The organism is Sphingomonas sp. PAMC 26617 (assembly GCF_000242835.1).
In the GTDB taxonomy this organism is placed as follows: Bacteria; Pseudomonadota; Alphaproteobacteria; order Sphingomonadales; family Sphingomonadaceae; genus Sphingomonas.
On sequence record NZ_JH594425.1, the window covers coordinates 1,364,621 to 1,413,674 of the forward strand.

35 protein-coding genes are annotated in these 49,054 nt (G+C 68.3%); 16 read left to right on the forward strand and 19 right to left on the reverse strand.

The genetic code is table 11. The features are described 5' to 3' along the window. Positions 1–355 precede the first annotated feature (355 nt). The 8 genes from RH91_RS05980 to RH91_RS06015 form a co-directional block, all read right to left on the reverse strand. Complete coding sequence (locus RH91_RS05980; RefSeq protein ID WP_010161692.1) at positions 356–1,636, reverse strand: glycoside hydrolase family 130 protein; 1,281 nt, start codon at positions 1,634–1,636, stop codon at positions 356–358. Positions 1,637–1,726: 90 nt separating this feature from the next. Continuing rightward, positions 1,727–2,650, reverse strand: a complete 924-nt coding sequence (locus tag RH91_RS05985) for a glycosyltransferase family 2 protein (RefSeq protein WP_010161694.1) — start codon at positions 2,648–2,650, stop codon at positions 1,727–1,729. Continuing rightward, positions 2,650–3,576 (reverse strand): polysaccharide pyruvyl transferase family protein, encoded by a 927-nt coding sequence (locus RH91_RS05990; RefSeq protein ID WP_010161696.1) that lies wholly within the window; start codon positions 3,574–3,576, stop codon positions 2,650–2,652. The genes RH91_RS05985 and RH91_RS05990 overlap by 1 nt, the downstream gene beginning before the upstream one ends. Beyond that, on the reverse strand, positions 3,573–4,646 hold the full coding sequence (locus RH91_RS05995; RefSeq protein WP_010161697.1) for a glycosyltransferase: 1,074 nt from the start codon (positions 4,644–4,646) through the stop codon (positions 3,573–3,575). Before RH91_RS05995 ends, RH91_RS05990 begins: the two co-directional genes overlap by 4 nt. Then, a complete protein-coding gene (locus RH91_RS06000) occupies positions 4,643–5,572 on the reverse strand; it encodes a galactosyltransferase-related protein (RefSeq protein WP_010161698.1) in 930 nt (309 codons plus the stop codon). Before RH91_RS06000 ends, RH91_RS05995 begins: the two co-directional genes overlap by 4 nt. Positions 5,573–5,727: 155 nt before the next feature. Then, positions 5,728–7,179, reverse strand: coding sequence for an efflux transporter outer membrane subunit (locus RH91_RS06005; RefSeq protein WP_010161699.1), 1,452 nt, complete (start codon positions 7,177–7,179; stop codon positions 5,728–5,730). Continuing rightward, complete coding sequence (locus tag RH91_RS06010; RefSeq protein WP_010161701.1) at positions 7,176–10,364, reverse strand: efflux RND transporter permease subunit; 3,189 nt, start codon at positions 10,362–10,364, stop codon at positions 7,176–7,178. The genes RH91_RS06005 and RH91_RS06010 overlap by 4 nt, the downstream gene beginning before the upstream one ends. 1 nt (position 10,365) lies before the next feature. Continuing rightward, on the reverse strand, positions 10,366–11,622 hold the full coding sequence (locus tag RH91_RS06015) for an efflux RND transporter periplasmic adaptor subunit (RefSeq protein WP_010161702.1): 1,257 nt from the start codon (positions 11,620–11,622) through the stop codon (positions 10,366–10,368). A gap of 133 nt (positions 11,623–11,755) precedes the next feature. On the opposite strand from RH91_RS06015, the gene RH91_RS06020 reads away from it, so the two are divergent. Together RH91_RS06020 and RH91_RS06025 are read left to right on the forward strand one after the other, a co-directional pair. Continuing rightward, positions 11,756–12,430: a response regulator transcription factor gene (locus RH91_RS06020; RefSeq protein WP_010161703.1), complete on the forward strand. Its 675-nt coding sequence runs from the start codon at positions 11,756–11,758 to the stop codon at positions 12,428–12,430. Then, positions 12,427–13,779, forward strand: coding sequence for a sensor histidine kinase (locus tag RH91_RS06025; protein WP_010161704.1), 1,353 nt, complete (start codon positions 12,427–12,429; stop codon positions 13,777–13,779). The genes RH91_RS06020 and RH91_RS06025 overlap by 4 nt, the downstream gene beginning before the upstream one ends. On the opposite strand, the gene RH91_RS06030 is transcribed toward RH91_RS06025, so the two are convergent. Together RH91_RS06030 and RH91_RS06035 are read right to left on the reverse strand one after the other, a co-directional pair. Beyond that, complete coding sequence (locus tag RH91_RS06030; protein WP_010161705.1) at positions 13,757–14,818, reverse strand: sensor histidine kinase; 1,062 nt, start codon at positions 14,816–14,818, stop codon at positions 13,757–13,759. The genes RH91_RS06025 and RH91_RS06030 overlap by 23 nt on opposite strands. 190 nt (positions 14,819–15,008) lie before the next feature. Continuing rightward, a complete protein-coding gene (locus RH91_RS06035; RefSeq protein ID WP_010161707.1) occupies positions 15,009–15,407 on the reverse strand; it encodes a cupredoxin domain-containing protein in 399 nt (132 codons plus the stop codon). A 413-nt stretch (positions 15,408–15,820) separates the two neighbouring features. Between RH91_RS06035 and RH91_RS06040 the strand changes: the two genes are divergently transcribed. Genes RH91_RS06040 through RH91_RS06055 form a run of 4 tightly spaced genes read left to right on the forward strand, consistent with a single transcriptional unit; the run spans position 15,821 to position 21,811 of the window. Beyond that, on the forward strand, positions 15,821–16,516 hold the full coding sequence (locus tag RH91_RS06040; protein ID WP_010161708.1) for an ImuA family protein: 696 nt from the start codon (positions 15,821–15,823) through the stop codon (positions 16,514–16,516). Beyond that, positions 16,431–18,215, forward strand: coding sequence for a Y-family DNA polymerase (locus RH91_RS06045; RefSeq protein WP_029623647.1), 1,785 nt, complete (start codon positions 16,431–16,433; stop codon positions 18,213–18,215). The genes RH91_RS06040 and RH91_RS06045 overlap by 86 nt, the downstream gene beginning before the upstream one ends. Continuing rightward, positions 18,212–21,475: an error-prone DNA polymerase gene (locus RH91_RS06050; protein WP_010161711.1), complete on the forward strand. Its 3,264-nt coding sequence runs from the start codon at positions 18,212–18,214 to the stop codon at positions 21,473–21,475. The genes RH91_RS06045 and RH91_RS06050 overlap by 4 nt, the downstream gene beginning before the upstream one ends. 3 nt (positions 21,476–21,478) lie before the next feature. Then, on the forward strand, positions 21,479–21,811 hold the full coding sequence (locus RH91_RS06055; protein ID WP_010161712.1) for a hypothetical protein: 333 nt from the start codon (positions 21,479–21,481) through the stop codon (positions 21,809–21,811). Between the two features lie 18 nt (positions 21,812–21,829). On the opposite strand, the gene RH91_RS06060 is transcribed toward RH91_RS06055, so the two are convergent. Both RH91_RS06060 and RH91_RS06065 read right to left on the reverse strand, forming a co-directional pair. Beyond that, positions 21,830–22,102 (reverse strand): hypothetical protein, encoded by a 273-nt coding sequence (locus RH91_RS06060; RefSeq protein ID WP_010161713.1) that lies wholly within the window; start codon positions 22,100–22,102, stop codon positions 21,830–21,832. 89 nt (positions 22,103–22,191) lie between these two features. After that, positions 22,192–23,310 carry an alpha/beta fold hydrolase gene (locus tag RH91_RS06065; RefSeq protein WP_010161714.1) on the reverse strand — a complete coding sequence of 373 codons (1,119 nt, stop codon included), beginning with the start codon at positions 23,308–23,310 and terminating at the stop codon, positions 22,192–22,194. A gap of 220 nt (positions 23,311–23,530) precedes the next feature. Between RH91_RS06065 and RH91_RS06070 the strand changes: the two genes are divergently transcribed. Genes RH91_RS06070 through RH91_RS06080 form a run of 3 tightly spaced genes read left to right on the forward strand, consistent with a single transcriptional unit; the run spans position 23,531 to position 28,305 of the window. Further along, positions 23,531–24,190 (forward strand): YjbE family putative metal transport protein, encoded by a 660-nt coding sequence (locus RH91_RS06070; RefSeq protein WP_010161715.1) that lies wholly within the window; start codon positions 23,531–23,533, stop codon positions 24,188–24,190. Continuing rightward, positions 24,187–24,852, forward strand: a complete 666-nt coding sequence (locus tag RH91_RS06075; protein ID WP_010161716.1) for a UPF0149 family protein — start codon at positions 24,187–24,189, stop codon at positions 24,850–24,852. The genes RH91_RS06070 and RH91_RS06075 overlap by 4 nt, the downstream gene beginning before the upstream one ends. Positions 24,853–24,897: 45 nt before the next feature. Further along, positions 24,898–28,305 (forward strand): hybrid sensor histidine kinase/response regulator, encoded by a 3,408-nt coding sequence (locus RH91_RS06080; RefSeq protein ID WP_157136863.1) that lies wholly within the window; start codon positions 24,898–24,900, stop codon positions 28,303–28,305. A gap of 144 nt (positions 28,306–28,449) precedes the next feature. On the opposite strand, the gene RH91_RS06085 is transcribed toward RH91_RS06080, so the two are convergent. Together RH91_RS06085 and acs are read right to left on the reverse strand one after the other, a co-directional pair. Continuing rightward, positions 28,450–29,097: a response regulator transcription factor gene (locus RH91_RS06085; RefSeq protein ID WP_010161718.1), complete on the reverse strand. Its 648-nt coding sequence runs from the start codon at positions 29,095–29,097 to the stop codon at positions 28,450–28,452. Continuing rightward, complete coding sequence (gene acs, locus RH91_RS06090; RefSeq protein ID WP_010161719.1) at positions 29,094–31,049, reverse strand: acetate--CoA ligase; 1,956 nt, start codon at positions 31,047–31,049, stop codon at positions 29,094–29,096. The genes RH91_RS06085 and acs overlap by 4 nt, the downstream gene beginning before the upstream one ends. A gap of 147 nt (positions 31,050–31,196) precedes the next feature. Here acs and RH91_RS06095 point away from each other — a divergent pair, with 147 nt between their 5' ends. The 3 genes from RH91_RS06095 to RH91_RS06105 all read left to right on the forward strand — a co-directional run bounded on the left by RH91_RS06095 (position 31,197) and on the right by RH91_RS06105 (position 36,902). Next, positions 31,197–32,639: a DcaP family trimeric outer membrane transporter gene (locus RH91_RS06095; RefSeq protein WP_232283416.1), complete on the forward strand. Its 1,443-nt coding sequence runs from the start codon at positions 31,197–31,199 to the stop codon at positions 32,637–32,639. 32 nt (positions 32,640–32,671) lie between these two features. Beyond that, positions 32,672–34,336 (forward strand): MFS transporter, encoded by a 1,665-nt coding sequence (locus RH91_RS06100; RefSeq protein ID WP_010161722.1) that lies wholly within the window; start codon positions 32,672–32,674, stop codon positions 34,334–34,336. Between the two features lie 403 nt (positions 34,337–34,739). Further along, a complete protein-coding gene (locus RH91_RS06105; protein ID WP_010161723.1) occupies positions 34,740–36,902 on the forward strand; it encodes a TonB-dependent siderophore receptor in 2,163 nt (720 codons plus the stop codon). A gap of 10 nt (positions 36,903–36,912) precedes the next feature. Here RH91_RS06105 and RH91_RS06110 read toward each other — a convergent pair whose 3' ends face one another. Genes RH91_RS06110 through RH91_RS06130 form a run of 5 tightly spaced genes read right to left on the reverse strand, consistent with a single transcriptional unit; the run spans position 36,913 to position 41,316 of the window. Further along, positions 36,913–37,980 (reverse strand): glycosyltransferase family 4 protein, encoded by a 1,068-nt coding sequence (locus tag RH91_RS06110; RefSeq protein ID WP_010161724.1) that lies wholly within the window; start codon positions 37,978–37,980, stop codon positions 36,913–36,915. Between the two features lie 3 nt (positions 37,981–37,983). Continuing rightward, positions 37,984–38,559 (reverse strand): class I SAM-dependent methyltransferase, encoded by a 576-nt coding sequence (locus tag RH91_RS06115; protein ID WP_010161725.1) that lies wholly within the window; start codon positions 38,557–38,559, stop codon positions 37,984–37,986. Then, positions 38,556–39,212: a PIG-L deacetylase family protein gene (locus RH91_RS06120; RefSeq protein ID WP_010161726.1), complete on the reverse strand. Its 657-nt coding sequence runs from the start codon at positions 39,210–39,212 to the stop codon at positions 38,556–38,558. The genes RH91_RS06115 and RH91_RS06120 overlap by 4 nt, the downstream gene beginning before the upstream one ends. Then, a complete protein-coding gene (locus RH91_RS06125) occupies positions 39,209–40,225 on the reverse strand; it encodes a hypothetical protein (RefSeq protein ID WP_010161727.1) in 1,017 nt (338 codons plus the stop codon). Before RH91_RS06125 ends, RH91_RS06120 begins: the two co-directional genes overlap by 4 nt. Next, positions 40,222–41,316: a glycosyltransferase gene (locus RH91_RS06130; RefSeq protein WP_232283417.1), complete on the reverse strand. Its 1,095-nt coding sequence runs from the start codon at positions 41,314–41,316 to the stop codon at positions 40,222–40,224. The genes RH91_RS06125 and RH91_RS06130 overlap by 4 nt, the downstream gene beginning before the upstream one ends. Before the next feature lie 126 nt (positions 41,317–41,442). Between RH91_RS06130 and RH91_RS06135 the strand changes: the two genes are divergently transcribed. The 4 genes from RH91_RS06135 to RH91_RS06150 all read left to right on the forward strand — a co-directional run bounded on the left by RH91_RS06135 (position 41,443) and on the right by RH91_RS06150 (position 48,974). Then, complete coding sequence (locus RH91_RS06135; protein ID WP_010161730.1) at positions 41,443–43,383, forward strand: YhjD/YihY/BrkB family envelope integrity protein; 1,941 nt, start codon at positions 41,443–41,445, stop codon at positions 43,381–43,383. A 101-nt stretch (positions 43,384–43,484) separates the two neighbouring features. Next, a complete protein-coding gene (locus RH91_RS06140) occupies positions 43,485–45,035 on the forward strand; it encodes a tetratricopeptide repeat-containing sulfotransferase family protein (protein WP_010161731.1) in 1,551 nt (516 codons plus the stop codon). 121 nt (positions 45,036–45,156) lie between these two features. After that, the gene (locus RH91_RS06145) at positions 45,157–47,655 is read left to right on the forward strand and encodes a TonB-dependent receptor (RefSeq protein ID WP_010161732.1); all 2,499 of its coding nucleotides are present in this window, start codon (positions 45,157–45,159) and stop codon (positions 47,653–47,655) included. Positions 47,656–47,684: 29 nt separating this feature from the next. Then, complete coding sequence (locus RH91_RS06150; protein ID WP_010161733.1) at positions 47,685–48,974, forward strand: Xaa-Pro dipeptidase; 1,290 nt, start codon at positions 47,685–47,687, stop codon at positions 48,972–48,974. Positions 48,975–49,054: the final 80 nt, after the last annotated feature.

The window sequence follows — 49,054 nt, forward strand, 5'->3', positions numbered from 1 at the left end:
AGTGCCGGCGTACATGACCTCGCTTTTGCCTGCAGTAGCGCACGCGAGACGGGGCACGAACCCGGCTCGCCAGCCTTGCCGCCAGGCAGGCCCGCACAGCGGCACCGCACCTCCTCGCCGTTCCCTGTGATCCGCGCCAAGTCCCTGTGCCACGCCACACTGTTCCATCCGCCTGGACGGAACGGTCAGGCCAAACCGTGGGCTATGATCATTCGACACCGCAAACGGATTAACCCCGCACCAGCCAACCCGCCGCCATCAGGCGTGGTGGCGCCCACCATCCAGCGACTGCCGAGGACCGCATAGTCAACCGGTTACCTTCCCCTCGCCTATACCGCCGGATCACCACGTCGCGTTACGGCTCCATCACCGAAAGGAGATCGTCGACGCTTCCGGTCGCGAACGCGGTATACTCGTCGCCAATCGCATAGGGCAGCAGGATACGCCGGCCGTGCAGCAAAGCGCCGCAACTGTAGGTTACGTTCGGGACATAGCCCCCACGCTGTTCCGCCGAGGGGAACAACACGGGGGACGGCGTGCGGGCGAGGACCTTGCCGGGATCCGCCTTGTCGAGAAGGCATGCCCCGACGCAATAGCCGCGCACCATGCCGACTCCGTGGGTGAACAGGAGCCAGCCCTCGTCGATCTCGATCGGCGAACCGCAATTGCCGATCTGGACGAACTCCCACGAATATTTCGGCCCCATGATCCGCGTGCCGATTTCCCAATTGAAGAGATCGTCGGAATACAGCAGCCACAGGTTCACGCTGTCCTGTCGCCCGATCATCGCGAAGCGGCCGTCGACGCGCCGCGGGAACAGCGCCATGCCCTTGTACCCCGCCATCTCGCCCGTAAGCGCGCGCATCTCGAACGTCCGTTGGTCCACGCCGCGGAGCAATTCGCCCCGCGCCGAGGTGCCGTCGAACGCGGTGTAGGTTCCGATCACGCTTTCCACCCCGTCGTGGTCGGTAAAGCGGACGAGCCGCAGATCCTCGACGCCCTGCCGCTGGCTGGGCAGGGTCGGGAAGATCACGGTCTCGGAAATGTCCTCGCTGTCGTCGGCGCGCATCCGCACCCAGCCATCGCTTTCACTTTCGATCCGCGGCGGGACGCCCTGTTCGCTGGGGGGATCGACGATGAGTCCGGTGCCGCCGTCCCAGGTTCCGGTCCGGAACGTCACCGACGAGATGTGCCCCTCGCCGACGCCCCGCAACGAAAGGATGAAACGGACGCTGTCGTCGTTCGCATCCTGGTCGGGCACGGTCACGATGCTCGGGTTGAACAAGGCGGCGGACTCGAAGGCATATTCCTGGCTGTAATAAGCGCCGAGCAGGATCCGGTCACGCTCCTCGACGACCTTGGCATCGCCAAGATCGCCCTCCACTTCCGCGAAGCGCCGGAGGAACAGGGCCTTCGCATGGTGGTGGCGTGTGTCCATCGACTCCGTCAGCAACCGCAGCATGCGGTCGCGCGTCTCGGGTTCCAGCGCGAGGACTCGCGCGACGACGTCCTGCGCGCGCGTCGGTTGATGATCGAACGCTTCCGGGTAAGAAAAGCTGAACGGCCGGATGACGGTGCGCGAGGGGTCTGGCTTGAGTTCCACCTCCAGCGTGGTGAACACGTCCGCTGCGATCATCCGCCTCAATCCTTCTGTGCTGCCTTGTCCGAAAGGCGATACTCCTGCCGCGCCGGTTAGGTCCGAAATCATCGGTCTGGCGATAAAACTTTACGGTTGCGACATAGGCGACCCCGTCGCTGCCAAGCCACGCCGCCAGTAGGACAGGAAGCCGCGTGCTTTATGGAACAGGCGGAACAGATAGAACCGCCGCACCCCCGCATGCGTCGTGACGGGGCGTAGCACGTCGAGCCGCAGGTCGCAGATATCGGTGAACACCATCCGCCGGACGCGTTTGTCGTTGAACAGGTGCTTGGCATATAACGCCCCGTCGCCAAAGGCGTAGCCCGCCAGCAGGCGGGTTTCGTCGCGGATGTCGCGGCGGCCGTGGTGATGGTCGACGACGATCAGCGGATCGTACAGGAGCGCGATCCCCAGTCCGCTCGCGCGGAGCAGGAAATCGGTGTCTTCCGCCGCCACGAACGGCGCGCCCGCGCCGAAGCGTTCGTCGAACGGTCCGACCGCCGCAAGCACGTCGGCACCGAAGGCGAGGTTCGCCCCCATCACGAAGCCGCCCGGAAATACGCCCGGCGGCGCGACCATCGGGTGATCCTCGAGCTTGACGGTCACGGCGAGGTCGGCGGGGTTGCCGAGCAGGATCCGCCCGCCGATGATCGCGGGGCCCGGTGCTTTGGCGAAAGCAGCGACCAGATTGCGGACATAGTCGGGGTGGAGGATGCAATCGTCGTCGGTCATCGCGACGATCTCCCCGGCGCGATGCACCAGTCCGCGGTTGCGCGCGCGTGCAAGCCCCGGGCGGGGTTCCTCGACCGATATCACGCGGAAAGGCTGTTCCGCGCGCCACTGCGCGATCAGCCCCGGGGTCGCGTCGGTCGAACCATTGTCGACGAGGATCACCTCGACCGCGATCCCCTCCGCTGCCGAGACGGCGCGGGAGACCGACGCAAGGGTCGCGGCGAGCGACGCGCACCGGTTGCGGGTACAGATCAGCAGGGTGACGGCGGCCGCGTCCATTACCGGCTTTCGCTGCGCCGTTCCGCAAGGTGCAAGGCCTGCGCCGGGCTTGTCGCGCTTTCCATCGCGGCGGCGGCGGGCCAGGCGGCGACATAGGCCGCGAGCTTGCCGTACGTATTGTCGAGCGCGACGTGCGGCAGATCGAGCAGGTCGGCGAGGATGTGGCCGTGGAGCCGATCCGTCACCAGCACGCGCCCGCGCGACAGCAACCGCAGCCCGCGTGCGACGCGGTTGGCGGCTTGCGCAGTACGCGCGGTCGGGTCGCTGCCGGGGGGAAGATCCGGATCGTCTTCCAGCCAGTCGACGACCGTCGCGTCTCCGTAGTCGGGCGGCGCGTATCCCCGGCGTTCTTCGTCGGTGCGCAGCAGCATCAGCACGGCGCAATCCGCGGTCGCGCGCGGTTGCGGGCCAAGTGCATAGGCCGAGTCCGGCGCGAGCCGAGTCTCGCACGCGAAATGCCGGTGCGCGAAATCGAGGCTGCGGGCGTCGCGGACGTAGAGGGCAAAGTCCGGGTGGTCCGCCACCAGCGTGGCGAACCGGTCGGCTTCGGCGGGCACGTCGAACTGGATCGACTGGGGCAATTGGACGACCGGGCGGTCGCGGATCGTCGCGAGGATGGTTTCGCGGAACCGCTGGTGGTGCGGCCAGATGTCCCCCAGATTGCCGCCGCCGTGGAGGAACAGCACGCCCTCGGGACAGGCGCGGCGAAACGCGGCTTCGTCGAAATCATGCCAGGTCGAGACATAGTCGGGGTCGCGCCCGGTCAGTGCGCGCAGCAGGGTTACCTCGCCGAGCCAGATCGCACTGTCGCCGACATTGGCGTGATCGGGAAAATCGACCAGCGCATAGCGCGTACCGGGTGCGACATGGGCGCGGTACACGTCACGCAACGCGGCCTGTTGCGCGGCGATGCGGTCCACCGTCATGCCCCGACCGCGCCATGTTCTGCTATGACTTCGCGGTACAGCGCCTCACAGCCGTCCAGCCAGGCGTCGCGCGTGAACAGCGCCTCGACCCGCGCGCGTTGCGGCGCGCGCGGGAGCGCGGTCGCCGCGGTCATCGCATCGGCAAGCGCGGCGACATCGCCCATCGGCGCAAAGCAACCACCCGGGCCGATCACCTCGCGCGCCGCGCCCATGTCGAACGCGGCGATCGGCACCCCGCACGCCATCGCCTCGACCGCGACCAACCCGAAGGGCTCGTCCCAGCACGGCGTGAAGACGAACACCGACGCGCGTCCCATCGCGTCCGCCAGCGCGTTGCCCGCGATATGACCGCCGTAGCGGACCGTGTCGCCCAGCAGCGGCTCGACCTCCGCCGCCCAATACTCGGGGTCCTCGATCGCGCCGAACAGCGTCAAGGGGATGTGCGCCAGCCGCGCGGCCTGCGCCGCGAAATGCGGGCCCTTGTCGCGCGTCATCCGTCCGCACCAGACCGTGTGGCCGTCACCGTGCGGACGGTACGGCCACGAGGCGGGGTCGATCCCGTTGTAGAGCACCGAGGCCTGCGGCGGTGCACCGTCCGGCCACCACGCTTCCAACTGGCGGCGCGAGGTGACGGTGAGGCGGTGGCCGGGCCCCGCGCTTTCGCGCACGAACCAGTGCAGCGCGTCATACGGGGGCACGTGGAGCGACGTGACGGTCGGGACCACCGCGGTGCGTCGCGGTTCGATCGGGAAGCGGTGGAGGCTGTTGTTGTGGACCACGTCGAACCCGCCCGCCGCGATCCGGTCGCACGCGGCTTCGTAGCCCGCGTCGATGTGCGCGATCAGCGGCGCATGGCCGCGATGCTCCGCACCCGGGAACTGCGCTTCGTAATGGACGGGAAGGACCGGATCGATCGGCAGGCCGGGGTCGCTGTCGCCCGAGGCGAACAGCACGACGTCATGCCCGCGCCCGCGCAACCCGGTCGCGAGATGCCAGCAGTGCGATTCCATTCCGCCCGCGAAGGGCTGGCCGATCCGTTGCCGGACATGCCCGAGGATCGCGATCCTCATCCGGTCGACCGCGCGCGCTCGGACGCCGCGAGCCGGTCCTCGAGCAGGCGGATGACGGTCGCGGTATTGGCGTAGGGCTGGTGGCTCTGCTGCCCGGTCAGCGCGCGGTCGGCGTCGTCGGGGCGGCGCAGGATGCGGATCGGCTGCCCCGGCGCGAGGTCGACCAGCCCCATCAGGCGGAACGCCTGGAGCCAGTGCCCCATCGTGCGATACCCCCATTTGGCCTCGAACACCTCGGCGTTGCGCACGACGCTGTCGAGATGATGGACCGGCGGCATGTGATGCGGGTGATATTGGTGATAGGCGAGCCCGCCCTTGATCCACGCGATCGGGACGCCCGCGGTGTCGAGCACCTTGCCGAAATCGGTATCCTCGCCGCCATAGCCCGAATAGCGTTCGTCGAACCCGCCGACGCGGAGGAAGGTCGCCCGCCGCATCGCGAAGTTGAGCGACCAGAAGCAGCGGTAGTCGTTACAAATTTCGATCCCCTCGGGCGGCGGGCCGCGGCGGTCGGAATGTTTGACCGCGACCTCTGCAAAGGCGTCATACGACCAGTCGCCATCGGTCGCCCCGCCGGGCAGGTACAGCACTTCGCCCATCAGCAGCCCGTCGAGCTTGGTGATGAAGCCCGCATAGTCCGCGAGCAGCGTCGGCGTCGGGATACAGTCCATGTCGAGAAAGACGAGGACGTCGCCCGTCGCGGCGCGCGCCGCCACGTTGCGCGCGGCGGCGAGCGGAAGTGAATCCGCAACGACCTGGATCTGGCGGATCGGGAAGGGGGCGTCGGGGAGGTCGTACAGCGTGTCCTGCATCACCGCGACGATCAGCTCCGCCGGCGGCACGGTCTGGCGCATCAACCCGCGGACGACGTTGACGAGGTGGTCCGGGCGCCCCTTTCCCAGCGTGACGACAGAAATTTCACTCATGGATATTGCTCGGTTCGAAGAGGATCACGGGACGAGAACCCGCGGGCGCAGTTTGGTATCCTGCGGCGGAGTCGATCGCCCGCGGTATCGAACGCCGCGACGACGCTGCCGTCGTCATCGCGGTGCCTGAAATCGTCAGTCGCCGGGCATGCCGGTCATTTCGCGCCAGTGATCCCTTGCGGGTTGCCCGACGCGAGCACGCCGCCGCCGACCGCCTGATAGAGCGCGACGGTATCCGCCATCCGTGCCGCCCGGGCCTGGATCAGCAAGGCGGTCGCCTGCGCGCTCGCCGCGGTCGCGTTGAACACCGTCAGCGTCCCCACCCCGCCCAAGGCGAGCTGGCGGCGCGTGAAGCGCAGGTTCTGCGTCGCCGCGTCGTTCGCGCGGGTCGCCGCGTCGAGCGCGGTGGCATCGGTGCGCAGCCCGGAGAGGCTGTCCGCCACGTCGGCGAACGCCTGCAGCGCCGCGCTGCGATATTGCGCCTTGGCGCTGTCGAGCGCGGCTTCGGCAACGTGCTGCTGCCCGCGCAACGCGCCGGCGTGGAAGATCGGCTGCGTCACCCCGCCGAGCAGCGCCCAGAACGGATTGCCACTCGCGAACAGACCGCCGAAATCGACCGCGGTGCTGCCGCCGGTCGCGGTCAGCAGGATGTTGGGCAGGCGGGCGGCGATCGCCACGCCGAGATCGGCCCCGGCCCCGCGCATCTGCGCCTCGGCCGCGCGCACGTCGGGGCGGCCCGCGACGATCTGGGCGGGCAGGCCGACCGGCAACGTATCCGGCAGCGTCAGCGTTTCGAGCCGGGGCAGGTCCGGGAGCGGAGTCCCGGGCGCGACGCCCAACAGCAGCGCGATCAGCGTGCGTTGGTGATCGCGCTGCCGGATCAGCGGGGGGAGCAGGGCTTCCGCGGTCGACAGCACGGTCTGTTGCGCGGCGACGTCCGCCGCGCCGATATCGCCGAGCGCCTGGCGGCGTTGCAGCATCTGCAGGATGTCACGATTGCCCGAAATGCTGTCGTTCGCGGCATCGATCTGCGCGGCGAGCGAAGCATGCTGGATCACCGCGAGCACGAGATTGGCGACGATCGTCGTCCGCGCGGCAAGCAGCCGATCCCCCGCGACGTCCGCCGCGGCGCGCGCGGAGCGCTTGCGGTTGCGCTCGGCCCCGAACAGGTCGAGCGGATAGGTGACCGAAAGCTGCGCGGTATGCAGCGTGTAGAGCGTCTGGTTCGGGTCGGCGAGCGGGCTCTGCAGCGCCTGCGACACCCGCGCGCGTTCGGCCTGGTAAGAGGCGTCGACCTGCGGCTTGCCTGCCGCCCCGGCGATCACCAGCTGCGCGCGCGCCTGGCGAAGCGCGGCATCGGCAACCGCAAGATCGTTATTCGAGCGCAATGCCCGCGCGACGAGCGTGTCGAGGACGGGGTTGCGGAAGCGATGCCACCATTCGGCATCGAGCGCCGTGCCGGGTGCGATCGTCTGGTCGGGGCCGCTGGCGGCAGCGATCCGTTCGGGCAGGACGGGCGGCGCGAGCGACAGCGCGGTGGTCGGATGCTGCGGACCGACGGTGCAGCCGATCAGCAACAGGGGCGCTGCGAGTGCGATCCGCTTCATGCCGGTTCTCCCTGCGGGATGACGGAATGGGGGTGATGCCCGACGTCGCGCCCGTGCGCGCCGCGATCCTCCGGACCCACATGCCGCGAGAAACGCCCGATCAGGACCGGCAACACCAGCAGGATCAGGATCGGCGCGAGCCCCATCCCGCCGACCACGACGAGCGCGAGCGGCTTCTGCACCTGGCTCCCGATTCCCGCAGAGACGGCCGCGGGAAGCAGCCCGATCGCGGCGGCGAGGCAGGTCATCACCACCGGGCGCAGGCTCGTCTGGACGGTGCCCGCGATCGCGGCGTCGCGGTCGAAGCCCTGGTCGATATGCTGGTTGAAGGTCGTCACCATCAGGATGCCGTCCATCACCGCAATCCCGAACAGCGCGACGAAGCCGATTGCCGCGGAAATGCTGAACGCAGTCCCGGTCAGCGCGAGCGCGAGTACGCCGCCGATGATCGCCATCGGGATCACGCTGAAGCTGAGCAGCGTGTCGCGCACCGAGGAGAAATTGGCGTAGAGCAGCACCAGGATGAGCGCGAGGCTGATCGGCACGACCACCTCGAGCCGGTTGACCGCGCTCGTCAGGCTGCCGAGTTCGCCCGCCCATTCGAGGCTGTACCCCGGCGGGAGCGTGACGGTCTTCGCAATCCGCGCCTGCACCTCGTCCACCGTGCCGCCGAGATCGCGGCCGCGGACGCTGAACTTGATCGGGACGTAGCGTTCCTGATGCTCGCGATAGATGAACGATGCGCCGGTGGTCAGGCGGACCTTGGCGACTTCGGACAACGGCACCTGGATCGACCCGGTCCCGCTCGGCGACGGCGCGCCGATCGTGATCCGGCGCAGTGCCGCGAGGCTGTCGCGCTGCGCGTCCTTCAATCGCACGACGATCGGGAAGTGCCGGTCGGTCCCGCGCTCGTACAGGTCGCCGCTGCTCTGCCCGCCGATCGACGCGGCGACCGCGGTGTTGATGTCGTCCGGCGTCAGGCCATAACGCGCCGCCGCACCGCGATCGATGTCGATCTGGACGGTCGGCTGCCCGAGCGAGTTGGAGATGCCGAGATCGGCGACGCCGCGGACCTTGGCCATCTGGTCGCGGATCTGCTCCGCGATATGCTGGAGCGTCGCGAGATCGGGGCCGAACACCTTGACCGAATTGGCACCCTTCACGCCCGACGAGGCCTCCTCGACATTGTCCTGGATATATTGCGAGAATTCGAAGTCGACGCCGGGGAAGCGCGCCTGCAACCGGTGTTGCAGCTCGGCGGTCAGCGTTTCCTTGGTCACGCCCGCGGGCCATTGGTCGACGGGTTTGAGCGGGGTGTAGAATTCGGCGTTGAAGAAGCCGGTCGCATCGGTCCCGTCATCGGGGCGACCGTGCGTCGAGATGACGCGCTGGACCTCGGGATAGGCCGCGATCATGTCGCGGATCGCGTTGACCGAGGGTTGCCCCGCCTCGAGCGAGATCGACCCGGGCAGCGACGCGCGGATGTAGAGATTGCCTTCCTCGAGATGCGGCAGGAACTCGATCCCGAGCGAACGCATCCCCACCAGCGCGGTGACGAGCAGCAGCGCCGCACCCCCGAGCGTGATGATCCGGTTGGACAAGGCGAAGGCGGCGGCGGGTTCGTAGATTGCGCGCAGCTTGCGGACGACCCAGGTCTCGACCTCGTCGAGCGAGTCGGGGAGGAGCAGCGCGGACAGTACCGGCGACACGGTGAAGGTCGCGATCAACCCGCCTGCGATCGCATAGGCATAGGTCTTCGCCATCGGGCCGAAGATGTGGCCCTCGACCCCGGTCAGCGTGAACAATGGGATGAAGCTCGCGATGATGATCGCGGCGGCGAAGAAGATCCCGCGGCTGACTTCGCTCGACCCGTGGAGGATCGCGGAGAAGCGGCTCGCCGGGGTGGCGTGGCCGTGCCCGCTTTCGATCGCGGCGGAACGTTCGACCATGTGGCGGAAGATGTTCTCGACCATGATGACGCTGGCATCCACCACCAGCCCGAAATCGAGCGCGCCGAGCGACAGCAGGTTGGCGGATTCGCCCTGCACCGTCAGGATCAGCACCGCGAACGCCAGCGCGAACGGGATGGTCAGCGCGACGATCACCGCGCTGCGCAGGTTGCCGAGGAACAGCCACTGGAGCACGAAGATCAGCAGGATCCCCTCGACCAGATTGTGCATCACGGTGTGCGTGGTGACGCCGATCAGCTCGGACCGGTCATAGATCCGCTCGAGCTTGACGCCCGGCGGCAGGATGCCGGACGCGTTGATCGTCTCGACCTCTTTCTGGACCGCGTTGATCGTCGGCATCGATTGCGCGCCGCGCTGCATCAGCACGATGCCCATGACGATGTCGTCGTCCGCGCCTTCGCCCGCGATGCCGAGCCGCGGGGCATTGCCGATCCGCAGCGTCGCGACGTCCTTGACCAGCACCGGGTTGCCCGCATTGGTCGTGACGAGCGCGTTGCGGATCGCATCGGTCGACTGGATCAGCCCGACCCCGCGGACGATCGCCGCCTGCGACCCGAAGTTGATCGTCTGCGCGCCGACGTTGCTGTCGCCCTTGCTGATCGCGGCGAGCACCTGCGAGACGGTCACGCCGTGCGCGACCATCCGGTCGTTGTCGACCACCACCTCATAGGTGCGCAATTTGCCGCCCCAGCCGGTCACGTCCGCGACGCCCGGGATGCGCTTGAACCGGCGTTGCAGCACCCAGTCCTGCAGCGTCTTGAGGTCCATCACCGAATAGCCCTTGGGCGCGGAGATACGGTAGCGGTAGATTTCGCCGATCGGGCTGGTGGGGGAGATCTGCGGCTGCGCGCCGCCGGGCAGGTTGCCGAGCTGCGACAGGCGGCCGAGCACGCGCTGCTCGGCTTCGGCGAAGGTGTAATCGTAGCTGAACTGGATCCGCACGTCGGACAGGCCGAACAGCGAGATCGAGCGGACCGAGGTGATGTGCGGCACGCCCGCCATCGCGACCTCGACCGGGATGGTGACGTTGCGCTCCATCTCCTCCGCCGAGACGCCGTTGCTCTGCGTCAGTACCTCGACCATCGGCGGGACCGGGTCGGGATAGGCCTCGATGTTGAGATTGTAGAAGGCGATCCCGCCGGCCAGGATCAGCCCGACCAGCAGCATGAGCACGAGGATGCGCTGCCGCAGCGCAAAGCCGACGATGCCGTTCACGTCAGAGCCCCGCTTCGTTGACGAACAACGCGCCCGAGGTGACGATCCGGTCGCCCGCCTTCAGGCCAGCGACGATATGGTCGACGCCATCGGTGCTGTCCGCGACCTGGACCGGGCGTGCGTAGAGATAGCCCTTGGGGCCGGCGACCCAGACGACCGCCTTGTCGCCTTCATGGATCACGGCGTCCGAGGGGACGTAGATCCCGGTCGGCGCGCCGCTGCGCTGCTCGATCGTGAAGCTCGCGAACATCTGCGGTTTCAGCGCGCCGTCGTCGTTGCGCACGGTGGCGCGGACGGGGAGACGGTGCGTCGCCGGGTCGAGTGCTTCGCCGACATTGTCGATCACCGCGTCAAACACCCGGCCCGGATAGGCCGGCGTGGTGACGCGCGCCCGGTCGCCGACATGGACGCTCGCGGCATCGCCTTCGGCAAGCTGCGCGATCAGCCAGACGCGGCTGGCGTCGGCAATCGTCATGATCGGCTTGTCGCCGCCCGCGGTGACATATTGGCCCGGCGCGACATCGCGGCTCGCGACCACGCCCGAGACCGGTGCGCGATAGACGGTTTGCGCCGAGATCGAATCGCTGCCCGCCTGCAATCCACGGATTTCGGTCGCGCCCTTGCCGAGCAGCGACAGTTTGTCGCGCGTCGCCGCCAGCGCGGCATCGGCCGAGCGCAGCGCGGATTGCGCGGTGACGAGGTCGCTTTGCGCCTGGCGGTAATCCTTCAGCGCGCCGCCCGCGGTCTGGTAGATCGCGGCCTGGCGGGTCGCGGTGTCCTGCGCGATGCGGACCTGCGCGGCGGCGGTGGCGCGCTGCGCGCTCGCGGTGAGGAACTGGTCGCGGGCCTCGACGAAATCGGGCGAGGCGACCCGCAGCAACGGCTGCCCGCGCGTCACCTTCTGCCCGGCCTGGACGAATACGGCGGCGACCTGGCCCGAGAAGGGGAGCAGGACGGGCGTGCTGCTGTCGCCATTGACCGCGATCGTGCCGGTCGCCTCGAGCCCGCCGGTCGTCGCCCCGTCGCGGACGGTCAGCAGCTTCATCGCCGCCAGTTGCTCCCTGGTCGGGGCGAACGATCCGGCCGGGGCGGCATGCGTCGTCGGCTCGGCCGGTTTGGTCGCCGCGCCGATCATCGCGACCACGACGAAGATCAGGGCGATGACCGCCGCCGCGATCCCGAGGAGGCGGAGTTGCGCGCGCCGATCCAGTTTCCTGGTGGTGGGGAGGGCAATGCTATGGTCGGTCGTCGCCGTCATCTCGGTCTCGAACTCGCTTGCGAGGCAGGGGGAGGCGGGGCGATAGGCGGCTTGGCTTACAGCAGGCTTACAGACCTATTTTGGGGTAAGCGTTTCTGCAAAGCGGCGCACGAGCGGAAGGCCAGGCGAGACGATGCGGTTGTTGTTGGTGGAAGACGATCGGGAACTCGCCGAGGCGCTGGCGGCGGCGCTCCTGCGGCGCGGCATGGCGAGCGATCATGCCGCGACCGCCGGCGACGCGTTGCTGATGGCGGACGCCGCCCGGTACAGCGCGATCGTGCTCGACCTCGGCTTGCCCGATGCGGACGGGCTGGAAGTCCTGCGCGCGCTGCGGGCGCGGCTTGATCCGGTCCCCGTCGTCATCCTCACCGCGCGCGGCGATACCGCGGCGCGGATCGGCGGGCTCGATTACGGCGCCGACGACTATCTCGCCAAGCCGTTCGACGTCGACGAACTTGTCGCGCGGTTGCGCGCGGTGCTGCGACGGCAGGGCGGGTTCGGCGGCGCGGAGCTGGTCGTCGGCAATCTCCGCTTCGATTCGGTGGCGCGCGCGCTGGACGTCGATGGACGCCCGGTCCTGCTCTCGGCGCGCGAGCTGGACCTGATCGACGTGTTGCTGCGGCGACCGGGGCGCGTGGTGGTCAAGACGCTGATCGAAGACCAGTTGTTCGGTCTGTCGGAGTCGCTCGGGTCGAATGCGGTCGAGGTGTATGTCCACCGCCTGCGACGCAAGCTCGAACAGGCCGGCGCGACGATCGTGATCGAGACGATCCGGGGGGTCGGCTACATGCTGCGGGCGGCGGCATGAGGATCGGCTGGCCCCGCTCGCTGATCGCGCGGATCCTGTTGCTGGAGGGAACGGCGATCGTGTTCGCCATCATCCTCATCCCGCTGCTGACCGCATCGGTGCTGCATCGCACGAAGGCGGTGTACCAGGAGAAATTGTTGCTTGCGCAGGCGCAGGACATCGCCGCGGAAGTGACGTCGACGCCGTCGGCCCCCGGGCGCATCCTGCTCCCCCCGGCGCTCGAGGCGCTGTACGCGGGCACGTATGACGGTCGCGCGTTCGCGATCGTCACGGCGGCGGGGCATGCGGTGCGGCTCAGCCCGCATGCGCAGGACGTGCCGTGGGGTGCTGCCCAGCGTCGGCGGACGCCGCAATCGTTCAAGCGCGGCAGCTATGTCCTGGTCAGCGTACCGGTGCGGATCGCGGATACCGCCTTGTGGATCCTGGTGTCGCAGGACGAGACTCGCCCGGGCGCGATCACCGACGACATCACCCGCAGCTTCCTGACCCGCTACCTCGCGCTGCTGTTGCCGATCCTGCTGCTGCTGCCGCTGATCAACAGCGTGCTGATCGCGCTGCTGGTGCGCACCGTCCGCAAGGTGTCGGACCGTGCCGCCGCGATCGGCCCGCGCAGCCTGCACGTACGGCTTGCCGACGCAGGATTGCCGACCGAGGTGCGCCCGCTGGTCGAGGCAACCAACAGCCTGATCGAGCGGCTGGAACAGAGTTTCGAAGCGCAGGCCGAATTCGTCGGGAATGTCGTCCATGAATTGCGCACGCCGCTGGCGACCCTGCGGATCCGGCTCGATGCGGTTCCCGACGACACGCTGCGGGCCGCGTTGCTCGCGCAGGCGGACCGGGTGTCGCATGTCGTGTCGCAGTTGCACGATCTGGCGCGCGCCGATGCGATGGTGGCGGAGGATCAGGTCGCGGTCGACCTCGTCGCGGTCGCGCGCGACACGCTGACGGAGGTCGCGCCGATGATGCTGGCCGGCCGGCATCCGCTGACGCTGGAAGTGCCCGAAGCGCCGGTCTGGGTCAGGGGCAATCGCATGCTGCTGGCGATCGCCTTGTCGAATTTCCTCAGCAACGCGGCACGGCACACGCCGGATGGCACGCCGATCGAGATCGCAGTCGATCCCGCCGGGGTGCTGGCCGTGACCGACCGGGGGCCGGGGATTACCGTCACGGACCGAAGCTTGCTGACGCAGCGGTTCTGGCGGGCGGATCATCGACGATCGGACAGTGCCGGGATCGGGCTGTCGATCGTCCAGCGGATCGTCACGCTGCACGACGGGCGGCTGGACATCACCGACGGACCGGACGGCGGGACTCGGTTCGCCATGGTCATCCCGTTGGCGAACCGATAGCCGGGACGGGTTCGGCGTCCCCGGCGAGTCCGTCGCCCGCGCGGTTGCGCACCGCGGACGGCACGGGGAATTGCAGCGTCGCGACCGTCGTGCCGGAGATGCGCGCATAGGCGATCGTGCCGTCGATCTGGCTGGCGAGCATGACCAGCAGGCTTCGCCCGCTGCGATCCTTGGCGTCTCCGCGGCGGAAGCCGACGCCATTGTCGGTCACGATCAGCTCGGCGCAGTCCGGGCGGAAGGCGTGGCGGTGCAGCGACAGCAGGACCTCGCCGCCATCCCCGTCGGGGAACGCGTGTTTGCGGACATTGGTGAGCAATTCGTTCGCGATCAGGCCGAGCAGGCTCAGCGTCCGCACCGGCAGGCGGAGGGTTTCGGCGATATCGGCGCGCAGCGAAATCGACCCGACGCTCAGCGTCGAGAGTTGCAGGTCGTCGCAGAGGTCGAGCAGGAACTGGCGCGCGGCGACCGCGTCCTGCGTATCGCGGTCGCGGACCTCGAGCCGCTGGTACACGCGCCCGAGCACGACGAGCCGACCACTGATGTCGACCAGGGCATCGCGGGCCTCGGCGCTGGTCGCGTCGCGCGCCTTGATCGCAGCCATCGAGACCATGATCGACAGATCGTTCGAAAGGCGGTGCGCCAGTTCCGAATGCGCCACGCCGCGCCATTCCGCGATCTGGCGACTGGCCGCCACGTCTGCGGCGAGAAGCGCGGACAGCGTATCGCGGCGGCCGACATACCACGCCATGATCACCCCGGTCGCGATGACCGCGATCAACCCCATCGCGTGATCCGGATCGCTGACCGCAAACCCTTCGCCGGGCAGGATGAAGGCCAGTTCCAGCGCGCCGACCGCGACCATGACCGACGTCGGCCCGCGCCCGGCGAGGAACGCCACGATCGCGAAAGCCAGGCATGTCATTCCAAAGGTCGGGGCCGCATTGTTGGGCGCGGCAAGCGTGCACCCCGCGATGACCGCCGTTTCGAACAGGACCGCCAGGATCGTCGCAACGATGGCTCGTAGGAAGCGCGATGCCATGAAGATCCCTCCAGCTGAAGCGGAGCCGTAACGCCCTGAAAGCAGGGTCGTTATCGCCGCGCGATGCGGGGGGATTGGGCGCTGCGGCTTACACGGGCCTTACAGCGCGATGGCGCGGGGGGCATTTGTCCGGGGCGGAAGCATCGCAGGGTCCGATCCGGATCGGTGGAACCGACCCGGATCGATCGCCTCAGCGGATCAGGAACGCGCCCTTATAATCCTTGTCCGCATCGCCCAGCACCGTGCTGCTGAACTGATACGTCCCGCCGCGGCGCGTGACCGGGGCCTGGAGCCGCACGGTCATGCGTTCACCCGACGCCAGGACGACCTGCCCGTCACCGATCTTGTTCTGATCGCGCGGCAGCACGCGGGCCTGGTCGAAAAAGGCTTTCTGGGTGAGATTGTGGCCCTTGTCCGACCGGTTGGTAATGCGCAGCACATAGCGCGCGCCCTGGCGGAGCGGGATATTGCGCGGAACGAAGCCGTCGTCCGTCATCGTGACGGAGACGACCGGCGCCTTGTTCCAGTCGGGGGCCTGGGCGGCGACCGGGGCGGCCAGCGCGATCATTCCGAGAAGGATCGATTTCATGTCGGGTCTCCTATTCCATTGACCTGACCGCAATGTCGCAGCGCCCGCTTCGTTCCGCCGATCGCGAAGGGTGCCAGCAGTTCGGCCCTTCCCTTCAGGGGAGGGGATGGGGCGGACTTACCGAGCGCGCTCTGCTGGACTGCCCCACCCCAACCCAACCCCTCCCCTGAAGGGGAGGGGCTTTCTGGTGCCTGTTGCATCGGGATAAAGCGTTGCGGCGTAGTCCGGAAACGCCGGCACGATCCTGCATGGATCTGGAACGCCTAGCCGGACCCCCGACGCGATCGCTGCTTGACCAACCCCCACCACTAGTGGAACATAAAGAGAACATACCGAGTCTTACCGTCATGTCGCCTGTCCCCGAGTCGTCCGCCTCCCGTATCGCGTATCTGCGGAAAGCCAGTCTTCCGAGCGTGGATTTCCGTGTCCTGCCGTTCGGGATCTGTGCGCTCGATTCGCATCTTGGCGGTGGGGGCCTGAGGACCGGGGCGCTGCACGAAGCCGCCGCGCTGACCCAGTCGCTCGCCGACGATGCGGCGGCAACGCTGTTCCTCGCGGGGATCGCCGCGCGCGAGGCGGCGAGCGGCGGCGGGCCGGTGGTGTGGGCAAGTTGTCGCAGCGATCTGTACGCGCCCGGACTCGCGCAGGCCGGGCTGGCGGCGGCAAACGTGCTCCATGCGCAGCCGCGCGACGAGGCGGCGCTCCTCGCGGTGATCGAGGATGCGGTGCGCGACGGCACGCCGTCTGCGATCGTCGCCGAGGCGGGCAAGGTCTCGATGGTCGCGACCCGGCGGCTGCACCTCGTCGCGGCGGAAGCCGATATGCCGGTGCTGTTGCTGCGACGCCGCCGCAACCGCGAGCAGGATCCGCTCGCCGAGCCGTCTGCCGCCTGGACTCGCTGGCGCATCGGCAGCGTCGCGTCGGGTCGGCTTGGCGTCGCCGGGGTCGGGCGTCCGCGCTGGTCGGTCGAGCTTGCGCGGCAACGCGGGGGCGATCCTTTTTCCCTGATAGTGGAGGGCAGTGATGAGACGGGTCGTCTCGCTGTTCCTGCCGAACTTGGCCGTCGAACGGCTGAGACGGTTGGAACGGCCCGCCACGCGGCAGCCTGACCGCCCCGCGCTCGAGCTTCCGGTCGCCGATGACCCCGGTGCCTGCTCCGCCCCCCGTGGCGGGGGTTGGCGGCCGGGCGCGCGGTGGGCACGCGGGGGGAGTGCGTCGCGCGCCGAGGTGGAAGCCGAGGCCAGCGCCTTGCCGCTTCACGCCCAGCCGCCGATGCGCGAGCTTGGCCGACGGTCGGAAGCGGCGAGCCATCCGTTCAAGGGCGAGCTGCCGGCCGCGCACCGTCGCGCCGTGGTTCCTCAACAGCCCGATCATGCCCCGCTCGCGCTGGTCGGCAAGGTCGGTCGGCGCGAGGAGGTGGTCGCTGCCTGCACTGGCGCACGCGCGCTCGGCATCCATGTCGGCATGGCGGCGACGCATGCGCGCGCATTGGTGTCCGATCTGGATTTTCGCCCCGCCGAGCCGAACGCCGATGCCGCCCTGCTCGATCGGCTGGCGCTGCTCGCGGTGCGGCGCTGGTCGCCGATCGCGGCGGTAACCCCCAACGACGGACTGTGGATCGATCTCGCCGGGTGCGATCACCTGCATGGCGGGGAGGAGACGTTCTGCCGCCGTCTCCGTGCTTTCTGCCGCCGCGCCGGGTTTACCGCGCGCGTCGCGGTCGCGGATACGCCGGGCGCGGCCTATGCGCTCGCGCGGTTCGGGGAGAGTGATTGCACCCGCGCCGCGCCCGGCCAGACCGCGCAGGCGCTCGCCGCCTTGCCGGTCGCGGCGTTGCGGCTTGCGCCCACCGCATTGGTCGCCGCGCGCAAATTCGGGTTCGAGCGAATCGCGGATCTGCTCCCCGTGGCGCGCGGGCCACTCGCGCGGCGGCTCGGGCTCGCGGCGATCACCCGGCTCGACCAGGCACTCGGCGCGGTCGCCGAACCGATCGCGCCGCGCGAGGATGCGGTGGTGCCGCGGGTCGAACGCCGGTTGCTCGAGCCGATCGGGACCGCTGAGGCGATCGAACAGGTGATGACGGACCTGCTCGGCGATCTTGCGGTCGTCCTGCAGGCGCAAGGGTTAGGCGCGCGGTCGCTGCGGCTGACCGGGCTGCGCGTCGACGGCGGCGAGCAGGTCGTCGCGATCGGCACGTCGCGCCCGACGCGCGAGGTCCCGCATCTGCTGCGGCTGTTCAAGCTCAGGATCGAACGGATCGACCCCGGCCTCGGGCTCGAACAGTTCGTGCTGGTCGCGCCGCATACCGAGCCGCTCGACGCGGTCGATCTCGGCGCGGTGCTCGCGGGCGAGACGCGGGTGCGCGATTGCGCGCGGCTGGTCGACGTCATCGCGGGGCGGATCGGCGCGCGCAGCGTGTTCCGGATCGCGCCGGTCGAGAGCCATGTCCCCGAGCGCGCGGTCACCCGGTCCGACCCGAACGATCTGCCCGGAAGCTGGCCGCTGTGGCAACGCCCGGTCCGACTGTTCGCGCGGCCCGAACCGCTGTCGCATGTCCTGGCGCTGCTTCCCGACCAGCCGCCGCGCCGGTTCGAATGGCGCGGGCGGCCCCACACGGTCGTCGCGGGCGATGGCCCCGAGCGAATCCACGGCGAATGGTGGCGGCGCGACGCGGAAGTGTGGGCGGTGCGCGATTATTACCGAGTCGAGGATGCGGGCGGCGGGCGCTATTGGGTGTTCCGTCGTGGCGACGGTTTCGAGGAGGACACCGGCGACCTGTCGTGGTGGATCCACGGCGTCTTCGCATGACCGACTATGTCGAGCTGCAGATGCTCACCCATTTCTCGCTGTTGCGCGGCGCCTCCAGCCCGGACGAGCTGTTCGCGGCGGCGGCGCTGCTGGGCTATCCCGCAGTGGGCGTCTGCGACATCGGCACGGTCGCGGGGGTGGTGCGCGCATGGGAAGCGCAGAAGGCGACCGGAGTCCGCTCGATCGCGGGGACGCGAGTCGATCTGTCGTGCGGGCGGCGGCTGTTGCTTTACCCGACCGATCGCCCCGCCTGGTCGCGGATCACGCGACTGCTGACGATCGGCAAGAAGCGCGCGGGGAAGGGCGGGTGCCTGCTCCACTGGCCCGATCTCGCGCCCTGGTCGGAGGGGATCGTCGCGATCCTGCTGCCGCACGAGGCGGATACCGAGAACCTCGCCGCGCTCGCCGATCTCAAGACGGTCTATGGCGCGCGCGGCTATATGGCGCTGTTCCAGCGGCGGCGCCCGAACGATGCGGTGCGGATCGACGCGCTCGCGCGGCAGGCACGGGCGGCGGGGGTGCGCGCGGTGGCGACCGGCGACGTCCTCTATCACGCCCCCGACGCGCGATTGTTGCAGGACGTGGTGACCGCGGTGCGCGAGAAATGCACCGTCGACGAACTTGGCTATCGCCGCGAGGTCAACGCCGACCGCGCGCTCAAGGCCCCCGCCGAGATGGTCCGCCGCTTCCGCGATTATCCCGATGCGCTGCGCGCGAGCATCGACATCGCGCGCGCCTGCACCTTCGATCTCGGCGAACTCGCCTATCAATATCCGCACGAACGCGTGATCGAGGGGCTGACCGCGCAACAGGCGCTCGCGCAGCTGACGCAGGAAGCGGTCGAGCGGATGTTCGATGGCAACGTCCCGCAAGCCTATACCGACCAGATCGCGCACGAGCTGCGGCTGATCGCCGAGCTGGAATATGCGCCCTATTTCCTGACCGTCCATGCGATCGTGCGCGAGGCGCGGCGGCGCGGCATCCTGTGCCAGGGGCGCGGATCGGCGGCGAATTCGTGCGTCTGCTTCGTGCTGGGCGTCACCTCGATCGACCCGATCAAGCATGAATTGCTGTTCGAACGCTTCGTCTCGGGCGAGCGCCGCGAGCCGCCCGATATCGACGTCGATTTCGAGCATGAGCGCCGCGAGGAGATCATCCAGTGGATCTATGAGACCTACGGTCGCAACCACGCCGCGCTGACCGCGGTGGTCACGCGCTATCGCGCGCGCGGCGCGGTGCGCGATGTCGGCAAGGCGCTGGGATTGCCCGAGGATCTCACCGGTTCGCTCGCCGGGCTGATCTGGGGCTGGTCGGCGGAAGGGGTCGGCGAGAAACAGGTCAAGGAACTCAACCTCGATCTCGGCGACCGGCGGCTGCGGCTGACGCTCGAGCTCGCGCGCAAGCTGATCGGGGTGCCGCGCCACATGAGCCAGCATCCCGGCGGCTTCGTGCTGACGCACGACCGGCTCGACGATCTCGTCCCGATCGAACCCGCCGCGATGGCGGACCGGCAGATCATCGAATGGGACAAGGACGATATCGATGCGCTGAAGTTCATGAAGGTCGACGTGCTCGGGCTCGGGATGCTCGGCTGCATGAACCGCGCGTTCAACCTGCTCGAACAGGAAAAGGGGATCCGCGTCGGGCTCGCCGACCTGCAAAGCGACGATCCCGACGTCTATGCGATGATTTCGAAGGCCGACACGCTCGGCACCTTCCAGGTCGAGAGCCGCGCACAGATGTCGATGCTGCCGCGGATGAAGCCGCGGCGCTTCTACGATCTGGTGATCCAGGTCGCGATCGTCCGGCCAGGACCGATCCAGGGCGACATGGTCCACCCCTATCTGCGCCGCCGCGAGGGGTTGGAACGGCCCGAATATCCGCGGCCCGAATTGCGCGCGGTGCTCGAGAAGACGCTCGGCGTGCCGCTGTTCCAGGAACAGGCGATGAAGGTCGCGATCGTCGGGGCAGGCTTCACCCCGTCCGAGGCTGACCAGCTTCGGCGTGCGATGGCGACCTTCAAGTTCACCGGCGGGGTCTCGCATTTCAGCGACAAATTGATCGAGGGGATGGTCGCGCGCGGCTATCCGCGCGATTTCGCCGAGCGCACGTTCCGCCAGCTCGAGGGCTTCGGCTCCTACGGCTTTCCCGAGAGCCACGCCGCGTCCTTCGCCAAGATCGCTTATGCGTCGTGCTGGATGAAGCATCATCACCCCGACGCGTTTTGCGCGGCGCTGATGAACGCGCAGCCGATGGGGTTCTACGCGCCCGCGCAGATCGTCCGCGATGCGCGCGAGCATGGTGTCGAGGTCCGCCCCGCGTGCGTCAACGCCAGCCGCTGGGACTGTACGCTCGAGCCGACCGGGGGGCGCTATCTCGCGGTCCGGCTCGGCCTGCGACAGATCCGCGGGCTGTCCAATGCGGATGGCGCAGCGATCGTAGGCGCGCGCGGGACAGGGGCGTTCGATTCGGTCGAGGATGTGTGGCGGCGCTCGGGCGTCCAGCGCGCGGCGATCGAGAAGCTCGCCGACGGCGATGCGTTCCATGCCTTCGCGACCGACCGGCGGCAGGGGCTGTGGAAGGTGCGCGGCCTCGGCGAGGCACCGCTCCCGCTGTTCGCCGCCGCCGACCGCGCGGCCGACAGCGTCAGCGCAGAGGGGGTGGAACCCGACGTCGCGCTGCGCCCGCTGACCGACGGGCGCGAGGTGATCGAGGATTATCGCACACTCCAGCTATCGCTCCGCGCGCACCCGTTGAGCTTCGTGCGTGACGAACTCGCGCGCCGCGGCGTCACGCGCTGCGCCGAGCTCGCGACGATCCGCGACGGGCGGCATGTCGAGGTCGCGGGCATCATCCTGGTGCGGCAGAAGCCCGGCAGCGCAAAGGGCGTGCTGTTCATCACGATCGAGGACGAGAGCGGAATCGCCAACGGTATCCTGTGGCCCGACCGGTTCGAGGCGCAGCGGCGCACGATCATGTCCGCGTCGATGGTCGGGCTGAAGGGACGGGTGCAGAAGGAAGGCGAGGTGATCCACGTCATCTGCGACCGGATCATCGATCATGGCGACCTGCTCCACCGCGTCGGCGACATGTCCTTCCCGCATCGCACCGGGCGCGGCGACGGCGCGCAGCATCCCGGCTCGCCCGATCGCGGCGACGCGGGCTGGAACCCCGTGCCGCGCAATTGCTACTGGCCGCCGCACGCCGACGGCATGGACCCGGAAGAGGTGGTGCGGTTCAAGTCGCATGACTTCCACTGATCGGTGCGGATCGCCTCCCGGCATCAACGGATCGTGATTGCCCTGTCGGTCCACATCCTGCGCACCGCGGTCACGCGCTGTGGGGAGCGGCGTGTCGACCGGCCGGACGTGCAACTCGCGCTGCGCACGTTGCTGCCGTTCTGCCCGGAGCGCTGGCCGCTCGTGCTCTATTGGGATGCGGCGGGGCAGGAGAATGAGATCGGCCGCGCGCAGGGCGTCACCGCGGCGTTCAACGGAATCGTCCGCCAGTTGCGCCGCGCGGGCTGTTACGAGGAGGTGCCGTCCGCAGGATCCACGCCGACGCCGCCCGAAACGGGCGGTCGGCACGGGGCATGACCCGCGGACGGCGCTCGGTTATTCGAGATCGTTCTCGCTGATGACGATCGTCGCCTGGTCGCTGTTGCGTGCAAGCGCGACGAGGCCGGCTTCGGCGATCGTATCCTCGAACAGATTGAACTGCTCGACCGCATCGCCATCGGGTACGTCGCCGCTCAGCGCTTCGAGCACGGCATATTGCACCGCGAACTGATATTCGTCGCCGTCCACCTCGGCGACGAATTCGACCAGCTTCTCGTCCTCGTTATCGAGGATGGTCGTGTGCGAAATATCCATTTTGTCGGCAGCCATGTCTTCACTCCAGATCGTGTCGGTTCGCGATGTGCGCTTGAACGGACGGGATCAAGGGTGGGTTCGCGAGGGCCGTCGAAATTCTTTGCTCACTCGGTCCGCTGCAGCAGGTCGACCAGATCCTGCTTCCAGAAGCGCGCGGCGGTATGCGTGCCATGCCCGCGGGTTTCCGCGCTCTCCGGGATCAAGCGGAACCGCGCATCCTTCATCCGCGCGACCGCACGCTGTGGCAGGTCGAGATTGCGCGGGTTGATGAAGTCGTCGGCGGAATTGATCCACGTCGTCGGCACGGTGATCTTCTCGAGCTGCGCCCACGGCGCATAGGTGCGCGAGGCGTCGATCTGGTAGATCAGGTCGTTCGCATCGATCTGCGCGATCGACGCCGCGACGCGTTCGCGCGCGAATGTCTCGGCCTGCGCGCGGCGAGGGTATTGCGCCTGGAAATACAGCGGCGCCGCGCCAGCGACGAACAACAGGCTGGCGGCAGTCCGCAGCCCCTGGGTCGGCGGCGCGCGATAGTCGCCGCCCGCCCACGCCGGATCTGCTTCGATCCCGTCGATCGCGAGCTGCCGCCACATCCGGTTGAGCCCGGCGATCTCGATCGGCTCGCAGGCGAGCGGCATCAGCGCGCGCAGGAAGTCGGGATGCGTCTCGCCCCAGACGAGGCCGTGCATGCACCCCATCGACGTTCCCATCACCAGCCGCATCCGGCGGATCCCGAGTTCGTCCTTGAGCAGCCGATAGTCCGCCTCGACCATGTCGTCATAATCATAGTGCGGAAAGCGCATGTGCAGCCCGTCGGACGGCTTGGACGATTTGCCGTGGCCGATCCCGTCGGGCAGAATGATCCAGTAGCGCGTGATGTCGAGCGGCTGGCCCGGGCCATAGAGCTCGTCCGCGAATTGCGGGCTGAGGAACTGGCGTCCGGTGCCGCCGGTGCCGTGGAGGATCATCACCGCATTGTCGATCTCGCCGCGCGCGTTGCGGTGCGGCTGGCCGAGCATGGTGTAGTTGATCCGCAGTTCGGAGAGCGTCTCGCCCGAGCGGAAGCGGAAATTTCGGAGCGTGGCCTGCGCATCGCGCGCGGGCCATTGCAGCGCGGGTTTCGCCGGCGCGGTCGCCGCCGCCAGGGGCGGAACCTGTGGGGGAGCGGGTGGGGTCTGGGCAACCGACCCCTGGGCGAGCGCGAGCAGCAGCGAGAACAGCATGGCGCTGTACTGCACGCGAACGCACCCGTCGCCAAGCCACGCTTTGCATCCGCGACCCGGGACGATTGTCGTGCCTGATCCCGCCATTGCACGACCGCCTGTCCGCACGGCAGGGATTGACCTGGCGCGTCATCGCCGCTTTTCCCTGATCGCAGTTGCGCTACAGTGCGCAGCGATGCGATCGCGAGCCTGTGGTGCCCGCTGTCCTGCTGATAGGAAGATGTACGTGACCGAACTCTGGCAGCATATCGCCACGGATTTTGCCAATATCGGGTCGCCCGCCGCGCTCGCCGCGTTCGCGCAGGTGGTGATGATCGATATCATGCTCGCCGCCGACAATGCGATCGTCGTCGGCGCGCTGGCCGCGGGATTGCCGGCGGCGATGCGCCGCAACGTGATCCTGATCGGGGTCGCCGCCGCGCTGATCCTGCGCGTCGTCTTCGCGCTGGTCGTGACGCAGTTGTTGCAGGTCGTCGGCCTCGTGCTTGCGGGCGGGTTGCTGCTGGTGTGGGTCGCGTGGAAGATGTGGCGCGAACTGCGCTCCGACGACGGCGGGACCGACGCCGACGCGCTCGCCAGCAAGGCACCCCGCAAATTCTGGGCGGCAGCCTGGGCGGTCGCGGTCGCGGACGTGTCGATGAGCCTCGACAACGTCCTTGCGGTCGCCGGTGCGGCGCGTGACCATCCGGGGATCCTCGCGATCGGGCTGATCCTGTCGGTCGCGCTGATGGGGCTCGCCGCGAACGGGCTTGCGCGCGTGATCGAACGCTATCGCTGGCTCGCCTACGTCGGGCTGCTGGTGATCGTCTACGTCGCCGGACGGATGATCTGGGAGGGGTTCACTGATCCGGCGCGCGGCGTGCTCACCCTGTTCGCATGAGCAGGCTCCCGTCCCGCCATCGCCGCCTCGACGACGCGCTGGCGGACCTCCCGCTCGAGGAGCCGATGCTGCTGAGCGAACTCGACGGGTTCCTGACCGGGGTGCTGCTATCCCCGGCCCCGATCCTGCCCGACGAATGGTTCGTCAGCATCTGGGGCAGCGCGGAGGACGGCAGCCCCCCGTTCGAGGAGCCGGCGGATGTCCGCTGGTTCACCGACGCGGTAATGGCGCGTTACACCGAAATCGCGCGCGATCTCGGTCGCGGCAAGCCGCAGCCGATCTTCGAGGTCGATGAGCGCAACGGTGACGTGATCTGGGAAATCTGGATCGCGGGATTCGCCGAGGCGATGGATTTGCGCCCCGAAAGCTGGGCCGCACTGGCCGAAGGCGACGATCCGGCAATTGCCGCCGCCGTGGCCGAGCTGTCCCTGCTGATCGCGATGGCGGACAACACCAGCGCGCTCGACACGGTCCAGATCAACGCAATGCAGGACGCGATTCCCGTGACGATCACGACGACCGTTTTGCGCCTGCACGCGGCCGGGACAGGCGGCGTCGGGGCGCCGCCGCTCTCGCTCGTCGCGCCAGCGCCTGCGAAGGTCGGCCGGAATGACCCGTGCCCATGCGGGTCGGGCAAGAAGTCGAAGCGCTGCTGCGGATAACAGGCGACGCGTTGCCTCGCTGGCCGGGATGCCGCAAGCTGGCCCGTGACAAAACGCGGCATCCGGCCGCGGAGTGAATCAAGACGGAGCCGCCTCATCCTCGGACCCAGCGTCCTGCTCGCGATTCTCGGCTATTGTGCGGTGCTGTTCGGCATCGCGTGGGTTGTCGACCGGCGCGGGTTGCCGATTCGGTTGGGGCGGTTCGCCTATCCGCTGTCGCTCGCGGTCTATTGCAGCAGCTGGACGTTCTTCGGCGGGGTCGGCACCGCGGCAATGCGCGGGTGGGACTATCTCGCGATCTACCTCGGCCCTGCGCTCGTCTTCCTGCTCGCACCGCGCTTCCTGACCCGGCTCGTCCGGCTCGCGCGCGACGAGGGGTCGAGCTCGATCGCGGATTTCATCTCCGCGCGCTACGGGCGCAGTCGCGGCACCGCGGCGATCGTCGCGGGGACCGCTTTGCTCGCGTCGATCCCCTATATCGCGCTCCAGCTTCGCTCGGTGACGTTCAGCTTCGGCGCGATCACCGGGGTCGACCGCTCGTCGTCGATCGGGACGTTCGTCGCGCTGTTGCTCGCGGGGTTCGCGATCCTGTTCGGCGCGCGGCGGTATGAAGTCACCGGGCGTAACCCCGGCGTGGTCGCGGCGATCGCGGCGGAATCGCTGATCAAGCTGCTGTGCTTCGTCGCACTTGGCGTGTTCACCATATTGCTGCTGGTCGACGTCCCCGCCGCCACGCTCGCACCCCCGATGGCGCGGCTCGGCAGCGGCTTTACCTGGGCCGCGCTGACCTCCGATTTCTGGGTGCGCACGCTGCTGTCCGCACTCGCGATCGTGTGTCTCCCGCGCCAATTCTACGTCGGCGTGGTCGAGGCCGGAAGCCCCGAGGCGGTCCGGCAGGGGCGGTGGCCGTTCATCGGCTATATGGTGGTGATCTCGATGCTGGTGCTCCCGCTCGCGCTGGCCGGGATGACGGTCCTGCCCGCCGATGCCGCGCCCGACCTGTACGTGCTCGGCGTCCCGCTCAGCCAGGGCCGGCACGCGATCGCGCTCGTTGCGTTCATCGGCGGCTTTTCAGCGGCGACCGCGATGGTCGTGGTCGAGACGATCGCGCTGTCGACGATGGCGACCAACGACTTGCTCAGCCCCTTGCTGTTGGGCCGGCAGGGCGATGCGCGCGGCGGCGATCTCGGGCGGCGGCTGTTGCGCGTGCGACGGCTGATCATCGCGGCGATCGTCGCGGTGGCGTTGCTCTATGGGCGCAACCTCGATGCGGATGTCTCGCTCGCGTCGATCGGGCTGATCGCCTTTGCCGGGGTCGCGCAATTCGCGCCCGCGCTGATCGCGACGGTCGGCTGGGGCTTCGCCGACGAGGAAGCCGCGCGGCGCGGCCTGGTCGGGGGGGTGATCGTGTGGATCTACTGCCTGCTGCTCCCGTCGATCGGCGACGGGATCGGGCCGGCGCTCGCGCGGCTGTCGTTCGGGGTGCTCGATCCCGAGGCGCTGCTCGGGTGGCGGATGGGGTCGCCGCTGGTCAATGGCACGGTGTGGAGCCTTGGCATCAACGTCGCGCTGATGGCGTGGCCGCAGGCGCTGCGCAGGGTCCGCCGCAACAGCGCGCTCGATCATGTCACGACGCACGGCGAACTCGAGCTGCTGGTCGCGCGCTTCGTCGGCGAGAGCGAAGCCGCCGAAGCGATGGCGGCGGTGTCGCGCGACCCCCGCGCGCCGATCGACGGCCCTGCCGCGCGCACCGCCGAACGGCTGATCGCGGGCGTCATCGGCGCACCGTCCGCGCGCAAGATCGTCGCGTCGAGCATCGCGGGCGCGGCGATCGACGTCAGCGACGTTGTCCGCCTGCTCGACCAGCGCGGCCGCTCGCTGCGCTTCTCGCGCACGCTGCTGTCGGCGACGCTCGAGACGATCGACCCGGGGGTCAGCGTGATCGATTCCACCCTGCGGCTGGTCGCGTGGAATCCGCGCTATGTCGAGATGTTCGATTATCCCGAAGGCTATGTCGTGACGGGGCGGCCGATCGCCGACCTGATCCGCTACAATGCCGAGCGCGGCGGGGCGGGGCCGGGCGATATCGAGGCGCATGTGGCAAGGCGGATGGCGCATCTCTCGCGCGGGACGCCGCACAGTTTCGAGCGGCAACGCCCGTCGGGGCGCTGGATCAAGGCGGTCGGGCGGCCGATGCCCGGCGGCGGCTATGTCCAGAGCTTCACCGACATTACCGCCGAGAAGGAAGCGCAGGCCGATCTCGAGGCACGCGTCGCCGCGCGGACGTCGGATCTCGCGCACTCGAACACTATGCTGGGCGAGGCGCGCGCGGTGGCGGAGACCGCAACGCGCGACAAGACGCGCTTTCTGGCGGCCGCGAGCCACGATCTGCTCCAGCCGCTCCACGCCGCGCGGTTGTTTTGCGCGGCGCTCGACGAGGGGAAGGCCCCCGATCAGACCGACCTGATCCGCGCGATCGATGGCGCGATCGGGTCCGCGGATACGCTGCTGCGCGCCTTGCTCGACGTGTCGCGGCTCGATTCGGGCGGGGTGGTGCCACGGGTCGAGCGGTTCGCGCTGGGCGAGCTGATCGCGGAACTGGCGACGCAATTCCACCCGCTCGCGGTGGAGCGGGGACTGTCGCTGGTGAGCCACCCGGGCGCGTATTTCGTGGCGACCGACCGATCGCTGCTGCGCTCGATCCTGCAGAACTTCCTGTCCAATGCCGTGCGCTATTCGGCCGACGGGCGGATCTGGATCGGTGCGCGGCGGCGCGGGGGCGACGTGCTGATCGAGGTGCGCGACAAGGGACCGGGGATCGCGGCTGCCGACCGCGACCGGATCTTCGTCGAATTCGAACGGCTCGAAAGCAAGGGCAGCGCGGGCGGCGGGGTCGGCCTGGGGCTTGCGATCGTGCGGCGGATCGCGGATCTGCTCGGGACGCCGGTGGAGCTACGGTCCGCGCCGGGGCGGGGGTCGACCTTCGCGGTGCGGGTGCCGCTGGCGACACCGGGGCGCGACCTGCCGGTTGCGGTCGCCAAACCTGCTGCGCAGGCGGTGCCGCCCGGGCTCAGGATCCTGTGTCTCGACAATGACCTGACGATCCTCGCGGCGCTCGATGCTGCGCTGCGCGCGCGGCGGTGCGTGCCGTTGCTCGCCGCGACGATCGCCGAGGCGCTGCAACTCGCGGAGGACGAGGAGCCTGATATCGCGCTGATCGATTTTCACCTGGACGAGCCCGAGGATGGCCTCGCGGTTGCGACGCGGTTGCGCGCGCTCGACCCTGCGCCCGCGGTCGCGCTGGTGACGGCGGATCGCGCGATCGCGGACGACCCGCGCTGTGCGGGAATGACGGTGCTGACCAAGCCGGTCGTACCCGCGGATCTCTGGGCGTTCATCGAACAGGCGTCGCACCGCGCAGCGCAGGTCGTGGCGGTGGATTTCAGACGCTGACGTGAGTCGCTTCCCCGGCGAAGGCCGGGGCCCAGGAGCGAAATGCCAGAAGCTGACCGACGGCGCTTCGTTACATCGACCATCGCGACTGGGCCCCGGCCTTCGCCGGGGAAGCTGCTCAAAACAAGCGCGAACCCGCCCGAATCAATCCGCGAAATCCACGTCCATCGCACGCGCCGCGAGCACCGCCTGCGTACGGTTCTGTACCCCGAGCTTGCGCAAAATCGCGGTCATATGCCCCTTCACCGTCCCCTCCGAGATGCCGAGGTCGAACGCCACCTGCTTGTTGAGCCGCCCAGCGATCACCCCGAGCAAAACCTTGAGCTCGGTCGGCGTGAGACTCGCCACGCGCTTCGAAACGTCGTCGCTCGGGAGCGCCTCGCCGGGCGCATCACGTTCCCCCGCAAGCGCGCGTGCGACCGCGGCCTCGAGCGTCGCGAGGTCGGCGGTCTTGGAGACGAACCCGACTGCGCCATACGCCCGCACGCGCGGCGCAGTCGCGGCTTCGTCGGCGGACGAGATGACGACGATCGGCGTGTCGGGCCGCTCGGCATGGAGCAAGGCGACTCCGGCAAGCCCCTCCGACCCCGGCATCCGCAGATCGAGCAGGATCAGGTCGAGCCGCGCCGCCCCGCGCGCGGCGGCGGCGGCCTCGCCCAATTGCCCCGCCTCGATCACCACCGCATCGGGTGCCGCACGCGCGACCGCGAGCTTGAGCGCCTGGCGGAACAGCGGATGGTCGTCGGCGATCAGGATCGTGCGGCCATCCGCTGCAGGCAGTGCGCGCGTCATGCCGGTTCGAGCGACGCCTCCACGCGACCCGCGATCAGCGCGTCCACGACCGCCGGATCGGCGAGCGTCGAGGTGTCGCCGAGCGCGTCGAGCTGGTTCTCCGCGATCTTGCGCAGGATCCGGCGCATGATCTTGCCCGAGCGCGTCTTGGGCAGGCCCGGCGCGAACTGCAGCACGTCCGGCGTCGCGATCGGCCCGATTTCGCGGCGGACCCACTGGATCAGCTCCTTGCGCAGGTCGTCGCTCGGCTCGGCGTTCGCGTTCAGGGTGACATAGGCATAGATGCCCTGGCCCTTCACGTCATGTGGCATCCCGACCACCGCCGCCTCGGCGACCTTCGCATGCGCCACGAGCGCGCTTTCGACCTCGGCAGTGCCCATCCGGTGCCCGCTGACGTTGATGACGTCGTCGACCCGGCCGGTGATCCAGTAATAGCCGTCTTCGTCGCGGCGGCAGCCGTCGCCGGTGAAATACTTGCCGGGATAGGTCGAGAAATAGGTCTGGAAGAAGCGTGCGTGGTCGTTCCACACGGTCCGCATCTGCCCGGGCCAGCTGTCCGCGATCACGAGATTGCCCTCGACCGCGCCGTCCAACACCTTGCCGTCGGCATCGACCAGCTCGGGCTTCACGCCGAACAGCGGCTTGGTCGCGCTGCCGGGCTTGAGCGCGGTCGCGCCGGGGAGCGGCGAGATCATGTGCCCGCCGGTCTCGGTCTGCCACCAGGTGTCGACGATCGGGCAGCGCCCGTGGCCGACGACGGTGTGATACCAGTTCCACGCCTCGGGGTTGATCGGCTCGCCGACCGACCCGAGCAGGCGCAGCGAGGCGCGGCTGGTGCGCTTCACCCATGCGTCGCCCTCGCGCATCAGCGCGCGCAGCGCGGTCGGTGCAGTATAGAGGACGTTGACCTTATACTTGTCGACGATCTGCCAGAAGCGGCTGTGATCGGGATAATTGGGGACGCCCTCGAACATCACGGTCGTCGCGCCATTGGCGAGCGCGCCGTACAGCGAATAGGTGTGGCCCGTCACCCAGCCGACATCCGCGGCGCACCAGAAGATGTCGCCGGGGCGATAGTCGAACACATATTGGTGCGTCATCGACGCCCAGACGAGATACCCGCCGCTGGTGTGGAGCACGCCCTTGGGCTGCCCGGTCGACCCGCTGGTGTAGAGGATGAACAGCGGATCCTCGGCGTTCATCGTCTCGGGCGCGCAGTCGGTCGACTGGTCCGCGACGCAGTCGTGATACCAGCAATCACGACCCTCGGTCATCGTGACGGCACCGCCGGTGCGGCGGACGACGATCACGGTGTCGACCGCAAGCGCGCCCTGCTTGAGCGCTGCATCGACATTGGCCTTGAGCGGAATCGACTTGCCGCCGCGCAGCCCCTCGTCGGCGGAAATGACGAGACGGCTGTCGCAATCGTGGATCCGGTTGCACAGGCTGTCGGGCGAGAAGCCGCCGAACACGACCGAATGGATCGCGCCGATCCGCGCGCACGCCAGCATCGCGAATGCGGCTTCGGGGATCATCGGCAGATAGATCGTGACGCGGTCGCCCTTCTGCACCCCACGCGCCTTCAGCGCATTGGCGAGCTTCGACACTTCGTCGCGCAATTCGGCGTAGCTGATGCTGCGCGAATCGGCGGGGTCGTCGCCTTCCCACAGGATCGCGATCGCATCGGGCCGCGCGTCGGCATGGCGGTCGACGCAATTGGCGGCGACGTTGAGTTCGCCGTCCTCGAACCAGCGGATGTGGAAATCGGCCTCGTCGAACGACGTGTCCTTGATCTTGGTCGGGGGCGTAATCCAGTCGAGTCGCTTGGCCTCACGCGCCCAGAAGGTATCAGGGTCGTGCGCGGCTTCGGCGTACATCCGGTCATACGCTGCGGCATCGATCAGCGCGTCCTTCGCCCATGCGGCGGGGACGGGATAGCTGGCCTCGGTCATCGGACTCTCCTTTTCGCGGCATTCTAACGTGTCGCAATCGCACGAACACCCCTCACCAAGGTCAGGGATGGATGTTAGGGCGCGATCCCTCATGATCCTGGCGCTGACATCCGCGCCAAAGACCGCTGGAGAAGCAGGGAGTTAAGGATGACACGATCGGTATGGACGACGTTGCTGCTGGGAACCGCCCTGGCCGGGGTCGTCCCGGGCGCGGCACACGCGCAGACGGCGCACGAACTTGAACTCGAGGCCCGGCTGAAGGCCCTCGAAGCCGCGGTGCAGGATCTGCGCGGCGAACTGAACGCGGCGCGCGCGACCGCCGTCACGACCCCGGCGGCAACGCCCACCACCCCGCCGGCCGCACTCGCGGCGACGCAACAGACCGCGCCGACCGCAGGCCCCGGTGGCCCGACCGCCCCGACCGCGGTCGCCGAGGCGAAACCCACCGGCAAGGGCGCAGGCCCGACCGACGGCTTCAAGGTTGCGGGGACGACGGTCAAGCTCAACGGCTTCATCAAGACCTGGGCCTCGGTCAGCCGCTACAGCGGTGGCAACATCGCCCCCGAATCGGTCGGGCGCGATTTCTATTATCCCAGCATGACCCCGGTCGGCGGACGCAACGAGGGCAACAGCGTCGAGGCGCATGCCAAGCAGACCCGAATCGTGCTCGCGACCGAGACCCCGCTCGCCGGACACAGCCTGAAGGGCCTGGTCGAGCTCGATTTCCAGGTCGTGCCCGGAACGCAGGGCAACCAGCGCGTCGTCAACGGGTACAACCCGGGCCTGCGCCGCGCGTTCTTCACCTTCGACAACTGGCTGTTCGGCCAGGAATGGACGACCTTCCAATATATCGGCGCGCTGCCCGAGACGACCGACTTCATCGGCCCATCGGAAGGCACCGTGTTCGTCCGCCAGGCGCAGGTCCGCTATACCCGCAAGCTGAACGACGCGTTCGCGCTGTCGGTCGCGGTCGAGAATCCGGAAACATCCTCGACCAACGTCGCCTCCGCGACGATCGTCGAGAATTCGGACGATCGCCTGCCCGACGTGGCTGCACGGCTCAACTACAAGGCGAGCTTCGGCGAACTGTCGCTCGCCGGGATCGGGCGCAAGCTCACGATCAACACGGGCACGTTCAAGGACAATGCGACCGGCTGGGGCGTGTCGTTCGCGGGCAAGGTGCCGTTCGGCACCGCGGCGCGCTCCGACCTGCGCTTCATGGTCACGCATGGGGTCGGGATCGGGCGCTATGTCGGGCTCAACCTCGCGCCCGACGCGGTCTATGTGCCGGCCGCGGGTGCGCAACTCTACATGCCGAGCCTGACCGCGGGCTTTGCCGCGCTGAAACTGGGGTGGACGAGCAAGCTGCGCTCGACCTTCATGGGCAGCGCGCAGGGGATCGATTACGCCACCGCGGGCACCCCCGTCGGCGCGAGCAAGTCGGCGTGGAGCGCGTCGGCCAACCTGTTCTACTCGCCGGTCGAGCATGTCGATCTCGGGATCGAACTGCGCCACGCCGAACGCAAGCTGGTTGACGGGCAAGTCGGCAAGCTTGACCGTGGCGAACTCGCTGCACGTTACTCCTTCTAAAAAACAGAAACGAACATGGAGAGGATGCCGTCATGGCTACAACGGTCGGGGATTCGCCCCTGGGACATACGAAACAAAGCCAGCCACTGATCATCATCGCGTCGTCCTTGGGCGCGGTGTTCGAATGGTATGATTTTTACCTGTACGGCCTGCTTGCGACGATCATCACCGCGCAGTTCTTCTCGGGCGTCAACGAGACGACCGGGTTCATCTTCGCGCTCGCGGCGTTCGCGGCGGGGTTTGCGGTCCGGCCGTTCGGGGCGTTGGTGTTCGGGCGGATCGGCGATGTCGTCGGGCGCAAGAACACCTTCCTCGTCACGATGGCGATCATGGGCCTGTCGACCTTCCTCGTGGGGCTGTTGCCGAGCTATGCCTCGGTCGGCGTCGCCGCGCCGATCATGCTGGTCGCGCTGCGCCTGTTGCAGGGCCTCGCGCTCGGCGGCGAATATGGCGGGGCGGCAACCTATGTCGCGGAACATGCGCCGCAAAAGAAGCGCGGCCTGTTCACCAGCTTCATCCAGACGACCGCGTCGCTCGGCCTCTTCGCCGCGCTGCTGATCGTGATCGGCGTCCGCACCGCGGTCGGCGAGGCAGCGTTCGCGTCTTGGGGCTGGCGGATCCCGTTCATCGTCTCGATTGCGCTGCTTGCGGTGTCGCTGTGGATCCGGATGCAGCTCGAGGAAAGCCCGGTCTTCCAGAAGATGAAGGAGGAGGGCAAGACCTCCAAGGCCCCGCTGACCGAGGCGTTCGCCAAATGGGGCAACCTCAAGATCGTTTTGATCGCCTTGTTCGGCGCGGTCGTCGGGCAGGGCGTCGTCTTCTACACCAGCCAGTTTTACGCCTTGTTCTTCCTCGAGAAGAACCTGCGCGTCGACGGGCCGACCACCAACATCCTGATCGCGGTTGCGCTGTTGATCGCGACGCCCGGGTTCATCTTCTTCGGCTGGCTGTCGGACCGGATCGGGCGCAAGTGGATCATCCTGTCGGGCTGCGCACTCGCCGCGCTGACCTATATGCCGCTGTTCCACGCGCTGTCGCAGGCGGCGAACCCTGCTTTGTATGCGGCACAGGCCTCGTCACCGGTCGCGGTCGTCGCGAACCCGGCGGAATGCTCGGTCCAGTTCGACCCCGTCGGCAAGAACAAGTTCGACAGCAGCTCGTGCGACATCGCCAAGTCGTATCTGGCGAAGGCGGGCATTTCCTACGCCAACGTCGTGGCACCGGCGGGAACCGTCGCGCAGATCAAGATCGGTAACGCCACGATCCCGGTGGTCGATCCGGCCAAGGTGACCGGGCCTGCCCGCGCCGCCGCGATCAAGGCGTTCGGCGGCGAGGTGAAGGCCGCGCTGACCAAGGTCGGCTATCCCGAGAAGGCGAATCCGGCGCAGATCAACAAGCCGCTCGTCGTCGCGATCCTCGTCGTCCTCGTGCTGTACGTGACGATGGTCTACGGCCCGATCGCGGCGTTGCTGGTCGAGCTGTTCCCGACGCGAATTCGCTACACGTCGATGTCGCTGCCCTATCATATCGGCAACGGCTGGTTCGGCGGGTTCCTCCCGACGATCGCCTTCGCGATGGTCGCCGCGACCGGGGATATCTATTACGGGCTGTGGTACCCGATCCTCGCCTGCGCGGTGACTGCGGTGGTCGGGCTGGTGTTCCTGCCCGAGACGTTCCGGCGGTCGCTCGACGGCTGACGCCCTCGTAATACGACGGAAAATCGGCCCGGGATCGCACCGCGATCCCGGGCCGATTGCGTATCGGGCCCGGAACGAAGATGTCGAGGTCGGATTCCAAGCGTTCGCGGCAGGGGGGGCGCCAATCGGTAGGGGGGAAAAGGCAGCCGCTACCGCTACTCTTGCCTCTCCCTGTTCCGCGCCTTCCTTACCTTCTGCGCTTCCAGGGCGAAGGCCGGGGCCCAGTTGTGGCGCAGAGCTAGTAGAGGCGCTGTCCTCACCAATCTTCTGCCCCTCTACTGGGCCCCGGCCTTCGCCGGGGAAGGAAGCAGGAAAGAAGGAAACTCGACACCTCCCGACTATTGCAATTGATAATCGTTCTCAACACAGCCATAGGCGCCTCAACATTGATGAGGACTTTTGGATGACGCGCCCCTTTCTGTCGGCTTTGATGCTCGGTACCGCGATGGCTGCGCTTCCAGCAGCGGCACAGGTCGCACCCGCGTCACAAGCCGACGACACCGCGATCATCGTGACCGGCGAGCGTCCCTCGACCGAAGCCTCCGCGGGCACCAAATCCGCGGCGCCGCTGGCGGAAACCCCGCAGTCGATCAGCGTCATCTCCGCCGCCGAGATCGCCGATCTCGGCCTCGCCAACCTCAACCAGGCGCTGCGCTTCGTCGCGGGGGTCACCACCGAGCAGCGCGGCGCGAGCGCCGAAGTGTACGACCAGTTCAAGCTGCGCGGGTTCGATGCGCCGCAGTTCCTCGACGGGTTGAAGCTGATCGAAGGTGCCGGCTATCTCTCGCCACAGATCGACGTGTCGCGGCTCGACCGGGTCGAAGTGGTCAAGGGCCCTGCCTCGGTGCTGTACGGCCAGTCCGGCCCGGGTGGGCTCGTCGCCTTGTCGAGCAAGCTGCCGCTCGACCGCGATGTCTACGGTGCGGTTTCGGGGACGTACGGCACCTATGATCTCTACCGCGCCGACGCCGACGTGGGCGGTCGCGCCGGATCGTCGGTGTTGTGGCGGGTCTATGGCAGCGTCAACGGCGCGCATACGCAACAGCAGTTCAACGCGCGTGAACGCCAGACGATCTCGGGCGCGGTCACGCTCAACGCCGGGCATGCGACGACGCTGACGCTGCTCGGCGCCTATTCGCACGATCCACAGAACGGCAATTACGGGGTGTTCCCGGCCTCGGGGACCTTCATCGCCAACCCCAACGGTGCTTTGCCGACCGACCGCGATTTCGGCGAACGCGACAACATCTTCGCGCGCGAGCAGGCGGCGGGGACGTATATCCTCAACCACGATTTCGGCGCGGGCTGGAATTTCCGCGGCTCGGGGCGGTATCAGCACGCAACCTCGAACCTGGGGCTGGTCTATGCCGCCGGGCCGCTGCTCGCGACCGACCTGACCCAGCGCAGCTTCACCCGCGCCTCTTATTCCACGCGGGAGCGCAGCGACGGCTGGGTGTTCGACAACCAGCTCCACGGCGCGGTCACGACCGGCCCGGTCAAGCACGACCTGCTGTTCGGGGTGGATTACCAGACCAGCAAGGCAAGTTACGCCCCCGCGTTCGGCACCGCGACGGTGGTTGACGGATACGCCCCGGTCTATGGCACGATGGCGGTGCCTCTGACGCCGGACACCGTTCCGGACGGCGGCCCGGTGACGGTCCAGCGCCCGTTGCAGCAGCAGGCCGGCCTGTATGCGCAGGACGAGCTGTCCTGGGGTGGCCTGCGCGTCGTGCTCGGCGGTCGGCACGACTGGGCGCGGCAGCGGTCGAACCCGGGCGCGGACACGCAGGTGTCGCGCAAGTTCACCTATCGTGTCGCGGGGCTCTATACGACGTCGTTCGGGCTCGCGCCCTACGCCAGCTATGCGACCTCGTTCCAGCCGCAGAACGCCACCGTCCAGAATGCCGACGGCACGTTCGGCCTCGCCGACCCGTCGCTTGGCAAGCAGATCGAGGTCGGCGCGAAATATACCGTGCCGGGGACCAAGATCCTCGTCACCGGCGCCTGGTTCAGGATCGACCAGAGCAATGTGCTGACCTATCTCCCGACCTTCGTCGCGCTGCAGAACGGCAAGGTCCGCTCGACCGGCGTCGAGGTCGAGGCGACTGTGCCGCTGCCGTATGACTTCGCCGCCAAGCTCGCCTACAGCCGGCAGAAGGTGCGCACGCTCGAGGACGCGATTCCCGCCAATGTCGGGCGCGGGATCCTGGGCGTCGGGCGCGGCGGGGTTTCCGCCAATCTCGAATGGGCGCCCACCAAGGGGGCATGGCAAGGCTTCGCGATCGGGGGCGCGGTGCGGCATGTCGACAGCATTTTCGCGGGTGCGTACACCAATCCCGCGGGCGTCACGGGCGCGGCGCAGAGCACCCCGGGCTTCACGCTGTTCGACGCGCTGGTGCGCTACGACCTCGGCAAGATCGCTCGGCGGCTGCAGGGTCTGTCGCTCGCGATCAACGCCGCGAACCTGTTCGACCGGAAATATGTGTCGACCTGTTATCTCGATTACGCGTGGTGCTGGTACGGCAACCGCCGCACGGTGCAGGGGACGGTCGCGTTCCGCTGGTAGGTGACCCGGCTTAGCGGCTGGCGGCAAGCATCGCGCGGCGTTTCGGCGCGCGCCGCGCGAGCATCTCTCCATATAGCGCGTGATAGTCCGCTGCCATTCGGTCGGCGGAGAAGCGCGTGATCACATCGGCGCGGCACGCGTGCCGGTCGATCCCGGCAACCCGGTCGATCGCCGCGACCGCCTGTTCGGGCGTATCGACGACGAAGCCGGTTACGCCGTCGCGGACGATGTCGGGCATCGACCCCCGCCGGAACGCGATCACCGGGGTTCCGCAGGCAAGCGCCTCGACCACCGAGAGCCCGAACGGCTCCTCGAAATCGATCAGGTGGAGGAGCGCCATCGCCGAGCCAAGCGCGGACAGCCGTTCCGTGCCCCCGAGCGCACCCGAATAGCGCACGGTGACGCCGTCGATGTGCGGGCGGACCTCTTCCTCGAAATAGCGCTCGTCCTGGACGATCCCGGCGATGTGCAGCGGGATCCCCGCGGCGTGCGCCACGGCGATCGCAACCGCGGTGCCCTTGTCGGGATGGATCCGCCCGAAGAACAGGAGTTCGCGCACCGGTGTTGCGCCGAACGGGAACGCCTCGACGACGATCCCGTGCGGGATCGTCGCGGCGTAGCGCAAGACCGGGCTGCGGTCGGTCGCGCTGATCGCGACATAGTCGACGTCGTGCTGATATTCCTCGAGCATCGGCAGGATCCGCTCGGACGGCATGCCGTGGAGCGTCGTCACGATCGGGGTGCGGATCATCCGGCTGAACGCGAGCGGCACGAAATCCGCCTGGTTGTGAATGATGTCGAACGCATCCGCCTGTTCCATGACATGCGCGACGTGGCGCATCTCCCAGACCTTGGCGTCGATCCCGGGGGCATCGTTATACGGCCGCGGCACCACGCCCGCGAGCGTCCCCGCGGTTGCGCTGTCCAGCGTCGCGAACAGCGTCACATCGACCCCGCGGGCGACCAGCGCCTCGGTCAGCACGCTCGTGCTCAGCTCCCACGGGCCATAATGGTGCGGCGGGGTGCGCCACGCGATCGGCGCGAGCATGGCGATGCGGAGGGGGGCGTTCTGGGTCATGGTTTATCGACGTTCATAGGATTGCACGCGCCACCGGCCGGTGCGGGTATCGCCGACGCCGCGCCAGCGCACGCCGGTCGCGGCGAGGAAGCGGGCGTGGATGTGCGCGGCATGCTGGACGAAATCGGGATAATCGACGCGGTGATGCGCGAGCACCAGCCGCCCGCCGCTGCGCAGCGCGGCGGCGACATCGCGCGCGACCTGCCGCAGCGTGCGCGGCGACAGATAATAGAGCACCTCGGCGACCACCACCGCGTCGTAGCGCGCCGCGGGGAAGCGCCCCGGCAGCACCAGCCGCCGGACTCGCACATGGCGATCAGCCCCCACCGCGCGCCGCACCAGTTCGACCCCGCTCTCCGCGCCCTCGGTCGCATCGAGCCGAAGCGCGCGGCGGGCGAGCGCGACGCTGTTGGAACCGTTGCCCGCCGCCAGCTCGAGCACCCGCCCGATCGGCCCTGACCCGAGGCCGTGGAGGATCGCGCCGCGCTTGTGCGCCTCGTCGCGGTTGGTGAAGGTGCTCCACGGGTCGGCATCGCCCGCGAATTTCTGCTCGAACCCGGCAAGATCAATCGGCTTCATCGCGCCACCGCGCGATAGCGTTCGACCGGATGCGCGAAGGCGGCAAGCTCGCCGCGCGAGATGGTGAACCCGGTCGGATCGTCGTCGATCATCCCGAACTGGCTGTAATAGCGCCGGATCGCGCCCCGCTTCGCCGCACCCGACGGACCGAGCGTCAGCCGGTGCGTCGCCGGACGCGCGCGAATCTGGCGGTTGGGCCAGACGAGATATTCGAGCCGCCGCACCGCCGGGCAGTCCGCCGCGACCGCAGCGACGACCCGGTGATCGGGATGGTCGTCGTCCTGCGCGGGGATGACGAGCAGGTCGTGCCCGCGCCCCTGCGCCAGCGCCCGCGCCAGCGTCGCGCGCACCATCGTGCCGCCAGCGGTCATCCCGCCATCGGGCAGCCCGAGAAACCGCACGTCCCGCGCCGCGACACCGATCCGCGCCAGCACCGCGCGCGTCTCGCGCCGCCGCTGCGCGACCAGCCGCGCGCGCGGCCAGCGCAGGCTGTTGGGGTGCGACCCCGCGCCATCGGTCGCGATCAGCACGCGGACCCGCGCCCCGCGCCGTCGCAACCGCGCGATCAGCCCGAACGCCCCGATCGCCTCGTCGTCGGGATGCGGCGCGACGATCAGCGCGCTGCGCACCCGGTCGAGCGAAAGCGGCTTCACAGTGCGGGGACCAGCACGGCATCGACCGCTGCGGTGCCGACCCGCATCCGCTGCGCATCGGGGGCGGGCTGGCGCAGATACACCATCAGGTCGGTCATCGCCGCCGACAGCGGATGCGCGACGAACATTCCCGACAGCCCGACCGCCTGTTGCGCGAGCAAGAGTGCGCGTTCAGCCGCAGCGGCGACCGCGAGTCGCGCCGCCGCGACGCGCTCGATGAACCCGGCTTCGCCCCAGTGTCCGGCGGTCGACCGGACCGCAGCGGCGGCGGCGTCGGCCGCGCCGTAGAGGTCCGCGAGCCGCCCGAGCTGGTGCGGGTCGCCCGTCCGACCGGTTGCGACGAGATGCGCGCGGACATGGTCGAACAGCGCCGCGACTCCGCCGGCATGGCACGCGACGAACCGCAGCGCGCCCCCGCTGAAATACGGCTCGCGCGCATAATCGCCCGGCGCTCCGATCGTGCGGAAGCTCGCGGGGTCCGCGCCATGCCAGCGCACCATATGCGTCTGCGACCGTTCCATGCCCACGACGTTCCACCAGTCGCGATCGATCTCGGGCGCGGAGGCGGCGAGGTCGATCAGCACGAGCCGGTGCCCCTCGGGCGTATCCGCCCCGGCAAGCGCATGGCTGAGGATCCCGGAACCCGACGCGAAACTCTTGCCGCCCTCGAGCCGCGTATCGGCGACGCGGAGCGGTTCGTCGGGGATCGCCGCGTTCCACACGCCGAACAGCCCGCCATCGGCAGCGGTCGCCAGCACCGACTCCGCCTGGTCGTCATAGCGCCCGATGATCTGAAGCGCGTCGACATGCCCCTCGAACAACCGCGCCAGCGGAAGGTCGCTCCGCCCGATCCGGTACAGCATCCGCAACAAGGTCAGCAGGTCGGCGGCATCGCGCGGATCGCCGCGTACCGGGAGCAGGCCATGCAAGGCGCGCAACGTCTCCGCCATCGACCACGCTTCGGCCCGCGCGGAAGCGAGCAGCGTGTCGAGCGGATCGGGCGCGAGAGTCACGCGGCAACGCCTTGATGCTGGAGCAGGAGCGTCGCCAGCGCGGCTTCGGCAGCGGCGAGGTCGACCAGCCGTTCGCCGCCGGGAATATCGGGCACGACGCGGATCGCGAACGCCTCGGCGGTTTCCGCATCCGCCGCAGCCGCGTGGATATGGTCGCGGCCGCAGCACAAGGCTTCCGCCAGCACCCCGGCACCAGCAGCGGTCACCGGCCACGCCGCCCGCGCGACGGCATGCCGGGCATAGCGCCACGCGACGTCCTCCGGATGCGCCATTCGCGCCGAACCGCCCCCGGATTGGTCGAGATCGCGCAGATGGTCCGCCAGCCCGCCCCGCGCGCGCCCGTCGCGCCGCGTCGAGGTTTCGACCCGGATCGCGCAATCGCGCCGAACGCGCAGCCCGAGCCGATAGGCCTGATCGACCAGCCGCGCATCCTCGCCCGCCGCCACCGCTGCGAATCCGCCCAGACGCAGGTAGGTCGCACCCGAACAACCGAGGCTCGCGGCGCTCGTATAATGATGCGGGGCTCCGTTTTCCCACGGGACGGGATCGAGCAACCGGCGCAACCGGGCGAGCCCGTCGTAATAGGCCTCGATCCGGTCCTGAACTGGGCTGGCCGCACCGCCGCTGCGGACGATCAGCCCGGCTGCGATGTCGGCCAGGTCGAGCGCTTCGATATTGCTGGCGATCCAGTCCGTCGCCGGGACCGAGTCCGCGTCGGTCGACAGGAGCACACCCGTCTCGCCGACCGTCGCCAGCCCGAGCGCCATCGCCGCCGCCCGCGCGCGACCTGCGTTGGGGGCGGTGTTCGGCGGGAGCATCTGCGTGACGACCGCGAACGGCAACGCCGCGCAACGCGCCGCGACCACCGCTGCGCTGTCGTCGGTACAGGCGTCGAAGACCACGCACAGCACGAACGATTCGGCGCGCTGCTGTCGCGCGAGCGCGTCGAGCAAACGGGGCAACAGCACCGCTTCGTTGCGGACCGGAACGCACACCGCGACCATGCCCGCCCGCGGGTTCGCGACCGTTGGTCGATTTCGCGGCAAAGGGGGGGCGTCTGCAATCGCAGCATGCGCATCGGAACGAGACATCAGGCGAATTCTCTCCCTTTCGCCCGACAAACGCCGTGCGGAGGGAAATGGATCAAATTTCATTACGGTCGCGCGTCATTTTGTTTCTGCGCTGTGACATTCGGCGGTCGTGCCTGCTCCCACCTGATGTCCATCAACCCGAATGCCCGGAACGGCCACGTCGGCCGTGGGTTCACCGACATGGCCCGTGTTGCGGGGCCGCAGCAAATCGGGGCGTGTGTGGACGATCAGGGGAAAAATGCGGACAGCCCGTGGCAGATGCCGCGCGCGGCGTGGATCGCGGTGCTCAAGCGGACCTGGGCCGAGACGGGTGCCGACAATATCGGGCTGATCGCTGCGGGCGTCGCCTTCTACGGTTTCCTTGCGATCGTTCCGATGCTGGGCGCGATCGTGCTGGTGTACGGCCTCGCCGCCGATCCCGCGACCGTCGTCCACGACATGACCGAGCTCACCTCGATCATGCCGAAGGATGTCGCCAAGCTGATCGGCGAGCAGTTGATGAGCATCGTCCAGACCTCCGACGGCAAGAAGGGCTTTGGCCTCCTGTTGGCGCTCGCGCTCGCCTTGTTCGGCGCGCGCAATGGTGCGGGTGCGGTGATCACCGCGCTCAACGTCGCTTATGAGGAAACCGAGAAGCGCAACTTCTTCTGGGTCAATCTGCTCGCGATCGGGATCACCGCGGCGGCGGTGATCGGCGCGATGCTTGCGCTCGTCGCGATCGCGGCGCTCGGTTATCTCGGCACGCTGTTCCCGAACGCGCCCGATTTCGTCGTCGTGCTGGGGAAGATCGCGGTCTACCTGCTGCTGACCCTGGTGGGCGCGGCGGCGGCGGCGACGTTGTACCGCTACGGCCCGTCGCGGCGGCACGCGCGCTGGTCGTGGCTGACGCCGGGGTCGATCTTCGCCGCGCTGTCGTGGCTGCTGCTGACGATCGGCTTCGGGATCTATGTCGCGCAATTCGGCAATTACAACGCGACCTACGGCTCGCTCGGCGCGGTGGTGGTCACGCTCACCTGGCTGTACCTCTCGAGCTACATCCTGCTGTTCGGTGCCGAGCTCAATTCGGAACTCGAGCATCAGACCGAGCAGGACACGACGGCTGCTCCGCCCGAAGCGCTGGGGGACCGGGGCGCGTGGGTGGCGGATCATGTCGCCGACACGCCAGAGACGGTTGGCACGGTGAAGGACGATCAGCCAAGACGCGCTTCGCCCTGGCATGGTGCCGCCGCCGGGATCGCGGGCGGGCATGCCGGCGCGCTGATCGGGTTGCCGAAGATCGGATGGAAGACCACGACCGCGGCGACGCTCGGCCTGTCGCTGTTGCGCCGGGGCCGTGGCTGGGAAGGCGCGTTGCTGGTGGCGGGGACCGCGGCGATCGCGTGGAACGGGCGGAAGCGCGCGCGCCGGGTGGAGGCGGTGTTCTTCGACGTCGACGGGACGCTGGTCGACAGCAACGACCTCCATGTCGACGCCTGGGACATTGCGTTCCGCGAGCATGGCTTCATCGTCGATCGCGCGGCGATCCGGGGGCAGATCGGCAAGGGCGGCGACATGCTCGTCCCCACGCTGCTGCCGGGAACCCCGGAGAAGACCGTCAAGGCCCTGTCCGACCGGCAGGGCAAAGTGTTCAAGCAGCGTCATCTCGGCGCGGTCAAAGCCTTTCCGCAGGCCGCGGCGTTGCTCGAGCGTGTCCATGCCACCGGCCGCCGTGTCGTGCTCGCCTCGTCCGCCGATGCGCATGAGGTCGATCATTACGTCAAGCACCTCGGGATCAAGCGGGTGATCGACGCGCGGACGACGATCGACGATGCCGCGACGTCGAAACCCGCGGGCGACATTTTTGCAGCCGCGCTGCGCAAGGTCGCGCCGGTCGACGCCACCGCGACGATCGTCGTCGGCGACACGCCGTTCGACGTCGAGGCGGCGACAAAATGCGGAATCCGCACGATCGCGCTGCGCTCGGGCGGGTTCGATGACGCCGCGTTGCGCGCGGCGGGGGCGATCGCGCTGTACGACGATGTCGCCGACTTGCTCGCGCGGTTCGACACCTCGCCGCTCGCGGAGTGAGGCAGGCCGCTTGATCGCGGCGCAGCATCATGGTCTGTGTGGGGGCGATGCTGTCCGCCCCCCTGCCTTCTGTCGCCCCGCCCCGCTGGCATCCCCGGTTGATGGAGGCGGCGCTCGCGCTCCACGACAACCGCCTGTCGGACGCGGAGCCGTTGCTCCGCGCGCATCTGAAGGCGGACCCGTTCGATGCGGCGGCGATGCGAATGCTGGCGGAACTCGCCGGGCGGATCGGGCGGTACAAGGATGCCGAGACGTTGCTGCGGCGCGCGCTCGAAGTGTCGCCCGCGTTCCACGCGGCGCGCGCGAACCTCGCGATCGTGCTGTACCGGCTCAACCGCCCGATGGAGGCGATCGCCGAGCTCGACGCGTTGCTGGAGGAGGAGCCCGACCATGCCGGGCACGCCAACCTCAAGGCGGCGGCGCTGGGGCGGGTCGGCGGGTTCGACGATGCGATCACGCTGTACGAGACCGTGCTCAAGACGGCGCCCGACCAACCGCGCGTGTGGATGAGCTACGGCCATATGCTCAAGACCGTCGGGCGGCAGGCGGATGGGATCGCCGCCTATCGTCGCGCGGTCGAGATCACGCCGAGCCTCGGCGAGGCGTGGTGGAGCCTCGCCAACCTCAAGACGCTGGTGTTCACCGAGGCCGACATCGCGACGATGCAGGCGGCGCTCGCGCAGGAGGACCTTAGCGACGAGGATCATTTTCACCTCGATTTCGCGCTGGGCAAGGCGTGCGAGGATCGCGGCGCGGCGGATGCGGCGTTCGGCCATTATGCGGCGGGGAATGCGTTGCGGCGGACCAAGCTCGTCTACGACGCGGATGAGACCACCGCCTTCGTCGATCGCAGCATCGCGACCTTCGACGCGGCGTTCTTCGCGGCGCGTGCGGGGCAAGGCTGCGCCGCGCCCGACCCGATCTTCATCCTCGGCATGCCGCGCGCAGGCTCGACGCTGGTCGAACAGATCCTGTCGAGCCATCCGCTGGTCGAGGGCACGTCGGAGCTGCCCGACATCCCTGCGCTTGCGCGGCAGGTGGCGGACTATCCGGCGGGAGTGGCGTCGCTCGATCCCGCCGCGCTGCGTCGGATCGGGGCGGCGTATCTCGACCGCGCGGCGGTGCAGCGGCGGACCGACCGCCCGTTCTTCATCGACAAGCTGCCCAACAACTGGGCGCATGTGCCGCTGATCCTGGCAATCCTGCCCAACGCGAAGATCATCGATGCGCGGCGCCACCCGCTTGGTTGCTGCTTTTCGAACTTCAAACAGCATTTTGCCCGCGGGCAGGCGTTCAGTTACGCGCTCGACGACATGGGGCGCTATTACCGCGATTACGTCCGGTTGATGGCGCATGTCGACGACGCGTTTCCCGGCCGGATCCACCGTGTCGTGTACGAGCGGATGGTGGGGGATACCGAAGCGGAAGTCCGCGCGCTGCTTGCAGCCTGCGGGCTGGACTTCGACCCCGCGTGCCTCGCGTTTCACGAAACCCAGCGCTCGGTACGGACCGCAAGCTCGGAACAGGTGCGCAAGCCGATCTTCCAGGAAGGGACGCGCGCGTGGCACGCGTTCGATCCGTATCTTGGCGCGCTCCGCACCGCGCTGGGCGACGTCGTGGACTGCTACCCCGAGGTGCCGCGCTTCGGCTGAATTCGCTGCGTTGCAAAACTGTCACGCTGCACCTGCGAACGTTTCGTAGGTAAACTGTCATATTGACCACGCGCCACCACCCGTGCAGCTTCGCAACATAATTTCTGACTGGGGGGTCTGCATGCACATTTCGAAGCGTCGTTCGCTGTTCGTGGCCTTGATGGTGTCGAGCGCCGTCACTGCCTGTCCGGCGATCGCGCAGACCGCGGCGGCCCCTGCGACCACGACGCCTGCACCCGACGAGCAAAGCGACATCATCGTCACCGCGCAAAAGCGCGACGAGAATATCCAGAACGTGCCGATCAGCATCCAGGCGCTCGGCACGCGCAAGCTAGACCAGCTCAACGTCACCAGCTTCGCGGATTATTCGCAGTTGCTTCCCTCGGTCGCGTTCCAGAGCTCGCAACCGGGCGTGACGACGATCTACATGCGCGGCGTCGCGAGCGGCGGCGACGGCAACCATTCGGGCTCGCTGCCTTCGGTCGGCGTCTATCTCGACGAACAGCCGGTCACGACGATCGGCGGCACGCCGGACATCCATATCTACGACGTCGCGCGGATCGAGAGTCTCGCCGGGCCGCAGGGCACGCTGTACGGCGCGTCGTCCGAGGCGGGGACGATCCGCATCATCACCAACAAGCCCGACGTTTCGAGCTTCTACGGCCGCGTCGATGCCGAGGCGAACACGGTCAAGTCGGGCGGGCAGGGCGGCCGGATCGAGGGGATGCTCAACATCCCGCTGTCGACGCAAGCCGCCTTGCGCGTCGTCGGTTTCTACCAGCATGACGCGGGCTATATCGACAACGTCCCCGGCACGCGCAGCTTCACCGGCGGGATCACCGCCAACAACGCCGCGTTCGTCGAGAAGAATTACAACGATTCGGACATCTGGGGCGGCCGCGCCGCGCTCAAGATCGATCTCGACGACAATTGGACCGTCACGCCGACGGTGCTGTACCAGGAACAGCGCAACCACGGCAGCTTCGGCTATGACGCCAAGGTCGGCGACCTCCAGGTCCAGCACTTCTTCCCCGAATATCGCCGCGACCGCTATGTCCAGGCCGCGCTGACGATCCAGGGCAAGGTCGGCAATTGGGACGTGACCTATGCCGGCGCCTACTTCGACCGGCGCGACACCCAGTCCTCCGATTATACCGATTATGCCGAGGCGTATGATTCGCTTTATTCCTCGGTCGGCGGGATCGCGGGCTATTTCTATTTCCAGAACAATGCCGGCCAGCAGATCGATTCGCGTCAGCACATCATCGGCACCGACCATTTCAAGAAGACCAGCCAGGAACTGCGCGTCGCCTCGCCGCAGGACGAGCGCTTCCGCGTCGTCGCTGGCGCCTTCTACCAGCGGCAAAGCAACGCGATCCACCAGGATTATCAGGTTGCGGGCCTCGCCGACACGTTGTCGGTCAATGGGCATCCGGGAACGCTCTGGCTTACCGAGCAGCATCGCGTCGACAAGGATTACGCGGTGTTCGGCGAGGCGAGCTTCGACCTGCTCCCGCGCCTGACGCTGACCGCCGGGGGGCGCGCCTATATCTTCGACAACTCGCTGATCGGCTTCTTCGGGTTCGGCCGGGATTTCAACGGGCCGCCGTATAATGCCGCGGGCAGCTCGAAGACCGGGGTCGCCGGCTGCTACACCACGACCGGGCAGGTGGTGCGCGACAATCCCACCGGCACGCTGCTTCCGGCGGCGGTCGCCGGAAGCCCGTGTACCAACCTCGCGCAATATGCGAGCGGGGCGCTCTCGCCGCGCAAGATCGACGGGCAGGGCGCGACCTATCGCTTCAACGCGACGTGGAAGCCGATCGACAAGGTGATGGTGTACGGCACCGTTTCCAAGGGCTTCCGCCCGGGCGGGATCAACCGGCGCGCGACGGTCGCGCCCTATGCCGCGGATACGCTGATCAATTATGAAGTCGGCTGGAAGACGACGCTGCTCGACGGGCTGATCCGCTTCAACGGCGCGGTCTATCAACAGGACTGGAAGGGTTTCCAGTTCGCCTTCCTCGGACAGAACAGCTTCACCGAGATCCAGAACGGGCCGGATGCGCGGATCCGGGGCGTGGAATCGGACGTGACGCTGTCGCGCGGTGGTCTCGCGCTGACCGCGGCGGGCTCCTACACCGACGCCAAGACGCGGCGGAACCTGTGCGCGATCAACGAGCCGACCTTCACCTGTACCGGCACCGGCAACTTCATCAGCGCGCCCGCGGGGACTCGCCTGCCGGTGACGCCACGCTTCAAGATCAGCGGAAACGCGCGCTACACCAAGCCGGTCGGGACCGCGAAAGCCTATGTCCAGGCGCTCGTGACGCACCAGAGTTCGGCCTCGTCCGACATCCGCACCGCGATCCTCCAGACGGGGACGGGCGACACCGTCAATCCGGCCGCGCTGCAGGGACGGCTTGCCGCCTACACCACCGCCAATTTCGCGATCGGGGCGGAGTTCTCGGGCTATACCCTTGAGCTGTTTGCGCAAAACGCGTTCGATGAGCGCGCGCAATTGTCGCGCTTCCAGGAGTGCGGGAGCTGCGGGCAACGGCCGTATATCGTCACCAACACCCCGCGCACGATCGGCATTCGCGCCGGCGCAAAGTTCTGATCCCTTCCCTTTTCCGGAAAGACTGCTGCATGCGTTTCACTTCCTGCTTGTCCGTCGCGGTCGTTCTGGCTGCGGCGGCGGGGGCCGCGCCCGCGTCCGCCAAGACCGTCGTCGTCACCGCCGCGCACATGATCGACGTGCTCGGCGGCAAGCGTGTCGACGATGCGCAGATCGTGATCGTCGACGGGCGGATCACCACGGTCGGCAAGCGCGGCGATGCCATTCCGGCAGGCGCGGAGCGGATCGACCTCGGCAACCGCACGGTGCTCCCGGGGCTGATCGACATGCACGTCCATCTGACCAGCGACCCGACGCTCAGCGGCTATCGCGGGCTCGAGTTCACCGACAGCTACTGGACCGTGATCGGCGTCGCCAATGCGCGCAAGACGTTGGATGCCGGGTTCACCACGGTGCGCAACGTCGGCTCGAGCGGCTATGCCGACGTCGGGATCAAGCAGGGGATCGAGCGCGGCGAGATCCCGGGCCCGCGGATCGTCCCCGCGACCTATGCGCTCGGCGTGACCGGCGGGCATTGCGACGCGACCGAATTCCCGCCCTCGATCACGGTGCCGGCACCACAGATCGCCAATTCGCCCGAGGGGTTCCGTGCGGCGGTCCGCACGATCCGCAAATATGGCGCACAGGTGGTCAAGGTCTGCATGACCGGGGGCGTGCTGTCGAAGACCGACTCGGTCGGCGCGCAGCAATTGAGCTATGAGGAGATCAAGGCGATCGTCGACGAGGCGCACATGCTCGGGATGCGCGTCGCGGTCCATGCGCACGGGACCGAGGGGATCAACGTCGCGCTGCGCGCCGGGGTCGACACGATCGAACATGCAAGCCTTGCCGACGCGACCTCGTTCAAGCTCGCCAAGGAGCACAATGCGTGGTTCGACATGGATATCTATGACGACGACTATATCCTCGGCGAAGGCGCGAAGAACGGCGTGTTCCAGGAGAGCCTCGACAAGGAACGCGCGATCGGCCTGAAACAGCGCCAGACCTTCCGCGCGGCGCACGCAGCGGGGGTCAAGATGCTGTTCGGGACGGATGCGGGCGTCTATCCCAACGGCAACAACGCGCTCCAGTTCGCCAAGATGGTCGAATGGGGGATGACCCCGATGGAAGCGATCCAGTCCGCGACGAGCAGCGCGGCACAGGCGCTGGACCGGACCGGCGATGTCGGCGCGATCGCGGCGGGGCGCTACGGCGATCTGGTCGCGGTGGACGGCGATCCGCTGGCGGATATCCGGACGCTCGAGCGTCCGTCGTTCGTGATGAAGGGCGGGACGGTCGTGCGCGGCGGGAGCGCGGGGTAGGGGCTGCTTTGAGAGGTGGCGTGCTTTTTCCTAAAGCCCCTCCCCTTCAGGGGAGGGGTTGGGGGTGGGGCGGTGCCTCG

Bases quoted from the DNA above. Each gene is read 5' to 3' on its own strand.
- RH91_RS05980 (WP_010161692.1), bottom strand. From the start codon at position 1,636: ATGATCGCAGCGGACGTGTTCACCACGCTGGAGGTGGAACTCAAGCCA.
- RH91_RS06030 (WP_010161705.1), bottom strand. From the start codon at position 14,818: ATGGCATCGCGCTTCCTACGAGCCATCGTTGCGACGATCCTGGCGGTC.
- RH91_RS06135 (WP_010161730.1), top strand. From the start codon at position 41,443: ATGTCCATCAACCCGAATGCCCGGAACGGCCACGTCGGCCGTGGGTTC.
- RH91_RS06075 (WP_010161716.1), top strand. From the start codon at position 24,187: ATGAGCAGGCTCCCGTCCCGCCATCGCCGCCTCGACGACGCGCTGGCG.
- RH91_RS06100 (WP_010161722.1), top strand. From the start codon at position 32,672: ATGGCTACAACGGTCGGGGATTCGCCCCTGGGACATACGAAACAAAGC.
- RH91_RS06145 (WP_010161732.1), top strand. From the start codon at position 45,157: ATGCACATTTCGAAGCGTCGTTCGCTGTTCGTGGCCTTGATGGTGTCG.
- RH91_RS06095 (WP_232283416.1), top strand. From the start codon at position 31,197: ATGACACGATCGGTATGGACGACGTTGCTGCTGGGAACCGCCCTGGCC.
- RH91_RS05995 (WP_010161697.1), bottom strand. From the start codon at position 4,646: ATGAGGATCGCGATCCTCGGGCATGTCCGGCAACGGATCGGCCAGCCC.
- RH91_RS06140 (WP_010161731.1), top strand. From the start codon at position 43,485: ATGGAGGCGGCGCTCGCGCTCCACGACAACCGCCTGTCGGACGCGGAG.
- RH91_RS06105 (WP_010161723.1), top strand. From the start codon at position 34,740: ATGACGCGCCCCTTTCTGTCGGCTTTGATGCTCGGTACCGCGATGGCT.
- RH91_RS06150 (WP_010161733.1), top strand. From the start codon at position 47,685: ATGCGTTTCACTTCCTGCTTGTCCGTCGCGGTCGTTCTGGCTGCGGCG.
- RH91_RS06025 (WP_010161704.1), top strand. From the start codon at position 12,427: ATGAGGATCGGCTGGCCCCGCTCGCTGATCGCGCGGATCCTGTTGCTG.
- RH91_RS06035 (WP_010161707.1), bottom strand. From the start codon at position 15,407: ATGAAATCGATCCTTCTCGGAATGATCGCGCTGGCCGCCCCGGTCGCC.
- RH91_RS05985 (WP_010161694.1), bottom strand. From the start codon at position 2,650: ATGGACGCGGCCGCCGTCACCCTGCTGATCTGTACCCGCAACCGGTGC.
- RH91_RS06060 (WP_010161713.1), bottom strand. From the start codon at position 22,102: ATGGCTGCCGACAAAATGGATATTTCGCACACGACCATCCTCGATAAC.
- RH91_RS06015 (WP_010161702.1), bottom strand. From the start codon at position 11,622: ATGACGGCGACGACCGACCATAGCATTGCCCTCCCCACCACCAGGAAA.
- RH91_RS06000 (WP_010161698.1), bottom strand. From the start codon at position 5,572: ATGAGTGAAATTTCTGTCGTCACGCTGGGAAAGGGGCGCCCGGACCAC.
- RH91_RS06115 (WP_010161725.1), bottom strand. From the start codon at position 38,559: ATGAAGCCGATTGATCTTGCCGGGTTCGAGCAGAAATTCGCGGGCGAT.
- RH91_RS06020 (WP_010161703.1), top strand. From the start codon at position 11,756: ATGCGGTTGTTGTTGGTGGAAGACGATCGGGAACTCGCCGAGGCGCTG.
- RH91_RS06045 (WP_029623647.1), top strand. From the start codon at position 16,431: ATGAGACGGGTCGTCTCGCTGTTCCTGCCGAACTTGGCCGTCGAACGG.
- RH91_RS06110 (WP_010161724.1), bottom strand. From the start codon at position 37,980: ATGACCCAGAACGCCCCCCTCCGCATCGCCATGCTCGCGCCGATCGCG.
- RH91_RS06005 (WP_010161699.1), bottom strand. From the start codon at position 7,179: ATGAAGCGGATCGCACTCGCAGCGCCCCTGTTGCTGATCGGCTGCACC.
- RH91_RS06050 (WP_010161711.1), top strand. From the start codon at position 18,212: ATGACCGACTATGTCGAGCTGCAGATGCTCACCCATTTCTCGCTGTTG.
- RH91_RS05990 (WP_010161696.1), bottom strand. From the start codon at position 3,576: ATGACGGTGGACCGCATCGCCGCGCAACAGGCCGCGTTGCGTGACGTG.
- RH91_RS06065 (WP_010161714.1), bottom strand. From the start codon at position 23,310: ATGCTGTTCTCGCTGCTGCTCGCGCTCGCCCAGGGGTCGGTTGCCCAG.
- acs (WP_010161719.1), bottom strand. From the start codon at position 31,049: ATGACCGAGGCCAGCTATCCCGTCCCCGCCGCATGGGCGAAGGACGCG.
- RH91_RS06085 (WP_010161718.1), bottom strand. From the start codon at position 29,097: ATGACGCGCGCACTGCCTGCAGCGGATGGCCGCACGATCCTGATCGCC.
- RH91_RS06070 (WP_010161715.1), top strand. From the start codon at position 23,531: ATGTACGTGACCGAACTCTGGCAGCATATCGCCACGGATTTTGCCAAT.
- RH91_RS06130 (WP_232283417.1), bottom strand. From the start codon at position 41,316: ATGTCTCGTTCCGATGCGCATGCTGCGATTGCAGACGCCCCCCCTTTG.